The organism is Roseixanthobacter pseudopolyaromaticivorans, assembly GCF_043195145.2.
In the GTDB taxonomy this organism is placed as follows: Bacteria; Pseudomonadota; Alphaproteobacteria; order Rhizobiales; family Xanthobacteraceae; genus NCEH01.
Genome location: NZ_CM195539.1, coordinates 792,437 through 849,646, shown reverse-complemented (window position 1 = coordinate 849,646; position 57,210 = coordinate 792,437). Strand labels below are relative to the sequence as shown.

Sequence of the window (57,210 nt, the reverse complement as noted above, 5' to 3'; positions counted from 1 at the left end):
CGTCCACCACCGCCTCGACGGTGATGCCGAAATGGCGGAATAACGCATCGCCCGGCCCAGAGGCGCCGAAGCCGCTCATTCCCACGAAGCCGCCATCCAGGCCAATCCAGCGCTCCCAGCCGAATTGCACCGCCGCTTCCACGCCGACGCGCACCGTGCCGGGACCGAGCACCTTGGCCCGATAGGCGAGGTCCTGCCCGGCGAAGATTTCCCAGCATGGCATGGAGACGACGGCGGTCGGCACACCCTCCGCCTGCAGAATATCGCGTGCCGCGAGCGCAAGCGCGACCTCCGAACCGGTGGCGAGCAGCGTCACCCGGCGCGCGCCGCCCTCGCCCTCCGCCAGCACATAGGCGCCCCGCGCCGAGCGGTTCTCGCCGGCATCGCGGCGCAGCGGCGGCAAGGCTTGGCGGGAGCAGATCATGGACGACGGACCGTGCCGGCGGGCCAGCGCGAGCTGCCAGCATTCAACGGTTTCCACGGCGTCGGCGGGGCGAAACACCGCCATGTTGGGGATGGCGCGGAGGGAGGCGAGGAATTCCACCGGCTGGTGGGTCGGCCCGTTCTTGCCGATGCCGATGCTGTCATGGCTGTAGATGGTGATGACCGGCAGCTCCATCAGCGCCGCCATGCGCAGCGGCGGGCGCATATAGTCGGAGAAGACGAGATAGGTGGCGCCCAGCGGCACGACGCCGCCATGGGCCACCATGCCATTCATCATGGCGCCCATGGCGTGTTCGCGGATGCCGTAGTGCAGATAGCGCCCAGCCGGGTTGCGCGCCGTGAAGGCGGCAAGGCCGCGCTTGCAATTGGTGGGGCCTTCGAGGTCCGGTGCACCGGGCAGGAGCTCGGGGATCAAGCTGGCGAGGAGATCGACGATGTCGGCCGTGGACTGGTTGGACGATTGGACCGGCGCCTCGGCTGCAAGCTTCGCGGCATGGCCTGCGAGCGCCTCGGCCCAGCCCTCCGGAAGCGCGCCGCACATCAGGCGCTCGAACAGGCGACGCCTCTCCTGCGGCAGGGCGGCGACGCGCGCCTGCCAGCCCTCGTAGGCCGAGCGGTTGCGCAGCGCGACCCCCGCATGCCAGGCCGCAGCCACATCCTGCGGCACCTCGAACGGGCCGTGGGTCCAGCCCGCGGCGGTGCGGGCCGCGGCGACGTCATCGGGGAACACCCGCCCGCCATGGGCGCCGCGCTGGCCTTCAAGGCGCGGCAGGCCTTTGCCGATGGTGGTCGAACAGGCGATGAGCGTCGGGCGCGGATCACCGCCGGCGAGATGCAAGGCGGCGGAAACCGCCTCGACATCGTGGCCGTCCGCGTCGATCACCTGCCAGCCCGCGACACGGAAGCGCGCGCGCACGTCCTCGGAGAGGGCGAAGTCGATGACGCCGTCGTCGGTCATGCGATTGTCGTCCCACAGGAAGCACAGCTTCCGCAGGCCGAGATGACCGGCGAGCGAGATCACCTCGTGGGCGACCCCCTCCATGAGGCAGCCGTCGCCGACCAGCGCATAGGTGCGATGGTCCACGACATCCGCGCCGAAGGTGGCGGAAAGCCAGGCTTCCGCCACCGCCATGCCCACGGCGTTCGCGATGCCCTGCCCCAACGGGCCCGTGGTGACCTCGACGCCGAGTTCCGGTGCCCGCTCGGGATGGCCGTGGGTCGAGCTGCCAAGCTCGCGGAAGCGGCGAACCTCCTCGATGGGCATGCCGGCGTAGCCCGAAAGATGGAGCGCGGCATAGAGGAGCATGGACCCATGGCCGTTCGAGAGCACGAAGCGGTCGCGATCCGGCCAGGTGGGGTCCGCCGGATTGCACTTGAGGTGGCGGGTGAAGAGCGCGGTGGCGACCTCCGCCCCGCCGAGGGGCGCGCCCGGATGCCCGTCCTCGGCCTTGGCGATGGCGTCGAGGGCGAGAAAGCGGATGGCGTCGGCCATTCGGCGCGCGGAGGTGCCGGCTTCGGCGAAGCCGGAGGACGGAATCAGGGACATGGGCGCACGACCTTGCATGGCACCGAGGCCACGCCCCGGCGGTTCAGTGAAGGGACCTCAGGACAGGAAGCCGATGGAAATCCAAGGCACCGCCGCGACCAGGGCGAGGCCTAAAAGCAGCGCGACCATGTAGCCCCACAGCGGCTTGATGCCCTCGGTGGGATTGACCTGGCCGATGGCGCAGGCGGCGTAATAGCCAACCCCGAACGGGGGCACGAACAAGCCGACGCCCATCGCCAGGATGATGACCATGGCGTAGTGCACCTCGTGGATGCCGAGGTTCTTGGCGATGGGGAAGACGAGCGGGGCGAACAGCACCACCGCGGGGATTCCTTCCAGCACGCTGCCGAGCACCACGAAGGTGATGATGGACACCAGCAGGAATACCGGCGCGCCGCCCGGCAGGCTCCCCATGGCGGCGGCAAGATCGCGCGAAAAGCCGGATTGGGTGAGACACCAGGCCACCGCCGTCGCGGCAGCGATGATGAACAGGATCGCCCCGGAGAGGGCTGCCGTATCCACCAGCATCCGCAACATGCGGCCCCAGTTGAACTCGCGATAGATCAGCAGGCCCACCAGAACCGAATAGGCGATGCCGAGGGTGGAGACCTCCGTGGCGGTGGCGACACCTTCCACCACCGCGGTGCGGATGATGAAGGGGAGCGCGAGCGCCGGCAGCGCCAGCACGAACGCCCGCAGGATTTCTCCTCGCGTGGCGCGCCGCACGCCGGAGAGATCCTCGTGGCGATAGCGCCGCCAGACCAGCGTGCACAGGGCAAGGCCGCAGACCAGGGCCGGCAGCAGCCCGCCGATGAACAGGGAGGCGATGGAAACGCTGGTGACCGAGCCGATGGTGATCAGGACGAGGCTCGGCGGGATCGTCTCGGTCTGCGCGCCGGTGGCGGCGAGCAGGGCCACGAGGTCGCCGGGCTTGGCGCCGCGCTTCTTCATCTCCGGGAACAGGGCCGGCGCGACCGCGGCCATATCGGCCGTCTTGGACCCGGAAATGCCCGAGACGAGATACATGGCGGCGACCAGCACATAGGACAGGCCGCCCCGCACGTGCCCCAGCAGGGTCGCGAGGAAATTCACCATGGCCCGCGCCATGCCGGTCAGTTCCATCAGCATGCCGAGCAGCACGAACAGCGGCACGGCCAGCAGAAGCAGATGCGACATGCCCTCGTCCAGCCGGCCGGCGATCACGGTCAGGGGGCGGCCGGTGCCGAGCGCGACATAGCTCAGCGCCGCGAGCCCGAACACGAAGGCGATGGGAATGCCGCTGAGCACGCCCATGGCCACGAACACAACGAAGAAGAGAACAAGGTTCCAATTGCCGAGGGAGAGGATCAGCGGCCGCGCGGCAAGGGCCACGCCCACCAGCACCGCCGCCAGAGCCACCGCCACCGCGAAATCGCGCAGAGTGCCGAGCCGCGCGACTCGCATCAGCCCGAAGAACAGGATCAGCGCGAGCCCGATGGGAAGCCCCGCCGCCCGCCAGGCGACGGGGACTTCCAGGGCCGGCGTGACGACGGCCATCTCGTCCACCGCATATTCGATTGCATGGGGCAGCAGCACCACCACCAGCACGAGGCAGGCGACCAGCGCGACGATTTCGAGCCGCGAGCGCGTCCTGGCGGGCGATGCGTCGGCCAGGGCGCCCATGCGCATGTGCTGGCCACGGTGGAAGGCCAGCACCGCTCCGAACATGGAGAGCCAGAGGAACAGCATGGAAGCGAGTTCATCCGACCAGACCAGCGGCTCGTTCCACACGTAGCGCGACAGCACGCCGGCAAAGAGCACGAGGACCTCGGCAAGCACCAGGGCGCCCGCGATCCATTCGACGACGCGCACCACCCCCGCCTCCAGCAGAACCAGAGGGGCGGGAAGCACGCCGCCGGTGGCGGTGGAGTGAGGTGATGCGGCCATTCCCGCGCCTCAGATCAGCTTGCCGGAGGAAGCCTCAAGCAGTCCCCAGGCTTCCTCGCCGAAGCGTCCCTTCCACTCCGTGTAGAATGTGGAATCCTGCAGCTTCTTGCGGAACAGCGAGGTATCGACGGTGATGAATTCGAGCCCCTTGGCCGTCAACGCGGACTGAAGCTCGCCATTCAGCTTCTCGACATCCGCACGCTGCTTGAGAGCCGCGGCATTGACGGTCTTCGTGATGATGTCGCGGGTCGCGGCGGGCATGGCCTCGAAGTTCTTGCGGTTGGCGAGAAACCAGAAGCCGTCCCACATATGGTTGGTGAGGGAGAGATACTTCTGCACTTCATACATCTTGGCGAAGTAGATCCCCGCGAGCGGGTTCTCGAGGCCGTCCGCAACGCGGGTCTGCAGCGCGGAATAAGTCTCGCCCCACGGGATGGAGGTGGGGGATGCGCCCAGCGATTTGAAGAGCGACGTCCAGAGCGGAGAAGGCGGGACGCGGATTTTGAAGCCGCTCAGGTCGTCGGGGGTGCGGATTGGCCGGGACAGCGAGGTGGTCTGGCGGAAGCCGTTGTCCCACATGGTGTCGAACGCGATCAGATTGGCCTTCGCGAACGCCTTCACGATATGCTGGCCAAGCGGCCCGTCCACCGCCTTCCAGACCTGCGGATAGTCGGAAAAGGCGAACCCGACGCCGGTGATGGAGGCGACCGGTACAAGGGTCGCCACGATCAGGCCGGTCTGCGCGAAGAAATCGAGGGCACCCGAGCGAAGCTGGCTCAGCATGTCCGCATCGGTGCCGAGCTGGCTCGCGGGAAACACCTGGATCTCGACCCGCCCGTCGGTGAGCTTCTCGATTTCCTTGCTGGCCTCGGTCATGCGCGTGTTCAGCGGATGATCGACCGGCATGATGTTGGCGAACTTGAGCCGGAACTCGGGGGCAGCCGAAACGATGGCGGGCATCGCCAGGCTCGCGCCGAGCGCGGCCGAGCCGGCAAGCAGGGTACGGCGGGTCATGATTGGCATGGTGTTCCTCCCGGTGTTTTTGTTGATCGCGGCTTCTTCTTCTACTTCGCGGCGATCTTCGCGAAGAATTTGCGGAGCTGGTCGGCGATGAAGTCCGGCGCCTCCTCGGCCACCCAATGGCCGCAGTCGGGGATCAGCCCGCCGGTGACGTCCTCGGCCAGGCGGCTCAGCGATTCATAGGTTTCCATGCCCCGGCCGAAGCTGCTGTCGCCGCCGAGGGCGAGCACGGGCATCTTCAGCTTGCCGTTGCGGGCGACGATCTCGGCATTGTCGCGCGCGTCCTGGGGGAAGGCGCGGTAATAGGCCAGCAGGGCGCGGAACCCGCCCAGCCGGCTGTAGGTGCGGTGATATTCGGCTCGGTCCTCGGGCGGGATCACGTTCGGCCGCCGGCCGTAATTGTCGAACAGCCAGTCGATGACCATGTGCTCGCGGCCGGCGCACAACGCCTCCGGCAGGTCGAGCGTGCGGAAGAAGGGATGGTGCCAGCGGCGGCCGCCCTGGGACATTTCGGCGCCGTCTCCCGGGATCGCGACATCAAGGATCGCCAGCCCGCGCACCGCCTCGGGATGCTGGGCGGCGAGCGCGAAGGCGACGGGGCCGCCCCAATCGTGGCCCACCAGGAAGAACCGGTCGAGGCCCAGCTTGCCATGGACCAGTTCCCAGATGTCGGCCGCAACCGTGCGCTTGTCGTACCCCTTCGCCGGGCGGGAGGAATCGCCGAGCCCGCGCAGGTCCGGCGCGACGATGGAATAGCGATCTGCAAGCTGCGGGATGACCCGCAGCCATTCGTGCGCGCTCTGCGGAACTCCGTGCAGGAGAACCACGGGATCGCCCTGGCCGGCGGTGAGGTAGTGCAGCGTAACCTCGGAGAGGTCGGCGAAATGGTGCTGGATGTCGATTGTCATTGCCAATTCCTTGCGATGCGGCGTTCAGGCTCCGCGCAGGCGCCGGTAGGCTTCGATCACCTGGCTGTCGTCCTGCGCGCCCTTGCCCTGGCCGGAAACGGCGAGAAACATCTGGTGCGCCGCTGCCGCCAGCGGCAATGCGGCCCGCGCGTCGCTGCCCGCGGCGAGGACGATGCCGAGGTCCTTGACGAAGATGTCCACCGCGCTGGTCACGATGGGGTCCTGCTCCAGCATGCGGGGGCCACGGTCCCGCAGCATCCAGCTCGACGCCGCCGAGGCGGAAACGATGTCGAGCGCGACCGCAGGCGCGACCCCGGCCTTCTCCGCCAGGGAAATGGCCTCCGCCGCCGCGGCGAGATGCACGCCGCACAGGAGCTGGTTGATGGTCTTGGCCATCGCCCCCTGCCCCGCCGTCTCGCCCACATGGATGAGCTTGCCGCCCATGGCTTCCAGCAGCGGGCGCAGGCGCTCGAAGGTCGCCAGCGGGGCCGCCGCCATGATGGAGAGCGTCCCTGCGGCGGCGCCAACGACGCCGCCGGAAACCGGCGCATCGAGGAAAGCGCGGCCTGTGGCTTCCACCCGCTCGGCGATGCGGGCGACCGCCTGCGGCGGGCAGGTCGCCATGAGGACCACCGTTGCATCTGGCGGCAAGGCGTCGAGCGCCCCGCCGACGAACAGCACATCCTCGGCCTGGGACGCGTTGATGACCATCAGCACCAGCACGTCGGCATCGCGCGCCGCGTCGGCGGCACTGTGGGCCGCCGTGCCGCCGGCCGCGACGAGGGTTTCCACCGGCTCCGGCCGGCGGTCGTAGGCGCGCACCGGAAAACCGGCCTTCAGAAGATTGGACGCCATCGGCAGCCCCATGGCGCCGAGCCCGACGAAACCGACCCGGATCATGCGACAGCTCCCGTCTGAGCGTGATTGGTCTTGCCGCTGACCCATGCCGCGATGCGCCTTGCCACCGCCTCGGTGGAAATGCCGTATCGGTCATGGAGGGTAGGCAGGGCTCCCGCATCCAGGAACGCGTCCGGCAGGCCGATCTGGCGGAAGGCCGGGGTCACGCCGGCGCGCAGCAGCACGCCCGCCACCGCCTCGCCCAGCCCGCCGATGGTCGAATGGTTCTCCGCCACGACCAGCAGGCGGCCCGGCTTGCGTGCGGCCTCCAGGATCGCCGCCTCGTCGAGCGGCTTGATGGTGGGCACATGCAGCACGCCGACATCGATGCGGTCGGTGCGAAGGAGCTTGGCCGCCTCCAGCGCCCGCATGGTCATGAAGCCGGTGGACACCACAAGGACGTCGGCGCCGTCCTGCAGCAGCTTGGCCTTGCCCAGCTCGAAGCGGTAGCCGTACTCATCCAGCACCAGGGGCACGTTGCCGCGCGGCAACCGCATGTAGACCGGCCCGCGATGCGCCGCGACGGCAGGCACCATCTGCTCGATCTCGTGCGCGTCGCAGGGATCGACGATGGTGAGGTTCGGCATGCCGCGGAAGATCGCGATGTCCTCCGTCGCCTGGTGGCTCGGCCCGTAGCCCGTGGAGAGCCCTGGCAGCGCGCAGGCGATCTTCACGTCGAGATCCTCCTCGGCGATGGCCATACAGATGAAGTCATAGGCCCGGCGCGAGGCGAACACCGCATAGGTGGTCGCGAACGGCATGAAGCCCTCGCGCGCGAAGCCCGCCGCGCTCGCCATCAGCAGCTGCTCGGCCATGCCCATCTGGTAGAAGCGGTCCGGATGCGCCTGGGCGAAGATGTGCAGGTCGGTGTATTTGCCGAGATCCGCCGTGAGGCCGAGGATTTCCGGCCGGGTCTGAGCCAGCGCTGCGAGCGCGTGGCCGAACGGGGCCGGCTTGGTGCGCTGGCCTTCCGAGGCGAGCGAGGCGATCATGGCCGAGGTGGTCAGCCGCTCTCCGGCCGATGCCGGGCGCACCGGCTTCAGATACTTGTCGCGCTTCATGACGTCCTCCCCGCTTCGAGGGCCACGAAGGCCTGGGTCCATTCCTCGGGTTCCACCCGCAGGAAGTGATTGCGCTCGCGCGCTTCGAGAAAGGGCACGCCCTTCGCCATCTTGGTGTCGCAGATCACCAGGCGCGGCTTCTTGATGTCGGTGTGGCGCGCCGTGTCGAACGCCGCCACGAGCGCGGCGATGTCGTTGCCATCGACACGCTGGACGTGCCAGCCGAACGCTTCGAACTTGGGGACCAGCGGCTCGAAATTGAGCACGCCGCGCGAAGGCCCGTCGGCCTGCATGTTGTTGACGTCGACGATGCCGATGAGGTTGTCGAGCGCATAGCTGCCGGCGGACATGGCCGCCTCCCATGTCGACCCCTCGTCCAGCTCTCCGTCGGAAAAAAGCGTGTAGACGAAGGACGCGGATTTCTTGTGCTTGAGGGCGAGGGCCATGCCGATGGCGATGGGCAGCCCGTGCCCAAGGGACCCGCCGGTAATCTCCATGCCCGGCGTATAGGCCGCCATGCCCGACATGGGCAGGCGGCTGTCGTCCGTGCCGTAGGTGTCAAGCTCGTCCTCGGGCAGGATTCCGGCCTCGATCAGCGCCGCATAGAGCGCGATGGCGTAATGGCCGATGGAGAGCAGGAAGCGGTCGCGCTCGTCCCATTCCGGCTGGTCCGGCCGGTAGTCCATGGCGTGGAAATAGGCGACCGCGAGAACGTCCGCGATGCCGAGCGCCTGGGCGATATAGCCCTGGCCTTGCACCTCGCCCATGCGCAGGGCGTTGCGGCGGATGCGGTAAGCGCGCTCCGCGATCGGTATGTTGTGCCCAAGCTGGTTCATGAAGGATCTCGTTCAGGAAAGCGGAAGCGGCCGCTCGACGGGGAGCGGACGCGGCTGCGCGATCAGGGCGCGTCAGTGCGATCGGAGCGGATGGTGGCGAAGCATGTGGTCCTCCCGGCACGCCCTGCTTGAGCAGGGTCGCTGCGCGGCCCTTCGGCCTGCGCTGATCGTTAGGGAAGAACGTGCGGGCTTTGCCGGTCGCCTTCAAACGAATTATAAGGCCATATGTCTGAAAATAATTCAGGTGAAAGATGCGGAAACTGCCGGCGCTGAAAGGGGTACGCGCTTTCGAGGCGGCGGCGCGCCTGGGTTCGATCCAGCAGGCCGCCGATGAATTGCGGGTGACCCCTTCGGCGGTGAGCCACCAGATCCGCTTCCTGGAGGACGAGATCGGGGCGCGCCTGTTTCACCGCGCGCACCGCTCCGTCATTCTCACCGATGTCGGGCGCCGCTATGCCGAGGAACTCGGCCAGGCGCTCTCCCAGATCGAGGCGGCGACCCGCAATGTCGGCCGCGAAGAGCACAGCGATATCCTGTCGATCCACGTGGTTCCGAGCCTCGCCGCCCAATGGCTGATGCCGCGGATTTCACGCTTCAGCGAGGTCAGCGCCGAGATCGACGTGCGTCTGCACGCTTCCAACAATCCCATCGACCTCGCATCCGGGACCATCGATCTCGCCATCCAGTACGGCACCGCTTTGCAGCAGAGCGGCACCGTGGTGGAGCCGTTTCCGCTCGAGACCATTGTCGCGCTGTGCTCTCCCCGCCTGCTGGAGGGCCCGCATGCGCTGCGGGCGCCGGCCGACCTCAGCCACCACCCGCTGATCCACTCGGAAGTCAATCTCTTCGGCTGGCGCGAATGGCTGCGCCGCCATCCGGGGGTGGCGCTGAACCTCGATCGCGGGCCGCGCTTTGACCGCTCCTTCATGTCCATCAGCGCCGCCGTGGACGGGCGCGGCGTCTGCCTGGAGAGCCGTCTTCTGGTGGAGCGCGAACTCAAGAGTGGAAGCCTGGTCGCCCCGTTCGGTTTCGAAGGGCCGCGCATGACCTGCCACTGCATGCTTTATCTGAAATCGAGGGCGAAGCTGCCGAAGATCGTCCAGTTCCGACAATGGCTGTTCGACGCGCTCGCCGCCTCCGAAAGATAGGCGGGCATAAGGCACAGAAGAGGACCGGTGCGCCCGGGCGCGTCGCAGATCGTATGCGCTGCGATTTTCAGCAGGACGCGTGCCGCGCGCCGTCCTCCTCTGCCATCACCGTGCGTTCCGCTTGCTGGGGATCACGACGGCCCGGCGCTCCCGCATCTGCAGAACGCGCAGCATGTTCTGCAGCGAGCGCTGCACATGAAAGCGCGCCGCTTCTCCGCTTCGCTCGGGGTCACGGCTGCAGATGGCTTCCACGATCTGCCGGTGCTCGCTGAACCGGTCAATCCAGTGATCCATCCAGCTCACTTCCAGCCAGATCGCCAGTTGCAGCCGCTCATAGACCTGTTTTACCGCATCCAGCAGCGCCTGATTGCCGGTGGATTCGGCGATGATGACGTGAATGCGCAACCCGAGATCGATTTCGGTCGCGATCTCTTCTTCCTTGTTCGCCACGCTTTCGAGCTTGGCCAGGCATTCGCGCAAACGGGCGAGATCCTCCTCCGAGGCCACCTCGGCGGCGACGCGGGCGGCGTGAACGTCCAAAGCCTCGCGCAGCCCCACCAGATCGCGAATGGCAGCAGAATCGAGGCTGATAACGACGTAGCCGCCCTGGGTGCGCTTGGTGACGAGCTTCTCCTGCGCCAGCCGGGACAGGGCATGGCGCAGCGGCGTCCGGCTGACGCCGAGGCGCTGGGCCATCTCGGCCTCGGCGAGCCGCTCTCCGGGGCGCAACTCGCCCATGAGGATCATCGCCTTCAGGTCCTCGTAGGTCTGCTCGCCCAGTGTGGGCGTCGGATCAGCATCGAAGGATTCGCCGCTTTCGGTCGCGTCATCCGCCATCGTGTCGATTGTCCCTTCCATCGTCCGTTCGTGGGCCGCAGGGCGCCGTACCGCGGGCCCAGGCATATAGAGGCCCCTCTCGTATCCCGTGCTGGATACAAGAAATGCGCCGGTTCTGGAAGACGGCCAAAAATGCTTCGCTCAGCCAAGGGCGGGCTGAATGCCCCTGGCTGCGCGCGCAGATGGATCGGCCGGAAGGACGACTTCAAAGCATGCTGGATCCTAAGCCTTGATCACGAACGGATCCTGGATCTCTTCGCTCAATTCGCACCATACGCTCTTGGTCTGCAGATACTGCTGGATCGCCCCAATGCCGTTCTGGTGGCCGAGGCCGCTGTCCTTGTGACCGCCGAAGGGGGAGTTGAAGGCCATCGCGCGGTAGGTGTTGATCCATACCGTGCCCGCCTGCAGGCGCCGCGCCATGAGGTGCGCCCGCCGCAAGTCCCGCGTCCACACGCCCGAAGCAAGTCCGAACGGGGTATCGTTCGCCGCCTGGAGCACCTCGGCTTCGTCGTCGAACGGGATGACGGCCAGCACCGGCCCGAACACCTCCTGGCGCACCAGGCAATTGGATGCGTCCACATTGTGCAGGATGGTGGGCGAGAAGAAATAGCCGTCGGGAAATTCCGCCACGCTGGCGCGGGCGCCGCCGAACAGGATCTCCGCCCCGTCCGCCACCGCCTGCCGCACCATGCTCTCGTCCTTGGCGAGCTGGGTGGATGTGGCGACCGGGCCCATCTGGGTCTCGGCCTTCATCGGGTCGCCGAGCACGATGCCGCTGGCCCGCCCCACCAGCCGCTCCACGAAGCGGTCGTAGATGGGTCGCTGGATATAGGCGCGCGAACCGGCCACGCAGGTCTGTCCGGCGGCAGCGAAGATGCCCGCGAGGACCCCGGCTTCCGCCCGGTCCAGGTCGGCATCCGCGAACACGATGTTCGGGCTCTTTCCGCCCAGTTCGAGAATGGAGCTCACCAGCCGCTTGCCGGCCGCAGATGCGATGGCCCGCCCGCCGGCATCGCCGCCGGTGAAATTGATCTTGGCCACCTTCGGGTGATCCACCAGCGCTTCGCCGGTTCCCCGCAGCCCCGTGACCACATTGACGACGCCCGGCGGAATGCCGGCTTCCACCGCGAGCCGCGCCAGCTCGATCGCCGATGCCGACGTCACCTCGGACGGCTTGATCACCACGGTATTGCCCGCCGCAAGTGCGGGTGCGAGCGCCATGATGGTCAGGAAGGTGGGCGAGTTCCACGGCACGATGACCGCCACCACGCCGAGCGGCTCGCGCAGCGTGTAGTTGAAGACGCTGGTGCGATCGAGCGGAATGACCGTGCCTTCGACTTTGTCGGCGAGGCCGCCGAAATAATAGAGCCAGTCCTGGACGATCGTGGCCTGCGTGCGCATCTCGCTGTAGAGCTTGCCGTTCTGGGCCGTCTCCATGGCGGCGATGCGCTCGGCATGCTCGGCGATCCTGTCGCCCCACTTCATCAGCAGGCGCCCACGCCGGGTGGGCGAGAGCGCACCCCACGGCCCTGAGAATGCGGCGGAGGCGGCGTTCACCGCCGCATCCACGTCGTGCGCGGAGGAATCCGCGAACGTGCCCCAGGGCTTTCCGGTCGTCGGGTTGAAGGAGACGAAGGTGCGGCCGTCCGCCGACTGCGCATCCTTGCCCGCGATGAAATTGCCGTAGGTGTTCCGCGCGTCGGGCACGAGAGGGGCGTTCATGTCTGATACTCCAGAGCGAGGGTGTTCGACGGCCGCCGGTTCAGGCGACCGCTGCGGCGCAGCCGCGTTGCGCGACGCGCCAGACCGAACTGTCGAGCGGCTGGCCCCGCCAGTCCTCCAGCATCCGGTCGGCCGTCATGAGGGCTGAGATGTCGATGCCGGTTGCGATGTCCATTTCCGAGAGCATGGAGACCACATCCTCCGTCGCCACGTTGCCGGTGGCGCCCGGCGCATAGGGACAGCCGCCGAGGCCGCCCGCAGCGGTATCAAAACGGGTGATGCCGGCCTCCAGCCCCGCCAGGATGTTGGCCAGCGCGCAGCCGCGCGTGTTGTGGAGATGAAGCTCGAAAACCACGTCGGGAAAGCGCTCGATCAATTGGCGCGAGAGGTCGTAGACCTGCAGCGGATTGGCGACGCCGATCGTGTCGCAAAGACCGATGCGGTCGCACCCGCCCTCCACCAGCCGTTCGACGATGGCATGGATGCGCGCCGGGTCGACCTTGCCCTCGAACGGGCAGCCGAACACGGTGGAGAGCGAAATGCGACGGCGCAGCCCCTGCGTCGCCGCATGGGCGTGCAATTCCAGCGTTTCCACCAGCGAAGCCTCGGTGGAGCGGTTGAGATTGCGCTGGTTGTGGCCATCGGTGGCGGAGAAGACGAAGGTGACGCCGCCGATGCCTGCCTGCTGCGCGCGCTCCAGCCCGCGCCGGTTCGGCACCAACGCGAAGCTCTCAACGTTCAGATGGCGGGTCGCCGCCACCACTTCCTGGGCATCCGCCAGATTGGGAATCCAACGCGGATGAGTGAAGGAGGTGACCTCGATTTCCCGGATGCCGGAGGCCGCCAATTGCTCGATCAGCCGCACCTTTTCGGCGGTGGGCATGAAGCGGGCTTCGTTCTGCAAGCCGTCGCGCGGGCCGACTTCGGTGATCTGCACCATTGAGGGGAGCTTCATCATCATGCCTCCGGCAGGAAGGCGCGGTCGAGGATGTCCATCAGGCCCTCATAGGTGACGTCGCGCGGGTTGGGGCGGGTCTGGCGAAAATTGGTCATGCCGTCGCGGGCCAGTGGATCCATGGCGCTGCGCGGCACGTCCAGATCGTCCAGATGTACCGGGATGCCGATGTCGCGCGAGAGGCTTTCCACCGCCGCGATCGCCCGCTCCGCAGCTGCACGCAGCGGCAGGCCTTCCACGGGCTCGCCCAATGCGATCGCGATGTCGCGATAGCGCGGCAAGGCGGCGACCAGATTCCACCGCATCACATGGGGCAGCAGCACCGCATTGGCGATGCCGTGGGCGATGTTGAACTGCCCGCCCAGCGGCATGGCGAGGCCGTGCACCATGCCGGTGGCGGCGCTGCCGAACGCGAGGCCGGCATAGAGGCTGGCGCTCAGCATGGCTTCGCGCGCCGCGATGTTCTGGCCGTAGAAAACCGCGGTGCGCAGGTTCTCGCCGATCATCCGGATCGCCTTCAGGGCGAAGTCGTCGGTCAACGGCTGGGCGAAGCGGGAGACATAGGCTTCGATGGCGTGGGTCAGTGCATCCATGCCGGTGGCGGCGGTGGTGAAGGCCGGCAGGCCGAGGGTCAATTCGGGATCCAGGATCGCGGTATCGGCCAGCAGGTGCCGGCTGACGATGCCCTTCTTGGTGTGCTGCGCCTTCAGGCTGAGCACGGCAACGTTGGTCACCTCGCTGCCGGTGCCGGCGGTGGTGGGAATGAGGATCTTCGGGACGCCGGGGTTCACCACCTTGTCGATGCCGAGATAGGCTTCCACATCGCCGGGATTGTTGACCATCACGGCCGCACACTTGGCGGTGTCGAGCGCGCTGCCACCGCCGAGGCCGATGATGAGATCGCATCTGGAGGCGCGGACGCGCTCGGCACACACGATCACCGTCTCGATGCTCGGGTCCGGCTCCACGTCCGCGAAAACCTCGATCTCGCGGCCCTGGAGCAGGTTCAGAACCCGTTCCGCGATGCCCGCCTTCACGAGGCCGGGGTCCGTCACAAGCATGATCTTCCGGCTGCCGAGGCGATCCACCTCGTCAGCCAATTGGTTGAGCGAACCGCACCCCTGGATCAGTCTCTGGATGGCGGTGAAGACGGCGATGTCGGACATGATGTTGTTCCGGATGACGGGTAGGGGAAGTCTTGGGCGCGGCGGGGTTCACACCACACCGTCGGCTTTGAGTTGGGCGATCGCCTCCGGGCTCAGGCCCAGGCGCTCGCGCAGGATGTCCTCGGTGTGGAAGCCGAGCGAGGGACCCGCCCAGCGCACCGCTCCGGGGGTCTCCGACAGGCGCGGAGCCACCCCTTGCATGGTGAGGAGGCCATATTCCTCGCTCTCCACGTCCACCACCGCACCGCGTTCGCGGAAATGCGGATCGGCCATGATGCCGGCCGCATCGTTCAGCGGGCCGGACGGGACATCGTGCGTCTTGAGGATGGAGAGCAGTTCCGCGAGCGTCAGGGTGCGCGTCCAGTCGGCGACGATCTCGTCCAGTTCCTGCTGGTTTGCGCCGCGGGCGCGATGGCTGATGTAGCGGGGATCGGTGGCGAGTTGCGGCGCGCCCATGGCCTGCGTCAACCGCGCAAAGATCGCATCCCCGTTGCCGCCGATGAGAACCCATTGGCCATCCGACGTGGGATAAAGATTCGAAGGCGCGATGCCCGGCAGCGTCGTGCCCGTGCGCTGGCGCAAGGAGCCGGTGGCGCTGTATTCGGACAGGACGCTCTCCAGCACGGCGAGCACGCTGTCGGTGATGCCGACATCCACGACTTGTCCCTTGCCGCTGCGGTGGCGCGCCTCCAGCGCCGCCGTCACGCCCAGCGCCGCGAACACGCCCGCCAGAGAGTCGCCGATCGACAGCCCGGCGCGCGGGGGGGGCCGGTCGGCGAAGCCGGCGAGGATCCGCAAGCCCCCCATCGCCTCGGCGATGGCGCCGAAGCCCACGTTGCGATTGTAGGGACCGGTCTGGCCGAAGCCGGAGACCCGGGCGATGATGAGGCGGGGATTGGTTTTCTGTAGGTCATCGGGACCCATGCCCCAGCGCTCCAGCGTGCCGGGGCGGAAATTCTCCACCAGCACATCGGCGTCCTGGATGAGCGTGCGCGCGATCTCCTGGCCGCGCGGATCGCGCAGGTCCAGCGTCACGCTGCGCTTGTTGCGAGCGATCACCGGCCACCAGAGCGACTTGCCGTCCAGCTGGGCGACGCCCCACTGGCGCATCACGTCACCCACCTTGGGCGGCTCAATCTTCACCACGTCGGCGCCGAGATCCCCGAGCAATTGTCCGCAGAACGGTCCGGCAATGAACGAGCCCATTTCTATGACGCGGATGCCGGTCAATGCGCCCTGATTTTCGGATTGAGTCATCATATCTTCCCTACGACTGAATAGCCGCGCACGGTGTGGCCGGAACCGTCGGAAAGCCGGTTCCCCAAATTGCGTGAGCGCACGCCGGTTATGTGTTCGCCGACGGCTTCGATGGCCGCCTGGACGGCGCCGGCACGAATATGTCCGAGAATGGAGCGATGTTCGCTCCAGGAGCGCTCGCGCCCGCTTTCGTCCCACACTTCCAGCCAGCGGGCGCGCGACAAGCGGACCATCAGATCCTCGACCGCACGCATATAGAAACGGTTGCCGCTCAGGCGGGCCAGTTCGACGTGAAAGTCCGAGCCGACGCGATGCCAGTCGGAACGATGGCTGGCGGGCGTGCAGGATGCGAGGATCTCTTCGATCAGATCGATATCCGAAGCCTGGGCGCGCAGGCAGGCCAGCTTCACCACCTCGACCTCGATCACCTGGCGGAATTCGATCGCCTGCTCCAGTTCCGCGAGCGAAATCGGCGTAACCATCCAGCCGCGTTCCTCGCGGGCCACCAGTCCATCCGTTTCCAGGCGCATCAGGGCGGCGCGGATCGGAGTGCGCGAAGCATCGAAGCGGCTTTCCAGGGATCGCTCGCTGAACCTCTCCCCCGGCGCCATGCCGAGCGAGAGGATGATGTCGCGAAGCTGCTCGTAGATCAGGATCATCTGCGACATGGGACGCGCCCTTGTTCCGGTGGCCGCACCGATGCGGCCACCCTGTCCTGTGTTTCGGGGAGGCTCAGAGGAAGCCGATGGAGATCCACGGCACCGCAGCGACCACCAGCAGGCCGGTCAGCAGCGCGAGCAGATATCCGACGATGGGGCCCATCCCCTTGTCCGGGCTGACGCGGCTGATAGCGCACGCGGCGTAATAGCCGACACCGAATGGCGGGGCGAACAGGCCAACGCCCATGGCCAGGATGACCACCATGGCATAATGGACCTCGTGAATGCCCATCTGACGCGCGATCGGAAACAGCAGGGGCCCGAACAGCACGATGGCGGGAATACCTTCCAACACGCTTCCCAGCACGATGAAGGCGACGATGGACACCAGCAAGAAGCTGGTCGAGCCGCCGGGCAGGCTGGCCATGGCGGTGGCGAGCTGGTTCGAGAAGCCTGATTGCGTGAGCGCCCACGCCATGCCGGTGGCGGCGCCGATGATGAACAGGATGGCGCCGGACAGCGCCGCCGTCGCCACCAGCATCGGCATCAGCCGTCGCCACGGGAACTGGCGGTAGACCAGCAAGCCCACCAGCACAGAATAGACGATGCCGATGGTGGAGACCTCGGTGGCCGTGGCGACGCCTTCCACCACCGCCGCCCGGATGAGGAACGGCAAAGCCAAGGCGGGGACCGAAACGATGAAGGCGCGGCCGATATCCTTGCCACTGACGGCCTTGACCTTGCTCAGATCCTCGCCGCGGTAGCGCCACCACACCACCAGGCACAACGTGATGCCCAGCACCGCGCCGGGCAGCATGCCGCCCGTGAACAGCGCGGAAATCGAAACGCCGGTCACGGAGCCGATGGTGATGAGCACAAGGCTCGGCGGAATGGTCTCCGTCTGAGCGCCGGTGGCCGAGAGAAGCGCGACGAGATCGCCTTCCTTGGCGCCGCGGGCCTTCATTTCCGGAAACAGCACCGGGGCCACGGCGGCCATGTCGGCAGCCTTTGAGCCGGAGATGCCCGACACCAGATACATGGCGCCCACCAGCACATAGGACAGCCCGCCCTTCACGTGCCCCAGGAGGCTGGCGAGGAAGCCGACCATGGCGCGGGCCATGCCCGTCATCTCGATCAGCAGGCCGAGGAAGACGAACAGCGGCACCGACAGCAGGATGAGGTGGCTCATCCCCTCGTCCATGCGCCCCACCAGCACGATCATGGGGGTGCGGGTGGTGAGGTAGAGATAGCCGAAGGTGGCGAGGCCGAACGCGAAGGCGATGGGCACGCCGGCGAACACCAGCATGGCGACGATGCCCACGAAGAAGATGAGCAGGTTGAGATTGCCCAGGGGCCGCAGCGCGGGTTCAAGGGCCATCAGGACGACGGTGATCGCCACGACCGTCGCGACCGCCGCAAGCGCGCAGCGCCAATTGGCGACGCGCGAGAATTGCAACAGGCCGAAGATCACCATTAGCGTCATGCCGGTGGGCAGCGCCGCCGCCCGCCACGCATTGACGATCGAGAGCGCGGGCGTCTCGATGAAGGTTTCCTCATAGGCGAACTCGAAGGCCGGCCGGCACATCACGCAGAGGAAAACCATCGCCGCGGCCAGCGCGACCAGTTCGAAATAGGCCCGCGCCGAGGGCCCCAGGACGCCGACGAAGGCGGTCATGCGCATGTGCTCGCCGCGCCAGAAGGCGACGACGGCGCCCAGCATGGCAAGCCAGAGGAACAGGATGGACGCCAATTCGTCCGACCAAACCAGGGGCTGGTGCAGCACGTAGCGCGAGACCACACCGGCAAACAGAATGGCCACTTCGGCGACGACCAGCAGGGCGACCGCCACTTCCACTATCCCCCGCAGGCCACGCTCCGCGCGAGCCACCGCCGACATGTCGGCGGCGCTCATCTCGGGGATGGCGGCGGTATCGAGATTGACCGTAGACATGGCGATCCCCTCCCCGCGTCAGAGAGGACCGACGACGTCTTGCAGCTTGTTCCAGGCTTCGTCGCCGAACTTGCCGCGCCAGTCCGTGTAGAAGCTGGTCTTGCGCAGGGCGTCTCGGAATGCGGTGCGATCCACGTCCACGAACTGGAGCCCCTTGCCCTGCAGGTCCGTGCGCAGGGAATCGCTGAGGCGCACCACGTCGGCGCGCTGCTCGACGGCGGACTTGTTCAGCTCGGCCATGACGATGTCGCGCAGATCGGCCGGCAGGCCCTGGAAGGCGCGGCGGCTGCCGAGGATCCAGAAGCCGTCCCACACGTGGTCGGTCATGGAAACGCTGGTCTGCACCTCATAGAGCTTGGTGGTGTAGATGAGCGGGAGGGCATTCTCCTGCCCCTCGACCACGCGGGTCTGCAGCGCGGAATAGACTTCGTTGAAGTTGATCGGAGATGGGCTCGCGCCCAATGCCTGGAACAGGGAGGTCAGCATCGGCGCCACCGGCACCCGGATCTTAAAGCCCTGGAGATCGGCAGGCCCGACAATCTTGCGCCCAGAGGACGTGACCTGACGAAAGCCGTTGTTCCAGATCTTGTCAGCGACCACCAACCCCGACTTTGTAATCTGCGCGCGCACCAGATCGCCGAAAGCACCGTCCATGGCCTTCCAGACGTGGTCATAGTCGGGAAAGGCGAACCCGGTGTTGAGCATCCCGCTCAACGGCACCAGCGTCGCGACGATCGACGAAGAGATGTTCAGCAGATCGACGCCGCCGCTACGCACCTGGGAGATCAGGTCGGTGTCGGAGCCGAGCTGGTTCGCGGGGAACAGGCTGATGTCGACACGCCCTCCGGTGGCTTCGCGGATGCGCTTGATGGCTTCCGCCGCGCGCACGTTCACCGGATGCGTCGGATCCTGCCCGGTGGCGAACTTCCAGGTGAACTCGGCCGCCTCGCCGCGCTTGCCAATGATGGAAACCAGGGGAATAGCTGCCGCCGCGGTCAAAAGAGAACGCCGTGAAATATTAAGCGTTTTCATTCCGATACACCTCCCTATATTGCATATTTACTCGTACGCCGCGAGCGCGACGCGAGATATTTTTATTTAATACGAATTCTTACTTCGGATTTTTACATCGGTACCGTGATTTTTCGGGATGCAGATAGGTATCCCATTTGGGATCCCATTGTCAAATCCAGAACCTGGGACGAGCAAAATCGGGAAACCATCAACAGGGACGGGATATTTTATATAGATTTCGCAAAAGGTTAGTCGCATTTTTCGTCCTGGCGGGCAGCGGTGACGCGCCGCCTGGAGCGCCCTCTGGTGCAAGCCAGGTGACCGTCCCAAGCAGGCATCACGTGCCGCGCCGAGGAGATGCGAAGCTGGCCAAGATCGTCGGCAGTCCTTATAAGGCCGGCGCGCGTGGTGCACGCTGTGCTGCCTGCGATGGAGCCTTCCTCAGTGTCCATGAACGATTACGTCCAGCGTATCCTGTCCGCCCGCGTCTATGACGTCGCCATAGAAAGCCCGCTCGATCCGATGCCGCGCCTCTCCGAGCGGCTCGGCGCCCAGGTCCATCTCAAACGCGAGGATCTACAGCCGGTTTTCTCATTCAAGCTGCGTGGCGCCTACAACAAGCTTGTGAGACTGCCGCGCGAGGTCCTGGACCGAGGCGTGATTTGCGCGTCCGCGGGCAACCATGCGCAAGGCGTCGCGCTGGCGGCCAAGAAGCTTGGCGTTGATGCGATCATCGTGATGCCGCGGACGACGCCGACCATCAAGATCGAAGCGGTGAAACGGCTCGGCGGCACCGTGGTGCTGCACGGGGATGCCTTCGATGAAGCACAACTGAAAGCCCGGGAAATCCAGGCCGAGCGCCACTTGACCTTCATCCATCCGTTCGACGACCCCGACGTGATCGCCGGCCAGGGAACGCTGGGCATGGAGATTCTGCGCCAGCACCCCGATCCCATCGAGGCGATCTTCGTGCCGATCGGCGGCGGCGGGCTCGCTGCCGGCGTTGCGGCCTTCGTGAAGTTCCTGAGCCCGTCCACCAAGGTCATCGGCGTCGAGCCGACCGATGCGGCCAGCATGAGCGCGGCGCTCGCCGCCGGTGAACTGGTCATGCTCGACCAGGTGGGCCTGTTCGCCGATGGCGTCGCGGTGCGCCAGGTCGGGCGGGAGACCTTCCGCCTCTGCCGGGAATTCCTCGACGAGGTGGTCACCGCCGACACCGACGCGATCTGCGCCGCCATCAAGGACATATTCGACGATACGCGGATGATTGCCGAGCCCTCGGGCGCGCTGAGCCTCGCGGGTCTCAAGGCGTATGTGGAGCGTGACGGGGTGCGCACGGGCAGCCTGATTGCCATCAACAGCGGCGCCAACCTCAATTTCGACCGCCTGCGGACCATCGCCGAGCGGGCGGAAGTGGGCGAGCATCGCGAAGCGCTCCTGGCCGTCACCATTCCGGAAAAGCCGGGCAGCTACCGGCAGTTCATCAGGGCGCTCGGCACGCGCTCCATCACAGAGTTCAATTATCGCTTCGCCGGCGCGGGTGCACCGGCCCGCATCTTCGTCGGCATCGGCCTTGTGCACGGCGAGAAGGAAAAGCAGGAGGTCATCGCCCTCCTCCGCGACGCCGACTACGAGGTGATTGACCTCAGCGAGAATGAGATGGCGAAGGTCCATGTCCGCTACATGGTGGGCGGCCGCGTGCCAGGGCTGGACAATGAGCTGATCTATCGTTTCGAATTCCCCGAGCGACCGGGCGCGCTCTCCCGCTTCCTGGAGAGCCTCGCGCCGGAATGGAACATCTCGCTGTTCCATTATCGCAATCACGGCGCCGACCACGGCCGCGTTCTCGCCGGAATCCAGGTGCCGCCGGACACGCTGGCGCGTTTTGCGCAATGGCTGGAAACTCTCGGCTATCCCTATTGGAATGAAACCGCCAATCCTGCCTATCGCCAGTTCCTCGCCGGGTAGGAAATTAGCGCGCACGCGAGTCAAGAAAGCCCGGCATCGCTGGGCTCAGGCTTCCCCGGGCGCGGCCGCCTTTGAGTTCTTGTGAAGCAAAAGGACTGATGGGCAAAGAACGGTAAAGTTACAGAAGACTCCCCCGGGTTTCACGAGCTTGGGGGAGTCATCCAGCACTTCCATATTCAGGCCAGGACGTATCCGCCGTTCACGTCCAAGATCGCACCGGTCATGAAGCGGGACGCATCCGAGGCCATGAACAGCACAACGTCGCTAATGTCCTCGAACTCGGCCAGGCGCCCTAAGGGAATCTGCGTCGCCAGAGAATCCCGCTTGCCCTCGCTCGGCAGCAGATCGCCGACCCGGTCGCCGTTCACCGGACCCGGCGCGATGGTATTCACCAATATTCCTTTCGAGGCATACTCAATCGCCAGATGCCGGCTCAGCCCGAACACACCGGCCTTCGCAGCGGTATAGGACGCGCCAAGCAAAGGACTGGTGCTTCGGCCGGCATTGGACGAGAAATTGATGATGCGGCCGCATCCCTGCGCGATCATGTGCGGGATGACGTGTTTGGCGCACAGGAAACTCCCCTTGAGGTTCGACTCGAGGACCAAATCCCATTCTTCCTCCGGGGTCTCGTGGGTGGCCCGGAACGCCTGCCCATAGCCCCCTGCCCCATTGACCAGAACGTCGATGCGTCCCCCGAACGCAAAGGCGCGCGCGACCATTTCGGCGACCGAGGCTTCGGTGCGCACGTCCACCCGGACCGCCTCGCCGGCACCGCCGCCCGCGCGGATGAGATCGACCGTCTCCTGGGCGCGTTCCTCGACAAGATCGGCAACCACGACGGCGTCGCCCTGGCGGGCGAAAGCTTGCGCCACGGTGCGGCCGATGCCGCGTCCCGATCCGGTGACGATGATGGTTCTCTGGCCGTCCATGATGATGTCCTCATGCCCTTTCGACGCGGAGCGCGGGCGTTCGGCTGCGCGATGCGCCCCGCCACTTCCGTTGATCTCTATTGAACCGCCGCAGCTGGATAAATGCTGGCGGAGGTGAACACTGTGGTGCGGACCGCTCACCAATGCCGGACCACCGAGGCTTGTTTCGGCATCCCGTCATGCTGAAAAAACAGCGGTCGTGCCCCCATCGACCGACAGCACAGCCCCGGTCACGAAATCCGCTTCCGGCGCGCACAGGAAGGCGATCGCTTCGGCAACGTCCTGCGGCTGGCCCATGCGGCCGACCGGGGCGGCGCCATAGAGCTTGAAGCCGCTCGCGTCTGGTCCGGAAAGATGATCCGCGATCATCGGCGTCGCGATGGTTCCCGGCGCGACGGCATTCACATTGATGCCGTCGCCGGCCAGCTCGGCCGCGAGCACCCGAACGATCTGCACCACGGCCAGCTTCGAGGTCGCATAGGCGCCGAGCCCAACCTTGGGCGCGAACGCCGAGGCCGAGGCGATGATGGCGATCTTCCGGCGTCTCGGCGACACCGCCCCCGTCATCAGCCGCACTGCCTGCTGACAGCAGATCAGCGTGCCCTTGACGTTGACGTCTTGCACCAAGTCCCAGGTATCGAGATCCATGGTCGCGAGGCCGCCGCTTCGCAATATGCCCGCGGCACAGACCAGCGTGTCGAGGCCACCCCAGGCATCGGCGACATCGTCGAAGGCGCCGGCCACCGCCACAGCATCACGGACATCGACGCCATAGGCGCGCGCCGTGCCGCCCGCCTCGGCGATCTCGCGGCGAACCTGCTCCGCCTGCGTCGCGTTCGCGTCGAGAACCGCCACGCACGCGCCGCCGCGGGCGAACAGGCGAGCGGTCTCGCGGCCGATGCCGGAGCCCGCGCCGGTGACCACGATGCGTGTGTCCTGAGGATGGGTCATGATGATCCTGCGCGAAAGCTCATTTGCCGAGGAAGCAGGTGCTGATCCAGGGGAACGCCGCCACCAGCGCGATGGCGATGGCCAGCGCGCCGAGATAGGGGATCATGTTCTTCATCGCCTTGTCGGGTGAGACCCGCGCGATGGCGCAGGCGGTGTAGTAGCCGTAGCCGAACGGCGGCGCGAACAGGCCGAACCCCATGGAAAGCAGCACCACCATCGCATAATGCACCTCGTTGATGCCGATCGCCCGGGCAGCGGGAAACAGCAGCGGGCCGAACAGCACGATGGCCGGGATGCCTTCCAGCGCGCTGCCGAGCACGATGAACAGCAGGATCGAGACCGCGAGGAAGCCGGCCGCCCCGCCCGGCAGGTGGATGAGGAACGCCACCAATTGCCGCGAGAAGCCCGATTGCGTGAGCGCCCACGACATGGCGCCGGCGAGCGCGATGATTAGCAGGATGGCCCCTGACATGGACGCCGTAGCGACCAGGGCGCGGACCACGCGCGCCAGCGGAAAGTGGCGATAAATCACAAGCGAGACGATGACGATGTAAACGATGCCGATGGTCGCCACCTCCGTCGCCGTCGCGATGCCTTCGAGAACGGCCGCCCGGATCAGAAACGGCAGAACCAGTCCCGGCAGCGCGCCGAGCAGAGCCCAGCCGACGGTGCGCGGGTCAAGCCGCGGCGCGGCGTCGCCCGTGTCCTGCCCGAACCGGACATAAACCGCGATGGCAAGCATGAGCGCCGCCAGCGCAGCCGGCAGGAGCCCGCCCGAGAACAAGGCCGAGATGGACACGCCGGTGACTGAGCCGATGATGATGAGCACGAGGCTCGGCGGAATTGTTTCCGCCATCGCGGCGGAGGTCGCGAGGAGCGCCACGAGGTCCCCCTCGGGGGCGCCCCGGCGCTTCATTTCCGGGATCAGCACCGGTCCCACCGCCGCCATGTCGGCGGCCTTGGCTCCGGATATGCCTGAGACGAGATACATCGCCATCAGCAAGACGTAGCCGAGCCCGCCCCGGAACCGCCCGAACAGCAAGGCGAGGAAATCCACCATGCGCTTGGCAAGGCCGGTGCACTCCAGCAGCAGCCCGAGGAAGATGAAGAGCGGAATGGTCAGCAGGATGATGCTCGACATGCCCTCGTGCATCCGTCCGACGATGACGGACGACGGCAGGCGGGTGCAGAACACCATGTACAGCAAAGTCGCCAACCCGAACGAAAAGGCGATGGGAACGCCGATGGCGATGAAGACCGTGACGCCGACCAGGAAGAAAATCAGCAGATTGTAAGTGCCGAGGCCGATCAGCAGCGGTTTCACCGACAGCAGCATGGCGACCAGCAGCAAAGTGGCTGCGACCGCCGCGGCGAACCTCGGCAGCGCGATCGTGCCGGCGGTGCGCAGCACGGTGACGAGGAGCATCAGCGCGACGCTGGTCGCGACGGCGGCAACACCATAGGCGGCGGGTATGCCGAGATCCGCCGACAGGATGGCGTAATCCTGCTCGACCAGCCGCAAGGTCGGCATCACCAGCATCGCCAGGAAGGTTGCGACGCAGACGGTGGCCATAAGATCGACCACGGCGCGCGTCGAAGGTTTTAACCCGCCCAGGAACAAGGCGAGGCGCATGTGCTCGCCCCGCCGGATGGCTCCGACCGATCCCAGCATCCCCAGCCACAGGAAGACCAAAGAAGCAACCTCGTCGCTCCAAGTGACCGGCTGGTTGAGCACGTAGCGGCAGAACACCGTCGTGGTCAGGATTGCGACTTCAACCAGCACAAGCGTCGCGGCGACGACATCGACCACGAGGCCGATGCCATTCTCAAGCCTGAGGGCCGCGATCTGATAGGCGCTGCGGCCCACCATGGCGGCTTCCCCGGTGATATCTTCCTCGGCGGCGATCATCGTCATCCGAGCTTTCCGGTATACTTCTCCAGCGTCGCCCAGGCTTCGTCGCCGTAGCGCTTTTTCCAGTCGGGATAGAAGCTGGTGCTGGAAAGTACCTGGCGGAATGCCGCGCGGTCGGGCTCGATGAAGGTCATGCCCGCGTTCTTGAGCTTGGTGACGATGCTTTCATTGAGGTTGGCAACGTCGCTGCGCTCGGCGATGGCGGCATCGTTGATATGGCGCGCGGTGATCGCCTTCACGTCGTCCGGCAGTGCCTTCCAGGTATCGACATTTCCGATGATCCAAAGGCCGTCCCACATATGGTTGGTCATGGAGACGTATTTCTGGACTTCGTAGAACTTCGCGGAATCGATCAGGGCGAGCGGATTTTCCTGCGCCGCCACGAGATGGGTCTGGAGCGCGGTATAGGTCTCGCCGAAATTTATCCCCTGCGGCGATGCGCCGAACGCCTTGAACAGCGACGTCGAAAGCGCGCTCTGCGGCACGCGCATGGTCAGGCCCTTCAGGTCGTCCGGCGACCTGACCGGCTTCTCACTCGAGGTGATCTGGCGGAAGCCGTTGTCAAACATCTTGTCGCAGACGAACAGATTGGCCTTGTTGATGGCGCGCTTCACCAGCGTGCCCACATCGCCGTCCATCGCCTTCCAGACATCGTCGATGTTGTTGAAGGCGAAGCCAACGCCGTTCAGCGTTGCGAGCGGCACCAGCGAGGAGAGCTGGGCGCCGGCCATCTCGTAGAATTCCACCGCACCCGAGCGCAGTTGCGAGAGCACCTCCAGATCCCCGCCGAGCTGGCTGTTGGCGAACATCTCGATGGAAAGCCGCCCGTTGGTCTCGGTGCGGATCGCGTCGAAAGCGGCCTTGAGCCGCACGTTCATGGGATGGTTTTCAGCCAGATTGCTGGCGAATTTATAGGTGAATTCCGCCGCGCTGGCCGGCCGCCGCAATATTGAGAATGTCGTTACCGCCCCGATGGCGGCAGTGGTGAATGCGCGTCGCGTTAAATTATTCATTTGTTCCTCCCATTATATTTGTTGAGCGCCCGGACTTCTGCCGGGCACCGTATCTTTTGGTGCTAGGGAATGATCCGTCGGGCGCGAAGTTCGTCCATGTGCCGGAGGATCATGTCCTCAGTATCGATGGCGTCTACGAAGCCGAACTGGCGGGACTTTGTGGTGCTCGACATCACGTCCCAATCGACGCCGAACGTGTAGGCGGCAAAGGTCCAGTCGGCCACGTCCTGAAAGCGGGTGGGCAGCAATCCATGCCGGCTGACGATGCTGTCCCAGAGCGGCGCTTTGTCAGCCATGAACGCCGGCAGGTCGATGGTCTGGACCGGCCCCGGCTCCATTCCAAAATGGGCAGCGAGGCGGGGCCAGAGATTCTGGTAGCGGAAATAGTCCCCGTTGGTGATGTTGAAGGCTTGGTTGGCGCAGGCCGGGTCCGTCGCCATCCACGTCATGGCGCGAGCAAGCAGGCCCGCGTCCGTGGTCTGTGAAATCGAAGCGAAAGCGCCCGGCTTGCCGGGAAACCGCAACGGCAGGCCGAGTTCGCGCGAGAGCGTCGCATAGACCCCGAGTACCGAGATGATATTGAGCGGATTGCCGAGCGCGAACCCGCACACCAGGTGGGGCCGGACACAGGACCAGGACCAGGGCTTCGCTTCGGCGGCGCGGACGAGAGCATCCTGCTGGTCGTAATAGAAGTTCGGCGGGATGTGGCGCGGATCGGATTCGCGGGCCGGATTCTTGAACGGGCCAAGATGTTGGCCGTAATATTTCGTCCCCTGGACCAGGCACACGTGCTCCAGCTGATCCGCGGTCTCGACGATGGCATCGAGCGCGACCTTGAACATCGCTGCGTTCGGCGGGCATTGCTGGAGAAACGTCGGTGCGTTGGCGAGCGCCGTGTAGAAAACATGGGTGACGTCGGGAATCTGTCGGAAAGCGCTGCGGCACGCGGCGGGATCGCTCAGGTCGGCGGTGACGTAGCGTACGTTCGGCAGATCGCCCTTGCCGCCCCGCGAGACCGAGACGACATCCCAATCGGGCAAGGTCGACAGATGCGCCGCGAGCGCCCGGCCCGTGATGCCGGTACCGCCCAGGATCAGCCCGGTTCGACGTTTCATCCTGCGTCCATCATCTGCGCTCCGTCAGCGGAGTTCTCCCAATGTTTTTGGCGGCGGACGGGGCCGCTTACAATCCAACTTCACGCAACACAGTGTTGAGCTTACGCAGCGATTTTCGCGCGCTCGCGATGGGCGAGGATCAGCAGTGTCAGGTTCCACGCGACGCTCGCGCATAGACCCAAAGCAAGCCCCACCGCCGCACCGAAAACCGGCGCGGCCCGCGTGACGAGCGCCAGCGCGAAGCCGAAGCCGACAAGGCCCAGCTGCGACTTCACGAGCATGGCAGCGCTGACCTGCCAGCCGAGCCGTGGATGCAGGATCAGGACAAGACTGCTCATGGTCAGCGGGAAGACGGTGGCGAGCCCCGCCGCGGAGGGTCCCAGCACGCGACCGATCACCAGCACCGTGCCCACTAGCCCCGCCACCAGGGTGGCGCGGACCGGAATCTCCCACCACCTGCGGGCGGCCCCGCTGCTGCTTCGCGCCCTCGACAGGTGCCGGCTGAGCAAAGCCCCGAGCAGAAAGGCGCCGGTATTCATGGCAAGGGCGCCCGGCAGCGTCCATTCCACCTGCCGCAACAGCAGGGCGGTGCCTGCCCATGCGGCGAGCGCCGCCAGAAGACTGCCGCAGAGGCCGGCGGGGCGGGCGAGCGTGGCATAGACAACGATGAAGGGTGCGGTGGCCGGCAGGCCGGCGAGACCGGCGAGCGCGGTGGCGGCCACGAAGGCGCTGTCGTGGTCCATGGCCAGCAGGACGTAGGACGGACCAGCCGTGATGGGAAGGGAGGCGATCATCGCCGCGCCCAGCGGACCGGTGGCCTCGGCGACCAGGGAGGCCAGGACGACGACCGCGGCGCTCGCGATGAGCTTGGCGGCGATGCCAAGCCAGAAGAGGTCACGCATCGTCGCGGCACACCCAGACTATCCAACTGCCGGACCGGGTTTACGTCCGGATGCAATCGGCGAATATAGGCATTTCAGCAACACAGCGTTCGAGTGGGATCAACGATGGTGCGGACCAGCAGCGACATGGAAGTCTTTGTTGCGGTCGTGGATGGCGGCAGCCTGAGCGCCGGCGCGGGCGCCCTGGAGATGACGCGCTCCGGCGTCTGCCGGCGCCTGGAGCAATTGGAACGCCGGCTGGGCGTGCGGCTCCTCAATCGCACCACCCGCCAGCTTAACCTCACCGAGCCGGGACAGGCCTATCTCACCCACAGCCGGCAGGCTCTGAAAGAGATCGAGAAGGCCGAGCAGGCGGCAATGACCTTCCAGCGCGACCCGCGCGGCATCCTCAAGGTGGTGAGCCCGGTCATGATCGGGCTGCATGTGATCCTGCCGCTGACGCGGGAATTCCTGGCAACCTATTCCGAACTGACACTCAACCTCGTCGTCAGCGACGAGCCGTCCCATTCCATGCAGGATTTCGATGTCATCATCGCCTTCGGGTCACAACCTGACTCGTCCCTGATCTCCCACAAGGTGGCGGAGAGCCGGCGGCTCATCTGCGCCGCGCCGAGCTATCTCGCCGCGCACGGCACGCCGCTCTGTCCGGAGGACCTAGGCGCGCATAATTGCCTGCTGCTCAGCGGCCTTGGCAGCTCGAGCAACGAATGGGCGTTCCGCGGCGAGCAGGGCGTGCAGAACGTGAGGGTGAAAGGCAATTTCGTCGTCAACAACGGCGATGCGCATTATGCCGCTCTGCTGGCGGGGGTGGGGATCGGTCGCGCCACCGATCTGCGGGTGCGGGACGATGTCGCGGCCGGCCGCCTCGTCGTGCTCCTGGATACCTACGCGCCGGACAAGCCGACGCCGATTTACGCGCTCCACCACAGCCGCGAACAGGTTCCGCCGAAGGTGAGATCCTTCATCGACTTCTACAAGCAGCGCCTTTCCGCGAAATCGACAGGCAAGGCCGCCGCTGCGTCATGATCAGCGTTGCGGGGGAGGCAACAGATTGTTGTCACGACTCCCGTTGCACCGTCCTTTCCGCGCTCCCTAATGGAGCCACGCGCAACCCGCCGCGAGACGGCCGGAGCGAGGAAACGCAAGAAAAGGACGCGGCCTATGAAGATCTTCAATCAGCACACCGAGCTGCGGCCGGCGCCGGACTGGCCGGAAGCGATCCGCGATGAACTCGGCACGAATACCTTGAACGGATGCGTCGGCCAGATCCTGGTCTCGGAGAGCGAGCGGGTGCGCGTATGGTCGCTGAGGCTGACGCCGGGAGAGCGGGTTCCGTTCCATCGCCACGTGCTGGACTATTTTTGGACGGTGCTGACCGAGGGCCGAGCCCGTTCGCATTTCGGCGACGGGTCTACGGCGGAAGCATCCTATCGGGCCGGGGACACCAAGCACATGACCTACGGCGCCGGCGAGTTCATGCTGCACGACCTTGAGAACATAGGTTCGACGAACCTCATATTCACCACGGTGGAGTTCCTCGACAGTTCAAACCCGGCCCTGCCATTGCCGGAGCGAATCAAGCGGGCGAAGGCCGCGTAGCGCTTAGGGGATTCCACAGGGAGAGCGGCGGTAGCGGTTTAACGCCACTTGTGAGCCGGCCGAGGCCTGCATGGAGGTCTCCCCGCCGCCCAACCGGCGATCATGGTTGGAAATTTCCCGTTTGGGCCGGCTTAAAAAGGATGCATCTGACCGGTGCGTGCAACTGCGGCGCAACCGGGCAGAAGGGTCTGCCGGCGGCACCTCCGGGCGCGTGCACACAGGCGTGAACGGAAGATAGGTCAAGCTTTTTCACTTTTCCTCCCCCGCAAGCTCAGCTAATCGAAGCGTGGGGTGTGCCGCCTTGCGGCACGCGGGAGGGAAACGGAGAGAGCGGCAGCGTGGGGCTTTGCGTGCGGCACATGGGCCGAAAGCGCAATCTTAACCCTGGTTTGCCAGTCTCTGTCCGCGAAGCTCCTTTGGGGGCGCGAAGAAAGAGGCCGGCATGATGCCCAAACTGTTCAAGACCCTGGCGCTGACCGCCCTGCTTCAGGTCGGTGCCTTCGCGTTCGGTTCCTATGCCATGGCGCAGTCAACGCCGGTGCCGCAGCGCGGCGTTCCGGGCGCCACGCTCGATATCGGCGACCAGCCCGGCCTCGTCCCGCCCGCGGACGACGAGGTGGACATGGACCCGGCCTACAAGCGCCAGCCGGTCTATTTCCGCACCACCGAGGCGCCGGGCACCATCATCATCAGCACCGACGACAAATTCCTGTATCTGGTGGAAGGCAACAACCGCGCGCTGCGCTACGGCATCGGCGTCGGCCGCGACGGCTTCACCTGGAAGGGCCTCGTCACGGTCGTCCGCAAGGCCGAATGGCCCGATTGGACGCCCCCGGCCGAGATGATCCAGCGCCAGCCCTATCTGCCGCGCTTCATGGCCGGCGGTCCCGGCAACCCCATGGGCGCACGCGCGCTCTATCTCGGCGGCACGGTCTACCGCATCCACGGCACCAACCAGCCTGAGACCATCGGCTATGCGGTTTCGTCCGGCTGCTTCCGCCTGGTGAACAGCGAGATCATCGACCTCTACACGCGCGTGCCGGTGGGCACGAAGGTCATCGTGCGGCAGGCGGTCACGCTCTGATACGGCGGCACCGCCCGGTGCCGTGGCAACGGCCGCCGCATCCGCGGCGGCCCCTTCTTCCTTCCAATCACCTCAATGGGGCGGGATTCATGAAGACACTCCTGGCGTTGCTGACCGGCGCCGTCGTGGCGCTGTCGGCGCACGGCGCGAGCGCGCAGACGCTCAAGGCGGTCAAAGATCGCGGCGAGCTGGTGTGCGGCGTCAGCCGCGGCCTGCCCGGCTTCTCCAATCCGGATTCCTCCGGCAAGTGGACCGGTTTCGACGTGGATCTGTGCCGCGGCATCGCCGCAGCGGTGTTGAACGACCCCTCCAAGGTGAAGTTCGTGCCGCTGAACGCCGAAGAGCGCTTCGCCGCGCTGAAGGACGGCAAGGTGGACGTGCTCTCGCGCAATTCCACCTGGACCCTGCAGCGCGAAGGCGAACTCGGCCTGCTGTTCGGCCCCATCACCTATTATGACGGCCAGGGCTTCATGGTGCGCTCGGCGCGCAAGATCACCTCGGCCCTGGAACTGGACAATTCCAAGGTCTGCGTCCAGGCGGGAACCACCGGCGCCGGCTATGCGACGGATTATTTCGCCGCCAACAACATGAAGCTCGAGCTGATCTCCCTGCCCTCCTCCGACGAAGTCGTGAAGGCTTATGACAGCGGCAAGTGCGACACCATCACCACGGACGTGTCGCAGCTCTATTCGTTGCGTCTCGTGATGGCCAAGCCCGGCGACCATATTGTGCTGCCCGACGTGATCTCCAAGGAGCCGCTCGGCCCCGTGGTGCGCCAGGGCGACGACCAGTGGTTCAATGTGGTCAAGTGGACCCATTACGCCATGCTGAACGCCGAGGAACTGGGCGTGAACAGCGGCAATCTCGATCAGGCCCTGAAGTCCGAGAAGCCGGACGTGAAGCGCCTCGTCGGCACTGACGGCAATTATGGCGAGCAGATCGGCCTCACCAAGGACTTCGCGGTGCGCATCGTGAAGGCGGTCGGCAATTACGGCGAAGTGTTTGAACGCAACGTCGGCGCCGGCTCCAAGCTCGGCATCCCGCGCGGCATCAACCAGCTCTGGAGCACCGGCGGCATCCAATACGCCCCGCCCGTGCGCTGAGCCTCCCCCAACAACGCTCCGCCGTTCGCTGAAACGTGAGCGGCGGAGTGCCGTTGCGTCATCGACCAGACATATCCCGGCTCCTAGTCTCCATCGGACCTGATGGAGATTCCCATGCCTGCTCTTTCCCGCCGCGCCTTGCTCGCCACCGCAGCAGCCTCCGCGGCCGCTGGCCTTTCCGGGATTTCGCCGGTCCGCGCCGGTGCCCCCATGGCCACCGCCCAGGTGCCGAGCGCCTATCGCTACAAGGTCGGCAGCTTTGAGGTGACCGCCGTCAGCGACGGCGCGCGCACCGGCCCGCTGTCAGACACCTTCGTGCGCAACCAGCCCCGCGACGCGGTGAATGCCGCCCTGAAGGACGCGTTCCTGGCCCAGGACCAGATCACCATCCCCTTCACCGCGCTGCTGGTGAACACCGGGTCGAAGCTGATCCTCATCGACACCGGAAACGGCCCGGCCCAGGGCACCGTCGGCCAGCTTCAGGCCAATCTGAAAGCCGCCGGCGTGGACCCCAAGTCGATCGACACGGTAGTGATCTCCCATTTCCACGGCGACCATATCAACGGCCTGCTCGGCGCCGACGGCAAGCCCGCCTTCCCTTCCGCCCAGGTGATGGTGCCGCAGGCCGAATGGGCCTTTTGGACCGATGATGCCCAAATGAGCCGCGCGCCCGAGGCCATGAAAGGCGCGTTCCAGAACGTGCGGCGGGTGTTCGGTGGTCTCGGCGCGGCGCCGGAGCCATATGGCTGGGACAAGGAGATCCTGCCCGGCCTCACCAGCGTGGAGACCGCCGGCCACACGCCGGGGCACACCTCCTATGTGCTGGCCTCTGGCACGGGGCGGCTGTTCGTCCAGTCGGACGTGACCAACATCCCGTCCCTGTTCCTGCGCAATCCCACCTGGCACGTCATGTACGACATGGACCCGGCGAAGGCGGAGCAGACCCGCCGCCGCGTCTACGACATGGTCGTGGCGGACCGGCTGATGGTGGCCGGTTATCACTTCCCCTTCCCCGCCGCCGCCCATCTGGAGAAGGACGGCGATCGCTTCCGTTACGTACCTGTGGCATGGAGTCCGGTGCTCTGAAGCTTGTGAAGGGAACGGAGGCGGGGCGCGCGCCGCCCGCCTCGACAAGCGCGGCGCAGACCGATACGAAAGGCGCGGGTGCTGTGCCGGCACCGGAAGAAGGGGTCGCCGCGCGACCGTCCGCATGAGCGAGCCCAGCCGACGCCTCGAAAAGATCGCCTTCGTGGCCAGCGACACCACCGAGGCCCAGGCCGCCCGCACGCGGCTCATCCAGCGCTACGGCGATGTCGCGGAAGCCGATGCGGACGTGATCGTCGCGCTCGGCGGCGACGGGCTGATGCTCCAGACCATGCATGCTTTCCGCGACCGGGGCGTGCCGATCTACGGCATGCACCGCGGCTCCGTCGGCTTCCTGATGAACACCTATCGCGAGGACGCGCTGCCGGAGCGGCTCGCCGCCGCCCAGCATGTGGTGATCCATCCCCTGATCATGGAGGCGGTGGACCGCGCGGGCACGCGCCACCAGGCACCCGCCATCAATGAAGTCGCCCTGCTGCGCCAGACCTATCAGGCGGCGAAGCTGCGCGTTTCCATCGACGGCAAGGTGCGGCTGGAGGAGCTGATCTGCGACGGCATGATCGTCGCGACGCCCGCCGGGTCCACGGCCTACAATCTTTCCGCCCATGGTCCGATCCTGCCGCTCAGCACCGCTTTGCTCGCCATCACGCCCATCTCGCCTTTCCGCCCCCGCCGCTGGCGCGGCGCGCTGGTGCCGGACAAGGCGCGCATCGACATCTCGGTGCTCGAACCGGAAAAGCGTCCGGTCAGCGCGGTGGCGGACCATTATGAGGTGCGCGATGTCGTCAGCGTCTCCGCGCGGCTCGACCGGGCATCCTCCATGGACATGCTGTTCGATCCCGACCACAGCCTGGACGAACGCATCCTGCGCGAGCAATTCGTCTACTGACCTTGACCAGCGCGCCGGCGCGAGGCCCGAGAACCGAGTGAAATGGTCTTTTCCTCCGTTACATTCCTCTATTATTTTCTCCCGGCCTTCCTGGTCTGCTATTTCGCGACCCCCGGCGTTCGGGCGAAGAACTTCGTGCTGCTCGCCTTCTCCCTGGTGTTCTATGCCTGGGGCGGCCTGTTCAACCTGCTCGTGCTCGCCGCGTCCATGCTGGGCAATTTCGCTCTGGCGCAGGTGCTGGGCGCGCGCCCGCCGGGCAAGCGGCTGCCCATGCTGGCGCTCGCAGTTGCGCTCAATCTCGCCGGCCTGATCGTTTTCAAATATGCCGGGTTCCTGGCCGAGAACCTGAACGTGCTGCTCGAACCGCTCGGGGTGTCGGTGCCGGTGGTGCATCTCGCTTTGCCCCTTGGCATCTCCTTCTTCACCTTCCACGCCATCTCCTATCTCGTGGACGTGTATCGCGGCCGCGCGCGCGCCAATGGCCGGCTTGAGGAGATCGCGGTCTACATCACCATGTTCCCGCAGCTCGTGGCGGGGCCGATCGTGCGCTATTCCACAATCGCGCACCGCATCCGCGCGCGGCGCACCACGGTGGGCCGGATCTCGGCGGGCCTGCGCATCTTCGTGATCGGCCTGTCCTGGAAGGTGCTGATCGCCGACGAGGTGGCCCCGCTCGCCACCATGGTGTTCGACCAGACCACCGCGCCGAACTTCTTCACCGCCTGGATCGGCGTGCTCGCCTATGCGCTGCAGATCTATTTCGACTTCGGCGGCTATTCCAACATGGCCATTGGCCTCGCGCTCGCCATGGGGCTGAAGTTCCCGCGCAATTTCCGCCTGCCCTATGGCGCGCTGTCGATCACCGATTTCTGGCGCAAATGGCATATGAGCCTGTCCAGCTGGTTCCGCGACTATGTCTACATCCCGCTCGGCGGCAACCGGCACGGCCACCTGCACACCGCGCTCAATCTGTGGACCGTGTTCCTGCTCTGCGGCCTTTGGCACGGGGCGAGCTGGACCTTCGTGATTTGGGGCGCGCACCACGGCGCCTTCCTGGTGCTGGAGCGCACCCGCTTCGGCAAGGCGCTCGCCGCCGGCCCCAAGGTGCTGAGCCATCTCTATGTGCTGCTCGTGGTGCTGTTCGGCTGGGTGTGGTTCCGGGCGCTCAGCCTGCCGCAGGCCGTGGACGTGTTCGCCGGACTCGTGGGCCTCAACGGCTTCGGGCCGCTGGCGCCGGGCCTGCTGGTGGCGCTGCAGCCGCTGACCGTCGCGGTCATGATCCTCGCCTGGCCGCTGGCCATGTGGGGCCTGCCGACCTTGCCCGCCGGCCCGCTTGCGCCGAACATGCGCCAGCGCGTCTATGGCGCGTGCGACAGCCTCATCATGCTGGCGCTGTTCGTGCTCTCGTTCATCACGGTGGGGGCGTCCAATTACAGTCCCTTCCTCTATTTCCGGTTCTAGCGGCATGCCTCTTCTGCTCGCCTACCGCCGGTGGTGGTGCTTCTTTTTCATGGCGGTGCTCGCGCTGCCGACGCTCGGGCTGGTCTTGCCCGACCTGCCCGGCCCGGTGCGCCTCATGACGACGCCACAGGAACGCTGGTGGGTGCATGCCACCGAGCGGCTCGACCCCTTCATCAACGGCCGCTACGGCTTTCGCGGCCTCGTAATGGCGGGCAACGCGAGCTATCTGCGCGCCATGAAGTCCACCCGCGAGCGCCCGGTGCTGCTGGGGGAAGGCGGACAGATGTTCTTCACCGGCGAGCAGACGCTGGAACAGTCCCTCGGCCGCCTGTTCCGCGCCAAGCCCATGGGCGACCTCGTTGACGTGCTCGCGCGCCTCGACACGCTGCTGAAGGCGCGGGGCGCCGAACTCGTGGTCGCCTCGGCGCCAAATGCCGCAACCGTGCTGCCGGAGAAACTTCCGGCCTGGGCGCGCGGGCAGATGACCCACCCGACCGAACTCGACTATCTCGACACGCAGATGGCCGCGCACGCAATTCCCCATGTTGACCTGCGGCCGGTGCTGATCGCCGCCAAGGCGCAGGGGCCGATCTTCCGCCGCACCGACACCCATTGGAACCAGCGGAGCTCGGTGCTCGCCTTCAATGCGGTGATGGCGGCGGCCGGGCGGCCAGAGCTCGAAATCGCGCCGCAGACCGCCATCGGCCCGCTGCAGGCGGCACCGTCCGGGGATCTCGCTCGCTATCTCGGCGAGGCGAGCGAGACCGCCGACCAGGACTACGCCGAAATCGCCTCGAACCCGAAGCCGGAGCTGACACCGATCACCGGCATCATGCCCGACCACGGCCCGCACGACACATTCCGCCCCTACGCCTACGCGACCGGCCATAGCGGCCCGAGCGTCCTCGTGATCGGCGATTCCTTCTCGCAGCATTTCTGGCCACGCCTGCTGGAGCGGGTGACGAGCCGCTTCGCCTGGATGCACCATAGCGCCTGCAAGTTCGAATGGCCGGCGGTGGAGCGCTTCAAGCCTGATCTAGTGATCTACATGGTGACGGAACGCTCGCTGCCCTGTCGCGGTCAGCCCATCGACATGCCGCCGGGCTAAGCACCCTAGCGCATTTCCAGCAGGGCTGCCGCGCCGTCGCGCCCGGCGCCGAGATGGAAGGCGATTTCGCCAACGTCGAAATCCGCCCGGTCGAGAAAGGCGCGCCAGCCGGCGAGGTCCACGCCATAGGGATTGTCGCGCAGCAGCTGCACCTTCACGAACGGGAAGCCGGCGGCGATCAGATCGCGCCAGCCCTGGTGCAGCTGGTTTTCCCCCTGCGCGCCGGGCGTGCCCGGAAACAGGATCTCCACGCCAAGACCCGCGCCCTCCAGAACCGAGCGCTGCGCGACCTCATAGTCGCGGATGATCTGGAGCTTGTCGCCGAGCGAGCGCACCTCGCCCCAGAACGCGCGGGCGGCGGGATGGGCGAGCGCGGACGCCTTGTAGAGGAACAGATAGCTCTGAAAATGCGGGGCCAGTTCCGCGCTCTGCGTCAATGCGACCACATCCGCCGGGCTTGCGCGCATGCGCTCCACCGTCGCCGCAAGGGCCGGGGTGGAATGATAGACGCTGTCGTTGGCGAACAGCACCTCGGGCGAGGTCCATACCTCGGGCAGATAGCGCAGCGCAGCAGCCCAGGCGGCGAAATCATAGCCGTGGTTTTCCCGCGTCACCACCGCGTCGGCGACCTCTGCGCCGGGATCGAGGCAGTCCAGATCCGGACGGTCGGTGGCGATGATCAGCACCACCTGCATGCCGCTCGCCCGCAGGTCCGCGCACAGGCGAAGGGTATGGCCGAACGGCCGCCCGTCTGACGCCGCCGTGACCATGAGGCACACCGGGCCGCCGGAGAGCGAGCGCGCCGGCAGGCGGACGGCGCGGAACGCGGGGCCCAGCACGTCGCGATCCTCCTGCACCGGCGCGCCGGGGGCGGTGGACAGGAGCCGCAGCGCCTTGCGAATGCGGCGCACGGGATTGGCCCGCGCGCTCACATTCAGAGCCGCGATCAGCAATTGCTTGGAGGCCTCCATGCGCGCCTTGACCGACACCATCGCCTGCTCTCCCTGGCGCCTATCCTGTGTGGCGCCCCCGCTCAGAAGCGAGTCACGATCTCGTCGAGGTTCGGCCGCGGGCGATCCTCCAGCTTCTGCGTCGCAGTGCCGATATAGACGAAGCCGGTGATGCGCTCATGCTCGGCAAGGCCAAGGGCCGCGCGGGCCTTGGGCTCGTAGGCGGGCCATTCGGTGAGCCAGGTCACCCCATAGCCGAGCGCGGTCGCGGCGATCAGAAGGTTTTCCACCACGGCGGCGGAAGAAAGCACCTGCTCGATTTCCGGGATCTTCACGTGGGTCGCGGCACTCGACACCACGGCCACGACCACGGGCGCCCGCAGGAAGCGATTGCGCTCCTCCTCCACCCGGCGGGGGGCAGCCTGCGGATCCACCTGAGTCAGCACGTCGGCGAGCACAGCCCCGGCGCGGGCCCGCCCTTCGCCTTCCAGCAGGATGAAACGCCAGGGCACGAGCTTGCCATGGTCCGGCACGCGGGCGGCGATGGTCAGCATCTCGTGCAGATGCTCCGGCGAGGGGCCGGGCTCGGCGAAATCAAGAACGCGGGTGGAACGGCGGGTGCGGAGCACGTCAAGAATGTCGGACATGGCAAGCCTTCAAGCAATCGCACGGCGCATCCCAGCGCTCGCCACGCTCAAGGGGCGAGGCAGGGCCACGCCCGCGTTTTCCGCGCCTGCCTTATCACGCCGGGCGCGGGTGCCAAAAGCGACATAGCGCTCCCGATGCGCCCCACCGGTGCGCGGACGGGGCCAATGCCGTTGCGGTGACTTGAAACCGCCGCGGTTTCGATGCACGTCAGAACCATGCGTCGAAAGATCGAAGCCGCCCGCCCCTGGTGGAACCGGCTGCTCCCGTTCCTGCTTCCGCTGATGGCTGCCGCGCTGGCGAATGGCGCGGCTTTCGGCCAGGCCATGCCTTTCGCCGGCGCCTCCCCCGCGCCGCCGCCGATCGATGCGTTTTCCGCCCCGCCGCCGCTCGGCGCCAATCCCGGCTTGCGCACCACGCCCCAGGGCCAGGCCGCCGGGCGTGAGCCGCATGCGGTGCTGCCGGCCGCACCGGCGGGCAAGACCACGGTCGGCGTATTCGCCCGCTTCAGTGCCGACGGGCCCGCCATTCCCCACGGGCTGATGTGGCGCGTGTTCGCCGACACGGCCGAAGCCTCCGGCGCCTTTCCGCTGGTGGCGGAAAGCACCGAGCCCGCCCCGGTGTTCTTCCTCAGCCCCGGCGGCTACATCATTCATGTCACCTACGGATTCTCCACCGCCGCCCAGCGGCTGCAGGTGGGGGCGGTCGCCCGGCGCGAACAATTCGTGCTCCCATCGGGGGGCCTGCGGCTGCAGGCCGACGTCGAGAGCAAGATTATCCCCGGCCAGAAGCTGACCTTCGATATTTACGAGGGCTCGTTCCTGCAGGGCCGCACCTCCACCCAGCCTTATTATCGCGGCGCCAATGCCGGCGACGTGGTGCTGTTGCCGGAGGGGACCTATCACGTGGTTTCCACCTATGGGGACGCCAATGCGGTGGTGCGCGCGGACGTCAACGTACAGGCCGGCAAGCTGACGGACGCCACCTTCCACCACCGCGCGGCGCAGATCGTGCTGAAGCTGGTGGCCGAGAAAGGCGGAGACGCCCAGGCCAACACCCAATGGTCGGTGGTGACACCGGGCGGCGATACCATCAAGGAATCGATCGGCGCCCTGCCCACCGTGATCCTCAGCGAGGGCGACTACACCGCGATTGCCCGCAACGACGGCAAGGTCATCAGCCGCGACTTCAAGGTGGAGGCGGGCAAGGACCGCGAGGTCGAGGTCATCAACAAATGAGATCCCCGCGCCTTTCCGCGGTACCAGGAGCCAGAATGTGACGACCCTTTATCTGGCGGCCGCCTTCATCATCGGCGCGTGCATCTCGCTCCAGGCGCCCATCAACAACCAGCTCGCCCAGGCCTTCGGCCACAACACCATTCTCGCCGCCCTGTTCTCGTTCCTGGTGGGCACGGTGTTCCTCACCGTGGTCGCCTTGGCGCAAGGCGGCATTCCCACGGCGCTGGCCGCACTTCCGAACCAGCCGCTGTGGAAATTGTGCGGCGGGTTCCTCGGTGCCGCCTTCATCATCGGCTCGATCTATCTGGTGCCCAAGATCGGGCTGGCGAGCCTGCTGGCGCTGGTGATCTGCGGGCAGCTCATCTCATCCCTGCTGCTCGACCATTACGGCATGGTGGGGCTGATCGAGCGCAAGCTGACCCCGGTGAAGGTGGTCGGCGCCCTCATCATCATGGCGGGCGTGGTGTTCATGCTGTTTGGCGACCGGCTGCTCAGCGCCCTGCGCAATTCCTGACCCGTCCCGGCTTCCTGCGCCGGCGGCGAACGCGCCGGCGCAGGAAGCCGCTTCAGAACCTCCAGGCGAGATTGGCCTGGAAGGCGTTGGTGGTGACGCCGTCGGCGAACTGGCCCACATAAGACAGGCCCACGCGCGCCTGGGCGGACAGGTTGAGATCCGCGCCCACTTCCAGGAGAGCGGTGTTCTGCGCCAGCGGCACGCCGCCAACCGTGAAGGTCGAGCCCGTCAGGCCACGGAACGCCAGCTGCGCCGTCGGGTCGACATCGCCGAACGCATATTGCCACGCCGCCGAGGCGTGGGGCGCCAGCACCATGCCGTTGGACAGCGCAATCGAGGTTGCCGCCCGCAGGCCCAGCGAGGAATAGCCCACGCCGGCCGAGGCGGACGCCCCGGACAGCGGCGCCACGAGCCCGCTCTCGGCGAAGCTGTCGGTGTTGAGCTGCACCCAGGCCAGGCCCGCGAACGGTTCCAGCGCCACCTGCTGGACCGCGAAGCCGTAGCCAACCTCGCCGAACACCTGCGCGGTGCCGCCGTCATATTGGGCCGTGGCCTGCTGAACCACACCCGGCAGCGCGACGGTGCGCGTCGCATCGATCTGGTTGAACGCATAGCTCGCCCCGAGGCGCAGGTTCCACGGGCCCGCGCTGGTGCCGGCATAGAGCGCCAGCAGCATGCTGTTGACCTCGGTGGAGCTGGCCACCGCATTCACATTGGCGTTGGACTGGGAATAGCCCAGCGCCGCGCCGAGACGCCAGTCGCCGGCGCGGATGTCCGCACCGGACACGACGCCGCCGATGCTTTCGCTCACGCTGGAGGCATTGCCGTTGCCGTCGAGATTGGTCCAGCCGCCGAAGCCCTGGGCCCAGATGGTCGTGGGCCCGGCGCTGGGCGCCGGGGCTGCGGCCGGGGCCTTGGTGGCATAGGCCAGCGCGCCGAGCGCGGTCGTGGGCGCGGGCTGCGCAGCGGCCGCTTCCGGCCCCGCATAGGACAGGGCCGCCGGCCCGCCATAGGCAAGCGCACCCATCGCCCCGGCCTGACCGGCATAAGCGCTTTGACGCAACCGGCCGAGGATCGCCTCCCGCCCATAGATGCCGTCCCCGATCAGCACCGACTGCTCGCTCGCATAGGCCTCGCCCGAAAGACCCTTCAGCGCTGCGGGGAGCTGGCTCGCGCTCAGGCTGTAGAGGCTGTTGAGCGACGACGCGCCGACGTTTGAGGTGGTCGCGAGTGCACCGCTGTTGAAGCTGCGGTCCACCGCGCCGCCGACAGCGGACTGGTTGGCCGTGAGGCCGGCCTGCCGCGCCATCTGCGAGGTCAGGTTCAACGCCACGTTGGTGCCGGAATAGGCCAGCGCCGCGCTCACGTAGGTGGGGAGCCCGGGCGTCGTCAGCGTCTCGAAGGCGCCCGTCGTCCCTTCGGTGGCGGCCAGCAAGGTATAGCTGTTCGACAGCGTCGAGGTCACGAAGGGAACCTCCAGTGTGCCGGCGAGCCGCGCGACGCCGGCTATGCCGAAGAAGTCGTTGCTGCCCGGCGTGACCCGCAAGGAGAGCGTGCCGGCCGAGGTCTGCACGAAGGTGCCGCCGAACAGATGGGTGATCGACGGCCCGGTGCCGCTGACGCCGAGCCAGCCGCTGTTCTCGAACCTCTTGTCCAGCCCCGCCGTCGCGGCGATGCGGCCGTCGATGATGCCCATATTGACGATGACGGTGCCAGTGGCGTCGGGGCCGCTCCGCACCGCGTCGGACTCGATGGTTGTCTGCAAGGTGCCGTAATTCAGGAAGGTGCCATAGAGGCCGTGCAGATCGACCGCCGCCCCCGCGATGCCGCTGGAGGTGATGGTGCCGGTATTGGTCAAGACCCCGTAGGTCTCGCCGCGCATGCCGATGCCGCCATTGCCGCTCACCTTGACGGTTCCGCTGTTGACGATGTCGTCACCGATGCTTCCCGACAGGACGGCGGTATTGTCGGCGCTGGAGGTCAGCGTCCCCGTGTTACGGATGGGATTGTAGATGCCCGCGATGGTGGCGACATAGCCATTGGGCGTGGTGGAACCGGGCGTCAGATAGATGCCTACCACCGTGTCGCCATAAGCGGAGTTGGACGACACCAGCGAGGCGCCCGGAATATTGATCTCGTACCAGGTGGGAATGCCCAGTGCATCCACGTGCAACACGCCGGCATGCACGACGCCGTCCACCGTCACCCAGTCGGCCACCATATTGTATTCGCCGGAGCGCCCGGCGCCGGTGATACCTTCCAGATGCGTGATCACGGCGCCCGGATGGTCGTAGCTCGCCCAGGTGCCGGTGGTTTGATTGTAGAGATAGCCGTGCTCGGCCCCGATGCCGCCGCCCGGCACATCGAAATAGCCACCGGCGATCATGTTGCCATAGACGCCGTAGGCGGTGGTGCTGGCCGCACCCGGCTTGTTGTTGGTGGTATAGGTGCCGGTGGAGATCGTGTAGATCATCGCATTGCCGGTCGCGAGGCGGGTGTCGTAATCGCCCACCACCTGATTGCCGAACGTGCTGTGGGCGATGGTGAAGAGGGTCTGGTTTCCGGGCGCGCTGGGATAGGCCAGCCCCGTCAGTTGCTGGCCCGGCGCGGCCGCGGCGTCGTAGAGATAGCTCAAATCGTAGGGCGAAGAGGCGGCGGTGATATAGCTGCCCACGGTGCGCAGCACGCCGCCCGGGTTGCCGAAGCTCGGCCCATAGGGCGAGGAGCCGATGGCGCCGGGATAGTTCACGCCGTTCGCGGTGGCGACCGGCATGGCCGACCATTGGCCGGTGACCGTGTTGTACGCCAGCCCGCCGGTGGCCGTGGTGCCGGGCACCACATAATTGCCGACGATCGTATTGCCGCGAATGCCGGTCAGGAAGGTGCCGGTGGTGCCGTAATTCAGCGTCGTGTAGGGGGTGGGTACGGGCGCCGGCGGCTGGGCGTGCGCCCCTGCGCCAAGCGTGCAGACCGCCGCGCCGGCAGCGGCAAAATAGGCGCAAGAAGAAAGAAGATGGATTCGTTTATTCGTCTTTTTCATGAAAACCCACCAGAGCGCACGTAATTTCCTAAAGACCTAACAGAGCAGCATCCGAAATCTAGCCGGATATGTTGAATTTCGGGGACTAACCCGCCTGAAAGGTAAAACGCCGCGCCGCGTGATATTTAAAGCACATATCCGCGAGAATAGGACAGTGATGACGACGTATCTGTACCTCCGCCCCGGCGGATCAGCGTGCAGATGCGTGCGCTTTACCGTCGAAGGCGTCGGTGGAAATCGCTGCGATACGCGCTGCACCGCATGCGGCGGCTGCCCATCCGCCGCCTGCGGCAAGGAGAGAAAAGCCGCCCAAAAAGGCGCAGAGCCGCCAGCAGGTGATGGCATGCCTCGCTCTGCGCCGGCGGCGAACGCGCCGGCGCAGGAAGCCGCTTCAGAACCTCCAGGCGAGATTGGCCTGGAAGGCGTTGGTGGTGACGCCGTCGGCGAACTGGCCCACATAGGACAGGCCCACGCGCGCCTGGGCGGACAGGTTGAGATCCGCGCCCACTTCCAGGAGAGCGGTGTTCTGCGCCAGCGGCACGCCGCCAACCGTGAAGGTCGAGCCCGTCAGGCCACGGAACGCCAGCTGCGCCGTCGGGTCGACATCGCCGAACGCATATTGCCACGCCGCCGAGGCGTGGGGCGCCAGCACCATGCCGTTGGACAGCGCAATCGAGGTTGCCGCCCGCAGGCCCAGCGAGGAATAGCCCACGCCGGCCGAGGCGGACGCCCCGGACAGCGGCGCCACGAGCCCGCTCTCGGCGAAGCTGTCGGTGTTGAGCTGCACCCAGGCCAGGCCCGCGAACGGTTCCAGCGCCACCTGCTGGACCGCGAAGCCGTAGCCAACCTCGCCGAACACCTGCGCGGTGCCGCCGTCATATTGGGCCGTGGCCTGCTGAACCACACCCGGCAGCGCGACGGTGCGCGTCGCATCGATCTGGTTGAACGCATAGCTCGCCCCGAGGCGCAGGTTCCACGGGCCCGCGCTGGTGCCGGCATAGAGCGCCAGCAGCATGCTGTTGACCTCGGTGGAGCTGGCCACCGCATTCACATTGGCGTTGGACTGGGAATAGCCCAGCGCCGCGCCGAGACGCCAGTCGCCGGCGCGGATGTCCGCACCGGACACGACGCCGCCGATGCTTTCGCTCACGCTGGAGGCATTGCCGTTGCCGTCGAGATTGGTCCAGCCGCCGAAGCCCTGGGCCCAGATGGTCGTGGGCCCGGCGCTGGGCGCCGGGGCTGCGGCCGGGGCCTTGGTGGCATAGGCCAGCGCGCCGAGCGCGGTCGTGGGCGCGGGCTGCGCAGCGGCCGCTTCCGGCCCCGCATAGGACAGGGCCGCCGGCCCGCCATAGGCAAGCGCACCCATCGCCCCGGCCTGACCGGCATAAGCGCTTTGACGCAACCGGCCGAGGATCGCCTCCCGCCCATAGATGCCGTCCCCGATCAGCACCGACTGCTCGCTCGCATAGGCCTCGCCCGAAAGACCCTTCAGCGCTGCGGGGAGCTGGCTCGCGGTGAGATTATAGAGCGGCAGCAGACCCGTGGGCAGCGTCCCGAGGGCGGAGCCCAGCGCGCCGTTGAGCGCCCGGTCGATGCCCGCGCCCGCAGCCCGCTCGTTGACGGTGAGGCCGGGCTGTAGTGCCATTGCCGAGGACACGTTGAGCGTGACCGCATTGGTGCCATAGGCAAGACCAGCGGAGAAGAAGGTGGGCAGACCCGATGTGTCCAGGTTCGCGAAGGAGCCGGTTGCGCCGTCACTCGCGGTAAGGACGGTATAACTCTTCTGCAGACCGCCGGTGCCGGCGAAAGCGGCGGCGAGCGTGCCCCCGAGCCGCGCCGCACCGATCACGTCCAGCCGGTCGGCGGAGGCGCCATCCACCCGCAGCGCGAGGGTGCCGGCCGCGGTCTGGACGAACACGCCACTCATCTGATGAGCGATGCCCGCACCGGCGCTGCTGATGCCGAGCCACCCGCTGTTTTCAAAGCGTGCCTGGGGACCCGCGTTGAACACCACACGCCCGTCGATCACCCCAGTATTGACCACCATGGTCCCGGAAGCGTCGGCGCCGGCGGTAATGGCGTTCGCCCCTGGGCCTGCGGTGATGCGCCCGACATTCAGCAGCGTGCCATCGAGGCCGTTCAGCTGAACACCGCTGGCGCCCGCGCCCGTCACGGTGACGGCGCCGTTATTGGTGACCACCCCATAGGTATCCGCCTTGATGCCGATGGCGTTCGCGCCCGAAACGAGGATCGATCCATCGTTGACGATATCGTCGCCGCTGATGCCCGAAACACCTGTCCCACCGGCCTGAGATACGGTCAGCGCCCCCGTGTTCCGGATCGGATTATAGACTCCCGGCACGGTGACGAAGTAATTCATCATGCCATCCGCGCCGAGATAGAAGCCCACGGCATTGCCGGCATAGATGGAGTCGATCGAGGTGGTGGTAGAGCCGGGGACGTCGAGCTCGGTCCATTGCGTCGAGCCATCGGCGTTGATGTGCAGGATGGCGGCGTGGGCGCCGCCCTGGGCGTCCATCCAGTCGGCGGCGAGATTGTATTCCCCGTGCCGCCCGCCGCCCGTCACGCCCTGGAAATGGGTCGTGATGGCGCCGGGATGATCGTAAGTGGTGAAGGTATTGGTCTTGATGTCGTAAAGGTATCCGTGCTCGGCGTTCAGCCCGAGCGTATCGGTGTAGCCGCCGGTGACCTTGTCGCCATAGATGCCATAGGCGGTGGTGACCACGGCGCCCGGGCCGGACAATGGCGTATAGGATTTGCTCACGGCATTATAGATGAAGGCGCCGGCGCCGCCTTGCGTGGTGTCGTAATTCCCCACGATATTATTGCCGAACTGGCTGTGCGGAATGGTGTTCGCCACCGTCGCGCCAGTCGCGGAGGGATAAACAATGTTGGTATATTGCGCGGCGGGGGCGGCGGCGGCGTCGAAGAGATAGCCGACATTTCCCGATGACGCGGTCGTTTTGTAGGAGCCTACGACGCGGAATACGCCATCGGGCGAACCGAAGGTGGGGCCGTACGGCAGGGCGGTATAGACACCGGGATAATTGACGCCGTTCGCGGTGGATGTGGGGATCGGAACCCACGTCTGCGTATCCGTGCGGTAGAGAATGCCGCCCGAAGCGCCACCGCCGTTGGGAATGAGATAGTTGCCGACAATATTGGCGCCGCGGATGCCAGTGAAATTCGCCTCAGCAACCGGATAGACCAGGTTGATATAGTCCAGGTCCGCGCCCCCGAAGGCGGATCCGCTAGCCATCACCGTAGGAACTAGAATGGCGACGCTATTGTACAACAGCCGAGTCCACGACGAACACGTCTTCATTATCAGCCCCTCCACACCCGTCTTTTTCGCAAGGAAAAAGGTCCCTAAAATTCAGTATAGGAGCGGGTGGGTGAGGAAAATGGGTCCTCGCCATCTGGCCAAAAAAAGCCAGGGTCTAGGGGCACCTGGGGTGAGCCGGCCACCGCACGGCCCACCCTGTCTGGTTCTGTCACGCGGTCTTGCGCCTGCTATCAGGCCAATTTGCGCTGCAGGTCTGGAGGCATCGCCTCGTTTGCGAGAAGCGCGAGCGCTTCGTCCAGAGGCAGGACGGTCTGCTCGTTGGAGCCGAGCCGCCGGATGGAAACCGTGCCTTCGGCCGCCTCTTTCTTGCCTGCCACCAGCAGTACCGGCACCTTGGCCAGCGAATGCTCGCGCACCTTGTAGTTGATCTTCTCGTTGCGAATGTCCTTTTCCACCCGCAAGTCGCGCGCACGCGCGGCTGCCGTCACCTCAGCGGCATAGTCGTCTGCCTCAGAGGTGATGGTCGCCACCACGACCTGCACCGGGGCGAGCCAGAGCGGAAAATGGCCCGCGAAATGCTCGATCAGAATGCCGGTGAAGCGCTCCATGGAGCCGCAGATCGCGCGGTGGATCATCACCGGCGTCTTCTTCTGCCCGTCGGTGTCGACGTAGAAGGCGCCGAAGCGCTCCGGCAGGTTGAAGTCCACCTGGGTGGTTCCGCACTGCCATTCGCGGCCGATGGCATCGCTAAGCGTGTATTCGAACTTCGGGCCGTAGAACGCGCCTTCTCCCGGCAGAATGCCGGTCTTGATCTTGCCGCCGGACTGCTCCTCGATCTGCTTGAGGACGCGCATCATGACGTCCTCCGCATGATCCCACACCGCATCCGAGCCGACGCGCTTTTCGGGACGCGTGGAGAGCTTCACGATGATCTCATCGAAGCCGAAATCGGCATAGGTGGAGAGGATCAGATCGTTGATCTTCAGGCATTCGGCCGCCATCTGCTCTTCGGTGCAGAAGATATGCGCATCGTCCTGGGTGAAGCCGCGCACGCGCATCAGCCCATGCAGCGCGCCCGACGGCTCGTAGCGGTGCACGGCGCCGAACTCGGCGAGGCGCAGCGGCAGGTCGCGATAGGATTTCAGCCCATGCTTGAAGATCTGCACGTGGCCGGGGCAGTTCATGGGCTTCAAAGCGAACACGCGCTCGTCCTCGGTGTCGTCGCCGGCGGACTGCACCTTGAACATGTTCTCCTTGTACCAGCCCCAATGGCCCGAGGTCTCCCACAAAGACTTGTCGAGCACCTGCGGGGCGTTCACCTCGGCATAATCCACCTTCAGGCGGCGGCGCATGTAGGCGACGAGGTTCTGGAACAGATTCCAGCCCTTGGCGTGCCAGAACACCGTGCCGGGCCCCTCCTCCTGGAAGTGGAACAGGTCCATCTCCCGGCCGAGGCGGCGATGGTCCCGCTTTTCCGCTTCCTCCAGGCGATGGAGATAGCTGTCGAGTTCGCCCTGGTCATGCCAGGCGGTGCCGTAGATGCGGGTCAGCATGGGATTGTTGCTGTCGCCGCGCCAATAGGCACCGGCCACCTTCATGAGCTTGAAGGCGTTGCCCACCTTGCCAGTGGAGGGCATGTGGGGGCCGCGGCAGAGGTCGAACCATTCGCCCTGCTTGTAGATCTTCAGATCCTGGCCCTCGGGGATGGCGTCCACCAATTCCACCTTGAAGGCCTCGCCCTTCTCGGCAAACACGCGCTTGGCTTCCTCGCGGGACCAGACCTCCTTCGTGAAGGGGCGATCCTTCGCGATGATTTCGCGCATCTTCGCCTCGATCTTCGGCAGATCTTCCGTGGTGAAAGGCTCATTTCGGGCGAAATCGTAATAGAAGCCGTTCTCGATCACCGGACCGATGGTCACCTGGGTGCCGGGATAAAGGCTCTGCACCGCTTCGGCGAGCACATGGGCCGCGTCGTGCCGGATCAGCTCCAGCGCGCGGGGATCGTCGCGGGTAACGATCTGGATCCGGGCATCCGCGAGGATGGGGTCGGAGAGGTCGGTCAGCGTGTCATCAAGGATGATCGCGACGGACTTCTTGGCCAGCGATTTGGAAATGGCGCCGGCCACATCGGCGCCCGTGGTGCCGGGGGCGAACTCGCGCTGGGCGCCATCGGGGAAAGTAAGCGTAACCATTGGTCTTCTCCTGCCCACTCCTGCGTACTCCGCAGGTAGGCTCTTGTTGAAGCGGCCTCCTCTAGGCCGCCCGGGACGTGCCGTAAAGGGCAAAGCCCTCCCGGGGCTTGCCATCCTGCGCGCGCGACGGAGGGGGTCGTGGCCCGGAATTCCCGGGCTCAGACTTCCGCCCCTAGGGCGCCGCCTTCGGCAGGTCCGCGCAATTGCCGGCGGCGGGCACGCCGGCAAAGCGATCCGCGAGGAAAGCCAGCGCGTCCGGGGCACCGGCGGCCATGACGCCATCATGATCGCGGCCCGGGAAGGTCTTGTAGGTCACGACATTTCCCTTGGCGCAGAGATCGCGCACCGAAGCGTCCGTATCCTGCGGCCGCACTGTCACGTCGGCGGTGCCCTGCATCACCAGCGTGGGCACGGAAATGGCGAGCGTGCCGGGCTCGTTCTGCGCCGCCATCTTCAGGAAAGCCGCAAGGTCCGGGTCCGCCAGGAACTGGTCCTTGGCGATGGCGGTCGCCCAATAGCTGTCCGTCAAAGCCTTGGTCATGCAGCCCTGGTGAAGCTCCGCCAGATACGGCTGCGCCTTCGCGGTCAGGATGCGGCCGATGTCGATGGCCTTGTCGGTGGTGGCGTAGGACTGCAGCGTATACAGCACGTAGGGCAGCGCCAGTTCCACCTTGCCGGAGGCGCGCACCGCCGCGAGCCGGTCCGCGATGTGGGTGCCCGGCGCCATGGCGATATTGCCGACAAGCTGCAGCTCCGGCGCGTAAGACGGCCCCTCGGCGGCGGTGAACAGATCCGCCTGCCCGCCCTGGGAATGGCCCATGACAGCGTATTTCTGACCGATCTCCGGCTCAAGCGTGCGCGCGGCACGCAGCATGTCGAGCGCGTTCCTGCCGTTCGGCACGCCCTGGAGGAACGGATGGAAGCCGGCCACGCCGAGGCCCTGATAATCGGTCGCGACCACCGCATAGCCCTTGGCGACGAACGGATCGAGCAGCGCCCGGATATCGGCGATATAGCCGTGCTCCGGCCCCTCAGGCGTGTCGCGGGAGGGGCCACAGATAGCTGCAAGGCCGGTCGTGCCATGGGTCCATGTGATGACAGGCCAGCCACCCGCGGGCGGTGTGCCCTTGGGGATCGATATGGTCCCGGACACCGCAACCGGCTGGCCGGCGGGATCGACCGAGCGATAGAGTACCAGCAGATTGCGCGCCGCACTCGGCAGCGCCATCGTGCCCGAAAGCGCACGCACCCAGATCGGGGAACCGGCGGGGCCTTCCGGCAACGGCGCGGGCGGCACATAGAAGGCGTCGGCCGCCGGCCCCTGCTGGACCGCCAACGCGCCGCCGGCGCAACCGACCAGTGCCGACAGGCTCAGGGCGATGCTGAACAAGAAACCGCGTGTCTTCACCGGGCAACTCCCCCGACCGAGGCATGGAGGAAGCGGCATAGCGCATCCGCGCAGCCAAGGTGTGACCGGAAACAAAATACCCTCGCGCCCATCTGCCCTTCCCGTCAGGTCGGCTCATCCGGCGGCTGGCGCCAAACGCCATAGCGCCAGGGGCGATGCCAGCGCGCATCGGCGGGCAGGCATTGCGGTACCGGATCGAACCCCGAGCCGCCCCAGGGATGGCAGCGACACAGCCGCGCCGCGCCCATCCACCCCCCGGCCCAGGCGCCATGGCGGGAAATCGCCTCGTCGGCATATTCCGAGCAGGTGGGCAGATAGCGGCATTGCCGCCCCATGAAAGAAGAAAGCGTATAGCGATAGAACAGGATTGGGGCGCGCAAGATCAGGCGCGGCAGACGCGCGACCACGCTGCCGATACGGAACGTAAGGGATGGATGCTCGATGACATCTTTATGTCGTCGATTCCATGGGAGAGAAGCCGCAAGGCTGGGTCGCCCGGCTTTACGCGGGGACTGTTTCATGACCATACGTAAATTTACCTTGGCCCTACTGGCACTGTCTACCTTCATGGTTTCCGGGGCATTTGCCGCTGACGAACCCTATGTGCGTCCCTCTCAGGTGGACCTCACCCGCATCCTGGCCCCCGCGCCGGCGGCCGATTCTCCCGCGGCGCGCGAGGACATCAAGATCCTTCTGGACATCCAGTCGGTGCGCACGCCGGACCTGGTGGCCCTCGCGAATGCCGACGTGGACCGCACCCTCTCGCGGTTTTCCGAGGTGATGGGCGCTGACCTCTCCAAGGAGAAGGCACCGCTCGCCAACGCCCTGGTGGACAAGGCCTGGGCGAACGCCCGGCCGATCGTCGATGCCGCGAAGGCCTATTGGAAGCGCGCCCGCCCCAATCTGGCGAACTCCGACATCAAGCTCGTGGTCCCCGCCGAGACCACTCCCTCCTATCCCAGCGGCCACGCGACCTACGGCACCCTCACGGCCATCATCCTGGCCAATATGGTGCCGGAGAAGGCGACGGCAATCCATCTGCGGGGCATCGGCTTCGGCTTCTCGCGGCTCGTGGGCGGCATCCATTATCCCTCCGACGTGGAAGCGAGCCACATCGCCGGTGCGGTGATCGCGGCGCAGATGATGGACAATCCGCAGTTCAACGCCGACCTCGCCCAGGCGACGGCGGAAGTGCGCGGCCTGCTGGGCCTGCCGGCGCTGGCCTCAGCCCTTCCGCAGGCGGCGAATTCCAACATCCCGCAAGCGCCGGCGGCTGCCACCGCCGCGAAATAACCCGCGCGGGCCGGACGAAACGCACGCGAACGGGCGCAAGCGCCCGTTCAGTTCTCCGCCGTCGCCTCGCGCGCGGTGCCGGCCTTTGCCTCGATCTGGTCGATGGCGTCCACCACCGCGTCGAAGGTCAGCAAGGTGGAAGCGTGACGTGCCTTGTAGTCGCGCACCGGCTCCAGCACTTCCAACTCCGCCCAGCGGCCGGCGGGCGGCGGGCCATTCTCTTTGAGCATCTTGCGCATGGTCTCGCGCAGCGCCCGCAATTCGGCGACGCTCGACCCCACCACATGGCGCGCCATGATGGAGGAGGAGGCCTGCCCGAGCGCGCAGGCGCGCACCTCATGGGCGAAATCGCTCACAGTGTCGCCATTGAGCGCCACATCCACGGTTACGGTGGAGCCGCACAGCCGCGAATGGGCGGTGGCGCTGGCCTGGGGCTGCGCCAGCCGGCCAATGCGGGGAATATCGGCGGCATAGCCCAGGATACGGGTATTGTAGACGTCGTTGATCATCGTGCGGTCCCGGCCGCCCCATGGCGGCGTCATCATCCAGCCCGCCCGCCCCACGCCCCGTAAAGGCGCGCTGCCATGCGGTTTGCGCGGCACGCTCAAGCAAAAGCGCACTTTGCGTTGCTTGGTCGCCGTCTTATATAGTCCATGTGCGGCGCTGCGGAAGACGCAGGCGCCTGATTGCGGAACATGCGCCCCAGAGGAGCAGCGTTTCGCGCCAGACGGACGGCAAGGCCGCCGCCGGGGCTTCCGGTGGGGCGCGGAAGATGAGGATCCGCGCATGCGTAGCCGACACCGGTGACACTCTCGCCCGGACTTTATCCGCGGCGGGTCGAACGGAGTTGGGTATGGACGCGGTTGTCAAATTGTTGCGGGCGCAGGCCGAGAACGAGGCCAAGGCCCGCAAGCATGTGAAACATCTCCAGGCGCAAGCCAAACGGCACGACGACGCCCCGCAGGATGCGGCGGCTGACGAGACGCACGATCCCGCGCGCCCGTCCAAGCGCGAGGCGGAGGCCGCCGTGCGCACCCTGCTCGCCTATATCGGCGAGGATCCGGACCGCGAGGGCCTGCTGGAAACACCCCACCGGGTCGTGAAGGCCTATGGGGAATTGTTCTCCGGCTATCGCCACGACGCGGCAGAGGCGCTCGACCGCACGTTCGGCGAGATCGGCAATTTCGACGATTTCGTTCTGGTGCGGGACATTCCCTTCTATTCCCATTGCGAGCACCACATGGTGCCGTTCGTGGGGAAGGCGCATGTCGCCTATTTCCCGGTGGAGCGGGTGGTCGGCCTGTCCAAGATCGCGCGGGTGGTGGACATTTACGCCAAGCGCCTGCAGACGCAGGAGCATCTGACCTCGCAGATCATCTCCGCCCTGGACGAGACGCTGAAGCCGCGCGGGGTGGCCGTGATGATCGAGGCTGAGCATATGTGCATGGCCATGCGCGGCATCACCAAGTCCGGCGTATCCACCATCACCAGCCAGTTCACCGGCGTCTTCCGCGACGACCCGGCCGAGCAGGTGCGCTTCATCACTTTGGTGCGCGCCAAGGGCTGAGCAGCTGGGCCCACGCCCGTGGCGGCGCCGGCCTCTTGGAGTTTTCATGAGCCTTGAGACCCCCGTCTTCGCGGCCAGCACCGGCACGGCCGAGCTTGAGGAAGGCACGCGCCTCACACCCCGCTTCGATGCCAACGGCCTCGTGACCTGCATCGCCGTGGACGCGGTGACGAACCAGGTGCTGATGCTCGCCTTCATGAACGAAGAGGCGCTCGCCCTCACCATCGAGACCGGCGAGGCGCATTATTACAGTCGCTCGCGCAAGAAGCTCTGGAAGAAGGGCGAAAGCTCCGGCCACACGCAGAAGGTGCTGGAGATCCGCGTGGATTGCGACCAGGACGCGGTGCTGCTGAAAGTTGAGATGGGCGGCACGGGCGCCGCCTGCCACACCGGCCGTCGCTCCTGCTTCTATCGCCGGGTGCCCATCGGCGGCAAAGCCTCCGCCGCCACGGCCCTGGAATTCACCGGCGATGAGCCGCGTTTCGATCCGAAGGCGGTCTATGGCGACCATTCCGGCCATTCCCACGATTAAGGATTTGTTTGACGGCGCGGGCGCAGCCTCACGCCAGCCCCATGGCGCACCGTGGCAAAGCCACGCTTCGGACATCAAACGCCGTTAGAAGGGTTTGAGTCTCGGAGCTTGCCACCGGCACGCCGGCCGGTCGGAGGTCGCGCATGTTTCAAGGTTTTACCCGCCGCACTCGCACCGAAGACGCTCCAAGCGAAGGTGAGGCTGATCTCCGTCCCGATGTCGCGCCCGCCGTGGACGCGCAGACCGAGGTCGAGCCGCCATGGAAGGCCGGCCGCAAGGGCGGTCCCAAGATCGCCCTGGCGCTGGGGGGTGGCGCGGCGCGTGGCTTTGCCCATATCGGCGTGATGCGCGCACTGGAAGCCCACGGCATTCGTCCGAGCGTGATCGCCGGCACCTCCATCGGCGCGGTGGTCGGCGGCATCTGGGCCGCCGGCAAGCTGGACGCGCTGGAGGATTGGGCGCGTGGCCTCAACAAGCGCAATATCCTTGGCTTTCTGGATCTCTCCCTCGGCGCGGCCGGCTTGATCGCCGGGCGGCGGCTGATGGAGCGCATGCGCCTGGAACTCGGCGATCTCACGATCGAGGATTTGCCGGTGGTGTTCGGCTGCATCGCCACCGAACTCGGCACCGGCCATGAGATCTGGCTGACGCGCGGAGAATTGGTGGAAGCGATCCACGCCAGCTATTGCCTGCCGGGCATCTTCACCCCGGCCAAGGTGGGCGGGCGCTGGCTGATGGACGGCACGCTGGTCAATCCGGTGCCGGTGTCCGCGGCCCGCGCGCTCGGCGGGCGCATCGTGATCGCGGTCAATCTCAATTCCGAAATCTTCGGGCGCGGCACCGTGATCCAGGACCATGGCAGCGCCATCGCCGAGGTCGCCGACGTGGTGGTGGAGCACCAGAAGCAGGGGCTTTCGCGCATGCTGCGGCCGGACCGCATGCTGCGCCGCCAGTTTCTCTCCGGACCGAGCGAAGGGCCGCGCGGGATCTCGGCCGTGATGATCGACGCCTTCAACATCACCCAGGACCGCATCGCGCGCTCGCGCCTCGCAGGCGATCCGCCGGACGTCACGGTTTCGCCCAAGCTCTCCAAGATCGGCTTGTTCGATTTCCACCGCGCGGAGGAAGCCATCGCCGCCGGGCGCGAGGCGGTGGAACGGATCGTGGACGATGTGCACAGCGCCATGGAAGCGCTGAAATAACGTCGCGGCGCCCCACTGGACAGGGCATTGCTGCGAAAGCAGGTCAGGGCGCAGCGCCCTGACCTTCGCCGCCTCAGGCGGTCATGATGTAGTCGCGCAGCTCCGCGCTCTCGCGCTCCATTTCCTCGACGCGATACTTCACCACGTCGCCGATGGAGATAATGCCGACGAGCTTGTTGCCCGACACCACCGGAACGTGACGGAAACGCCCGCGCGTCATGCGTTCCATAATGGCAGGAACGGTCTCGTCCGCGGTGCAGGTCACCACAGCCCGAGTCATGACGGAGGAGACCGGCTCGGACAGCACGTCCGGCCCGCGCTCGCCGAGGATCCGCACCACGTCGCGCTCGGAAAGGATGCCTTCCAGGCGGCCGTCGGGGCCGGTGGCAACGATAGCGCCGATGCGATGTTGCGACAGGCTCTGCACCGCCTCCGTGAGCGAGGCCTCCGGAGATATGGTGACGAGGCTCGATGTCTTGCGTTGAAGAATAATGCCTACGGTCATGGCTGACCTCCATTCCCTAGTGACAGGCGGATCCGGCGTTATTCACGCTCGCCGGTATTGCCTTGAGGGAATGATCATCCGCGTTGGCGCGATCCGCAACCCCGCATGTCACGCTGCGCGGAGGTTTGACTGGTATTTCAGCACGCACCCTACCGGGGCGGACGGGACGGCACCGCCGCGCGGGGAATGGGATCGAACAGCGGAAACAGCAGCAGGCCGGCGAAGAAGCCGCCCATGTGCGCCTGCCAGGCCACTTCCGCGCCCTCCGTGCCGGGCAGCGTGATGGCGGCGCCGAACAGGAAGTTCACCACCACCCAGACCGCGACAAAGGTCAGCACGCGCGGCTCGCGGAAGGCGCCGAGCAACGAGGCGGCGGGCGGATGCTCGGGCGCGCCACGCACCGGGCGGCCGAGCGCGCCTCCGGGCGAGAAGGCAAAGCGTACCGCCGCCGCCATGGCGCCGGAGACCACCGCGGAGGCCCCGATCATCGGCACCATGGCGTCCGGATAGGCGATGAGGTGAGCAAGCGCGCCGGCGGCCGCCGTGACCACCACGAAGGCCAGGAAGCGGGGCGTGCCGAAGCGCCGCGCCACGGGGGTCGCGAACGCCAGCATCCAGATCAGATTGACGCCGAGATGCACGAGGTTTGCGTGCAAAAAGGCGTAGCTCACGAACGTCCAGATATCAGCCCCGAGCCCGCCGGGCAGATCGAAAGTGGCGTCATAGCGCGCCGGGATGAAGGCGAAATAGGCGAGCAGCATGACGTTGGACTGCTCGTCCAGCAGGAATTCGCGCGCAAGCGCGATCACCGCCATGACCAGGGCCAGCAGCGCCACAATTCCGGGAATGTTGAACACCGGCTCGCGGGGCGGGCGGCGTGGATCGCTGAGGTCGAGCACGTCCCGCACATAAGGGCGGGCGCGATCCGCAGCAAGGAAAAAGCGCGTGTACACGCGGGTTCGGGGGCCCGAGGCCCCCACTGGTCAAGGTCGTTAACGCCCATTAAGGTTAATGAAAGGTTGACGGCGCGAATGCGGCGAACCTCAGGCATTATGAAGTTGTTAACCCCTCGCGACAGCGTGCCATGCCGTTTCATATCGCTCGAAAGCTTCTGCTCGCTGTCCTGCTCATCGCGGGTGCCGGTAGTGCCGTCGCCGGCGACCGGCGGTATGCGAGCCTGCCGCCCGCGCTGATGCCGCACCTCCAGGCGGTGGGGGGCACCTCCGCTCCCATCGGCTATGTGCGCTTCTGCGCCGAGAACAAGGGCGACTGCGTTGCTGAGGGCGACCTTGTCCCAGAGGCTCCGCTCGACACCGCCCATCTTGCGGCGCTCGACCAGGTGAACCGCAGCTTCAACACCTCCATCACCCCCATGACCGACATGGACCATTACGGCGAGGTGGAGCGCTGGGCCTATCCCGACGACGGCAAGGGCGATTGCGAGGATTACGTGCTCGCCAAGCGCCGCGCGCTGATTGGCCTCGGCTGGCCCGCCTCGGTCCTGCTCATCACGGTGGTGCGCGACAAGGAAGGCGACGGCCACGCCGTGCTGACCGTCGTGACCGACCGCGGCGACCTGATCCTCGACAATCAGGAAAACCAGATCCTGCCCTGGCAGGACACCGGCTATCGCTATGTGAAGCGCCAATCGCAGGGTGACCCCAACTTGTGGGTTTCGCTGGGCGACACGCGCTCTCCCCCGGTGGTGGGCGGCGGGCGGTGAGCCTGCCCCGCCCTGCCCTCAGTCGATCCGCTTGAGGCTTGCGGCGAAGCGTTTCCAATTGGCCTGATAGTGCTGCGCCGTCACCTTAAGGCGGGCGATGGCGGCGGCATCGAGTTCGCGCACGACCCGCGCCGGGGCGCCGACGATCAGGGAATTGTCGGGAAATTCCTTGCCCTCGGTCACCAGCGCATTGCTGCCGACCAGGGAATTGCGCCCGATCCGCGCGCCGTTCAGCACCGTGGCGCCCATGCCAATCAGACTGTCCTCGCCCACGCTGCAGCCGTGCAGCATGGCCATGTGGCCAACCGTGACGCCCGCGCCAAGATGGATCGCAAACCCCGGGTCCGTGTGCAGCACGCAGTTTTCTTGGATATTGGTCCCCGCGCCGATGAAGATCGGCTCGTTATCGCCCCGGATCACCGTGCCGAACCAGATGCTTGCCTCTTGCGAAACGATGACCCGGCCGATCAGCGTGGCATCCGGCGCGATCCAATAGGTGCCCGCGGCCGGCAGTTCGGGACCGACCCCGTCCAGGGAATAAAGCGGCATATATCCCAATCTCCGCGCGCCGCGGTGTCCGGCGCATTCGGCCCTTGCCTAGCG

49 protein-coding genes (1 of these 49 running past the window's edge) are annotated in these 57,210 nt (G+C 66.3%); 17 read left to right on the top strand and 32 right to left on the bottom strand.

The genetic code is table 11. The annotated features are described in order from the left end of the window. The 7 genes in view from tkt to V5F68_RS03945 are tightly spaced (at most 57 nt apart) and all read right to left on the bottom strand, a layout consistent with a single transcriptional unit that may run on beyond the window. Positions 1-1,990: the 5' portion of a transketolase gene (tkt, locus tag V5F68_RS03975; RefSeq protein WP_394016228.1), read on the bottom strand. The gene continues 20 nt to the left of window position 1, outside the view; the window shows 1,990 of its 2,010 coding nt (coding positions 1-1,990); it begins with the start codon at positions 1,988-1,990; its stop codon lies beyond the left edge, outside the window. A gap of 57 nt (positions 1,991-2,047) precedes the next feature. Next, positions 2,048-3,916 (bottom strand): TRAP transporter large permease, encoded by a 1,869-nt coding sequence (locus V5F68_RS03970; RefSeq protein ID WP_394016229.1) that lies wholly within the window; start codon positions 3,914-3,916, stop codon positions 2,048-2,050. A gap of 9 nt (positions 3,917-3,925) precedes the next feature. Then, the gene (locus tag V5F68_RS03965; RefSeq protein ID WP_394016230.1) at positions 3,926-4,939 is read right to left on the bottom strand and encodes a TRAP transporter substrate-binding protein; all 1,014 of its coding nucleotides are present in this window, start codon (positions 4,937-4,939) and stop codon (positions 3,926-3,928) included. A 41-nt stretch (positions 4,940-4,980) separates the two neighbouring features. Beyond that, positions 4,981-5,844: an alpha/beta fold hydrolase gene (locus V5F68_RS03960; RefSeq protein WP_394016231.1), complete on the bottom strand. Its 864-nt coding sequence runs from the start codon at positions 5,842-5,844 to the stop codon at positions 4,981-4,983. Positions 5,845-5,868: 24 nt separating this feature from the next. Further along, a complete protein-coding gene (locus V5F68_RS03955; protein WP_394016232.1) occupies positions 5,869-6,789 on the bottom strand; it encodes an NAD(P)-dependent oxidoreductase in 921 nt (306 codons plus the stop codon). Beyond that, entirely contained in the window at positions 6,741-7,802 is a 1,062-nt protein-coding gene (locus tag V5F68_RS03950; RefSeq protein WP_394016233.1) for a transketolase family protein, read from the bottom strand. The genes V5F68_RS03955 and V5F68_RS03950 overlap by 49 nt, the downstream gene beginning before the upstream one ends. After that, positions 7,799-8,638, bottom strand: a complete 840-nt coding sequence (locus V5F68_RS03945) for a transketolase (RefSeq protein WP_394016234.1) — start codon at positions 8,636-8,638, stop codon at positions 7,799-7,801. The genes V5F68_RS03950 and V5F68_RS03945 overlap by 4 nt, the downstream gene beginning before the upstream one ends. Before the next feature lie 251 nt (positions 8,639-8,889). On the opposite strand from V5F68_RS03945, the gene gcvA reads away from it, so the two are divergent. Next, complete coding sequence (gene gcvA / locus V5F68_RS03940; protein ID WP_394016235.1) at positions 8,890-9,786, top strand: transcriptional regulator GcvA; 897 nt, start codon at positions 8,890-8,892, stop codon at positions 9,784-9,786. Between the two features lie 105 nt (positions 9,787-9,891). Here gcvA and V5F68_RS03935 read toward each other — a convergent pair whose 3' ends face one another. The 8 genes from V5F68_RS03935 to V5F68_RS03900 form a co-directional block, all read right to left on the bottom strand. After that, positions 9,892-10,644 carry a GntR family transcriptional regulator gene (locus tag V5F68_RS03935; RefSeq protein ID WP_394104128.1) on the bottom strand — a complete coding sequence of 251 codons (753 nt, stop codon included), beginning with the start codon at positions 10,642-10,644 and terminating at the stop codon, positions 9,892-9,894. Positions 10,645-10,845: 201 nt separating this feature from the next. Then, positions 10,846-12,348 (bottom strand): aldehyde dehydrogenase, encoded by a 1,503-nt coding sequence (locus V5F68_RS03930; protein ID WP_394016237.1) that lies wholly within the window; start codon positions 12,346-12,348, stop codon positions 10,846-10,848. Between the two features lie 40 nt (positions 12,349-12,388). Further along, positions 12,389-13,303, bottom strand: coding sequence for a hydroxymethylglutaryl-CoA lyase (locus V5F68_RS03925; RefSeq protein ID WP_394016238.1), 915 nt, complete (start codon positions 13,301-13,303; stop codon positions 12,389-12,391). Between the two features lie 2 nt (positions 13,304-13,305). Further along, positions 13,306-14,469, bottom strand: a complete 1,164-nt coding sequence (locus V5F68_RS03920; protein ID WP_394016239.1) for an iron-containing alcohol dehydrogenase — start codon at positions 14,467-14,469, stop codon at positions 13,306-13,308. 48 nt (positions 14,470-14,517) lie between these two features. Continuing rightward, complete coding sequence (locus V5F68_RS03915; protein WP_394016240.1) at positions 14,518-15,726, bottom strand: CaiB/BaiF CoA transferase family protein; 1,209 nt, start codon at positions 15,724-15,726, stop codon at positions 14,518-14,520. Further along, on the bottom strand, positions 15,726-16,394 hold the full coding sequence (locus V5F68_RS03910; RefSeq protein WP_394016241.1) for a GntR family transcriptional regulator: 669 nt from the start codon (positions 16,392-16,394) through the stop codon (positions 15,726-15,728). Before V5F68_RS03910 ends, V5F68_RS03915 begins: the two co-directional genes overlap by 1 nt. Before the next feature lie 64 nt (positions 16,395-16,458). After that, positions 16,459-18,297 (bottom strand): TRAP transporter large permease, encoded by a 1,839-nt coding sequence (locus V5F68_RS03905; RefSeq protein ID WP_394016262.1) that lies wholly within the window; start codon positions 18,295-18,297, stop codon positions 16,459-16,461. A gap of 57 nt (positions 18,298-18,354) precedes the next feature. Further along, positions 18,355-19,368, bottom strand: a complete 1,014-nt coding sequence (locus V5F68_RS03900; RefSeq protein ID WP_394016242.1) for a TRAP transporter substrate-binding protein — start codon at positions 19,366-19,368, stop codon at positions 18,355-18,357. Positions 19,369-19,800: 432 nt separating this feature from the next. Between V5F68_RS03900 and ilvA the strand changes: the two genes are divergently transcribed. After that, entirely contained in the window at positions 19,801-21,318 is a 1,518-nt protein-coding gene (gene ilvA, locus V5F68_RS03895) for a threonine ammonia-lyase, biosynthetic (protein WP_509274702.1), read from the top strand. Positions 21,319-21,494: 176 nt separating this feature from the next. On the opposite strand, the gene V5F68_RS03890 is transcribed toward ilvA, so the two are convergent. From V5F68_RS03890 to V5F68_RS03865, 6 genes are all read right to left on the bottom strand, one after another. Beyond that, on the bottom strand, positions 21,495-22,391 hold the full coding sequence (locus tag V5F68_RS03890) for an SDR family NAD(P)-dependent oxidoreductase (protein WP_394016244.1): 897 nt from the start codon (positions 22,389-22,391) through the stop codon (positions 21,495-21,497). A 36-nt stretch (positions 22,392-22,427) separates the two neighbouring features. Then, on the bottom strand, positions 22,428-23,201 hold the full coding sequence (locus V5F68_RS03885) for an SDR family NAD(P)-dependent oxidoreductase (protein WP_394016245.1): 774 nt from the start codon (positions 23,199-23,201) through the stop codon (positions 22,428-22,430). Positions 23,202-23,220: 19 nt separating this feature from the next. Continuing rightward, a complete protein-coding gene (locus tag V5F68_RS03880; protein ID WP_394016246.1) occupies positions 23,221-25,116 on the bottom strand; it encodes a TRAP transporter large permease in 1,896 nt (631 codons plus the stop codon). Then, positions 25,113-26,126 (bottom strand): TRAP transporter substrate-binding protein, encoded by a 1,014-nt coding sequence (locus V5F68_RS03875; RefSeq protein WP_394016247.1) that lies wholly within the window; start codon positions 26,124-26,126, stop codon positions 25,113-25,115. The genes V5F68_RS03880 and V5F68_RS03875 overlap by 4 nt, the downstream gene beginning before the upstream one ends. 62 nt (positions 26,127-26,188) lie before the next feature. After that, entirely contained in the window at positions 26,189-27,241 is a 1,053-nt protein-coding gene (locus V5F68_RS03870) for an SDR family oxidoreductase (protein WP_394016248.1), read from the bottom strand. 101 nt (positions 27,242-27,342) lie between these two features. Next, complete coding sequence (locus V5F68_RS03865; RefSeq protein ID WP_394016249.1) at positions 27,343-28,143, bottom strand: hypothetical protein; 801 nt, start codon at positions 28,141-28,143, stop codon at positions 27,343-27,345. A gap of 105 nt (positions 28,144-28,248) precedes the next feature. Between V5F68_RS03865 and V5F68_RS03860 the strand changes: the two genes are divergently transcribed. The 8 genes from V5F68_RS03860 (at position 28,249) to V5F68_RS03825 (ending at position 36,491) form a co-directional block, all read left to right on the top strand. Then, positions 28,249-29,169 (top strand): LysR family transcriptional regulator, encoded by a 921-nt coding sequence (locus tag V5F68_RS03860; protein WP_394016250.1) that lies wholly within the window; start codon positions 28,249-28,251, stop codon positions 29,167-29,169. 135 nt (positions 29,170-29,304) lie between these two features. Continuing rightward, positions 29,305-29,742 (top strand): cupin domain-containing protein, encoded by a 438-nt coding sequence (locus tag V5F68_RS03855; RefSeq protein WP_394016251.1) that lies wholly within the window; start codon positions 29,305-29,307, stop codon positions 29,740-29,742. 520 nt (positions 29,743-30,262) lie between these two features. Continuing rightward, on the top strand, positions 30,263-30,826 hold the full coding sequence (locus V5F68_RS03850; RefSeq protein ID WP_348847197.1) for a L,D-transpeptidase: 564 nt from the start codon (positions 30,263-30,265) through the stop codon (positions 30,824-30,826). Between the two features lie 89 nt (positions 30,827-30,915). Further along, positions 30,916-31,929 (top strand): amino acid ABC transporter substrate-binding protein, encoded by a 1,014-nt coding sequence (locus tag V5F68_RS03845; protein ID WP_394016252.1) that lies wholly within the window; start codon positions 30,916-30,918, stop codon positions 31,927-31,929. Between the two features lie 114 nt (positions 31,930-32,043). Continuing rightward, on the top strand, positions 32,044-33,015 hold the full coding sequence (locus V5F68_RS03840; RefSeq protein WP_394016253.1) for an MBL fold metallo-hydrolase: 972 nt from the start codon (positions 32,044-32,046) through the stop codon (positions 33,013-33,015). A gap of 124 nt (positions 33,016-33,139) precedes the next feature. Continuing rightward, entirely contained in the window at positions 33,140-33,922 is a 783-nt protein-coding gene (locus V5F68_RS03835) for an NAD kinase (protein WP_394016254.1), read from the top strand. A 42-nt stretch (positions 33,923-33,964) separates the two neighbouring features. Beyond that, positions 33,965-35,383: an MBOAT family O-acyltransferase gene (locus V5F68_RS03830; RefSeq protein ID WP_394016255.1), complete on the top strand. Its 1,419-nt coding sequence runs from the start codon at positions 33,965-33,967 to the stop codon at positions 35,381-35,383. 4 nt (positions 35,384-35,387) lie between these two features. Then, positions 35,388-36,491 (top strand): alginate O-acetyltransferase AlgX-related protein, encoded by a 1,104-nt coding sequence (locus V5F68_RS03825; RefSeq protein ID WP_394016256.1) that lies wholly within the window; start codon positions 35,388-35,390, stop codon positions 36,489-36,491. A 5-nt stretch (positions 36,492-36,496) separates the two neighbouring features. Here the strand turns inward: V5F68_RS03825 and V5F68_RS03820 are convergent, their stop codons facing one another. Together V5F68_RS03820 and V5F68_RS03815 are read right to left on the bottom strand one after the other, a co-directional pair. After that, on the bottom strand, positions 36,497-37,483 hold the full coding sequence (locus V5F68_RS03820) for a rhamnan synthesis F family protein (RefSeq protein ID WP_394016257.1): 987 nt from the start codon (positions 37,481-37,483) through the stop codon (positions 36,497-36,499). 41 nt (positions 37,484-37,524) lie between these two features. Next, complete coding sequence (locus V5F68_RS03815; RefSeq protein WP_394016258.1) at positions 37,525-38,088, bottom strand: nitroreductase family protein; 564 nt, start codon at positions 38,086-38,088, stop codon at positions 37,525-37,527. Between the two features lie 216 nt (positions 38,089-38,304). On the opposite strand from V5F68_RS03815, the gene V5F68_RS03810 reads away from it, so the two are divergent. Together V5F68_RS03810 and V5F68_RS03805 are read left to right on the top strand one after the other, a co-directional pair. Continuing rightward, the gene (locus V5F68_RS03810) at positions 38,305-39,324 is read left to right on the top strand and encodes an RgsD C-terminal domain-containing protein (protein WP_394016259.1); all 1,020 of its coding nucleotides are present in this window, start codon (positions 38,305-38,307) and stop codon (positions 39,322-39,324) included. Positions 39,325-39,361: 37 nt separating this feature from the next. Further along, positions 39,362-39,838, top strand: a complete 477-nt coding sequence (locus tag V5F68_RS03805; RefSeq protein ID WP_394016260.1) for a DMT family transporter — start codon at positions 39,362-39,364, stop codon at positions 39,836-39,838. 52 nt (positions 39,839-39,890) lie between these two features. Here V5F68_RS03805 and V5F68_RS03800 read toward each other — a convergent pair whose 3' ends face one another. The 5 genes from V5F68_RS03800 to yidD form a co-directional block, all read right to left on the bottom strand. After that, positions 39,891-42,878, bottom strand: coding sequence for an autotransporter domain-containing protein (locus V5F68_RS03800; RefSeq protein ID WP_509274660.1), 2,988 nt, complete (start codon positions 42,876-42,878; stop codon positions 39,891-39,893). A gap of 391 nt (positions 42,879-43,269) precedes the next feature. Further along, positions 43,270-46,158 (bottom strand): autotransporter domain-containing protein, encoded by a 2,889-nt coding sequence (locus V5F68_RS03795; protein WP_509274659.1) that lies wholly within the window; start codon positions 46,156-46,158, stop codon positions 43,270-43,272. A 257-nt stretch (positions 46,159-46,415) separates the two neighbouring features. Then, positions 46,416-48,377 carry a threonine--tRNA ligase gene (gene thrS / locus V5F68_RS03790; RefSeq protein WP_394014388.1) on the bottom strand — a complete coding sequence of 654 codons (1,962 nt, stop codon included), beginning with the start codon at positions 48,375-48,377 and terminating at the stop codon, positions 46,416-46,418. 172 nt (positions 48,378-48,549) lie between these two features. Further along, entirely contained in the window at positions 48,550-49,785 is a 1,236-nt protein-coding gene (locus tag V5F68_RS03785; protein ID WP_394014389.1) for a lipase family protein, read from the bottom strand. A gap of 104 nt (positions 49,786-49,889) precedes the next feature. Next, entirely contained in the window at positions 49,890-50,120 is a 231-nt protein-coding gene (gene yidD / locus V5F68_RS03780) for a membrane protein insertion efficiency factor YidD (protein ID WP_509274701.1), read from the bottom strand. 184 nt (positions 50,121-50,304) lie between these two features. Here yidD and V5F68_RS03775 point away from each other — a divergent pair, with 184 nt between their 5' ends. Beyond that, a complete protein-coding gene (locus V5F68_RS03775; protein ID WP_394014390.1) occupies positions 50,305-51,078 on the top strand; it encodes a phosphatase PAP2 family protein in 774 nt (257 codons plus the stop codon). A 47-nt stretch (positions 51,079-51,125) separates the two neighbouring features. Here the strand turns inward: V5F68_RS03775 and V5F68_RS03770 are convergent, their stop codons facing one another. After that, the gene (locus V5F68_RS03770) at positions 51,126-51,587 is read right to left on the bottom strand and encodes an iron-sulfur cluster assembly scaffold protein (RefSeq protein WP_394014796.1); all 462 of its coding nucleotides are present in this window, start codon (positions 51,585-51,587) and stop codon (positions 51,126-51,128) included. Between the two features lie 344 nt (positions 51,588-51,931). Here V5F68_RS03770 and folE point away from each other — a divergent pair, with 344 nt between their 5' ends. From folE to V5F68_RS03755, 3 genes are all read left to right on the top strand, one after another. Beyond that, positions 51,932-52,645 carry a GTP cyclohydrolase I FolE gene (gene folE, locus V5F68_RS03765; protein ID WP_394014391.1) on the top strand — a complete coding sequence of 238 codons (714 nt, stop codon included), beginning with the start codon at positions 51,932-51,934 and terminating at the stop codon, positions 52,643-52,645. Between the two features lie 46 nt (positions 52,646-52,691). Next, positions 52,692-53,177, top strand: a complete 486-nt coding sequence (gene hisI / locus V5F68_RS03760; protein WP_394014392.1) for a phosphoribosyl-AMP cyclohydrolase — start codon at positions 52,692-52,694, stop codon at positions 53,175-53,177. A 143-nt stretch (positions 53,178-53,320) separates the two neighbouring features. After that, positions 53,321-54,379: a patatin-like phospholipase family protein gene (locus V5F68_RS03755; RefSeq protein WP_394014393.1), complete on the top strand. Its 1,059-nt coding sequence runs from the start codon at positions 53,321-53,323 to the stop codon at positions 54,377-54,379. Between the two features lie 73 nt (positions 54,380-54,452). On the opposite strand, the gene V5F68_RS03750 is transcribed toward V5F68_RS03755, so the two are convergent. Beyond that, complete coding sequence (locus tag V5F68_RS03750) at positions 54,453-54,884, bottom strand: CBS domain-containing protein (protein ID WP_394014394.1); 432 nt, start codon at positions 54,882-54,884, stop codon at positions 54,453-54,455. 149 nt (positions 54,885-55,033) lie between these two features. Next, positions 55,034-55,837: a rhomboid family intramembrane serine protease gene (locus V5F68_RS03745; RefSeq protein WP_394014395.1), complete on the bottom strand. Its 804-nt coding sequence runs from the start codon at positions 55,835-55,837 to the stop codon at positions 55,034-55,036. Between the two features lie 131 nt (positions 55,838-55,968). Between V5F68_RS03745 and V5F68_RS03740 the strand changes: the two genes are divergently transcribed. Then, positions 55,969-56,607 carry a transglutaminase-like cysteine peptidase gene (locus V5F68_RS03740; RefSeq protein WP_394014396.1) on the top strand — a complete coding sequence of 213 codons (639 nt, stop codon included), beginning with the start codon at positions 55,969-55,971 and terminating at the stop codon, positions 56,605-56,607. An 18-nt stretch (positions 56,608-56,625) separates the two neighbouring features. Here V5F68_RS03740 and V5F68_RS03735 read toward each other — a convergent pair whose 3' ends face one another. After that, a complete protein-coding gene (locus tag V5F68_RS03735) occupies positions 56,626-57,156 on the bottom strand; it encodes a gamma carbonic anhydrase family protein (RefSeq protein ID WP_394014397.1) in 531 nt (176 codons plus the stop codon). Positions 57,157-57,210: the final 54 nt, after the last annotated feature.

Excerpts from the sequence above, each read along its gene's own strand:
- V5F68_RS03970 (WP_394016229.1), bottom strand. The coding sequence starts at position 3,916 with ATGGCCGCATCACCTCACTCCACCGCCACCGGCGGCGTGCTTCCCGCC.
- V5F68_RS03965 (WP_394016230.1), bottom strand. The coding sequence starts at position 4,939 with ATGCCAATCATGACCCGCCGTACCCTGCTTGCCGGCTCGGCCGCGCTC.
- V5F68_RS03960 (WP_394016231.1), bottom strand. The coding sequence starts at position 5,844 with ATGACAATCGACATCCAGCACCATTTCGCCGACCTCTCCGAGGTTACG.
- V5F68_RS03955 (WP_394016232.1), bottom strand. The coding sequence starts at position 6,789 with ATGGGTCAGCGGCAAGACCAATCACGCTCAGACGGGAGCTGTCGCATG.
- V5F68_RS03950 (WP_394016233.1), bottom strand. The coding sequence starts at position 7,802 with ATGAAGCGCGACAAGTATCTGAAGCCGGTGCGCCCGGCATCGGCCGGA.
- V5F68_RS03945 (WP_394016234.1), bottom strand. The coding sequence starts at position 8,638 with ATGAACCAGCTTGGGCACAACATACCGATCGCGGAGCGCGCTTACCGC.
- gcvA (WP_394016235.1), top strand. The coding sequence starts at position 8,890 with ATGCGGAAACTGCCGGCGCTGAAAGGGGTACGCGCTTTCGAGGCGGCG.
- V5F68_RS03935 (WP_394104128.1), bottom strand. The coding sequence starts at position 10,644 with ATGGAAGGGACAATCGACACGATGGCGGATGACGCGACCGAAAGCGGC.
- V5F68_RS03930 (WP_394016237.1), bottom strand. The coding sequence starts at position 12,348 with ATGAACGCCCCTCTCGTGCCCGACGCGCGGAACACCTACGGCAATTTC.
- V5F68_RS03925 (WP_394016238.1), bottom strand. The coding sequence starts at position 13,303 with ATGAAGCTCCCCTCAATGGTGCAGATCACCGAAGTCGGCCCGCGCGAC.
- V5F68_RS03920 (WP_394016239.1), bottom strand. The coding sequence starts at position 14,469 with ATGTCCGACATCGCCGTCTTCACCGCCATCCAGAGACTGATCCAGGGG.
- V5F68_RS03915 (WP_394016240.1), bottom strand. The coding sequence starts at position 15,726 with ATGACTCAATCCGAAAATCAGGGCGCATTGACCGGCATCCGCGTCATA.
- V5F68_RS03910 (WP_394016241.1), bottom strand. The coding sequence starts at position 16,394 with ATGTCGCAGATGATCCTGATCTACGAGCAGCTTCGCGACATCATCCTC.
- V5F68_RS03905 (WP_394016262.1), bottom strand. The coding sequence starts at position 18,297 with ATGAGCGCCGCCGACATGTCGGCGGTGGCTCGCGCGGAGCGTGGCCTG.
- V5F68_RS03900 (WP_394016242.1), bottom strand. The coding sequence starts at position 19,368 with ATGAAAACGCTTAATATTTCACGGCGTTCTCTTTTGACCGCGGCGGCA.
- ilvA (WP_509274702.1), top strand. The coding sequence starts at position 19,801 with ATGAACGATTACGTCCAGCGTATCCTGTCCGCCCGCGTCTATGACGTC.
- V5F68_RS03885 (WP_394016245.1), bottom strand. The coding sequence starts at position 23,201 with ATGACCCATCCTCAGGACACACGCATCGTGGTCACCGGCGCGGGCTCC.
- V5F68_RS03880 (WP_394016246.1), bottom strand. The coding sequence starts at position 25,116 with ATGACGATGATCGCCGCCGAGGAAGATATCACCGGGGAAGCCGCCATG.
- V5F68_RS03875 (WP_394016247.1), bottom strand. The coding sequence starts at position 26,126 with ATGAATAATTTAACGCGACGCGCATTCACCACTGCCGCCATCGGGGCG.
- V5F68_RS03870 (WP_394016248.1), bottom strand. The coding sequence starts at position 27,241 with ATGAAACGTCGAACCGGGCTGATCCTGGGCGGTACCGGCATCACGGGC.
- V5F68_RS03865 (WP_394016249.1), bottom strand. The coding sequence starts at position 28,143 with ATGCGTGACCTCTTCTGGCTTGGCATCGCCGCCAAGCTCATCGCGAGC.
- V5F68_RS03860 (WP_394016250.1), top strand. The coding sequence starts at position 28,249 with ATGGTGCGGACCAGCAGCGACATGGAAGTCTTTGTTGCGGTCGTGGAT.
- V5F68_RS03855 (WP_394016251.1), top strand. The coding sequence starts at position 29,305 with ATGAAGATCTTCAATCAGCACACCGAGCTGCGGCCGGCGCCGGACTGG.
- V5F68_RS03850 (WP_348847197.1), top strand. The coding sequence starts at position 30,263 with ATGGCGCAGTCAACGCCGGTGCCGCAGCGCGGCGTTCCGGGCGCCACG.
- V5F68_RS03845 (WP_394016252.1), top strand. The coding sequence starts at position 30,916 with ATGAAGACACTCCTGGCGTTGCTGACCGGCGCCGTCGTGGCGCTGTCG.
- V5F68_RS03840 (WP_394016253.1), top strand. The coding sequence starts at position 32,044 with ATGCCTGCTCTTTCCCGCCGCGCCTTGCTCGCCACCGCAGCAGCCTCC.
- V5F68_RS03835 (WP_394016254.1), top strand. The coding sequence starts at position 33,140 with ATGAGCGAGCCCAGCCGACGCCTCGAAAAGATCGCCTTCGTGGCCAGC.
- V5F68_RS03830 (WP_394016255.1), top strand. The coding sequence starts at position 33,965 with ATGGTCTTTTCCTCCGTTACATTCCTCTATTATTTTCTCCCGGCCTTC.
- V5F68_RS03825 (WP_394016256.1), top strand. The coding sequence starts at position 35,388 with ATGCCTCTTCTGCTCGCCTACCGCCGGTGGTGGTGCTTCTTTTTCATG.
- V5F68_RS03820 (WP_394016257.1), bottom strand. The coding sequence starts at position 37,483 with ATGGTGTCGGTCAAGGCGCGCATGGAGGCCTCCAAGCAATTGCTGATC.
- V5F68_RS03815 (WP_394016258.1), bottom strand. The coding sequence starts at position 38,088 with ATGTCCGACATTCTTGACGTGCTCCGCACCCGCCGTTCCACCCGCGTT.
- V5F68_RS03810 (WP_394016259.1), top strand. The coding sequence starts at position 38,305 with ATGCGTCGAAAGATCGAAGCCGCCCGCCCCTGGTGGAACCGGCTGCTC.
- V5F68_RS03800 (WP_509274660.1), bottom strand. The coding sequence starts at position 42,878 with ATGAAAAAGACGAATAAACGAATCCATCTTCTTTCTTCTTGCGCCTAT.
- V5F68_RS03795 (WP_509274659.1), bottom strand. The coding sequence starts at position 46,158 with ATGGCTAGCGGATCCGCCTTCGGGGGCGCGGACCTGGACTATATCAAC.
- thrS (WP_394014388.1), bottom strand. The coding sequence starts at position 48,377 with ATGGTTACGCTTACTTTCCCCGATGGCGCCCAGCGCGAGTTCGCCCCC.
- yidD (WP_509274701.1), bottom strand. The coding sequence starts at position 50,120 with ATGGGGCGGCAATGCCGCTATCTGCCCACCTGCTCGGAATATGCCGAC.
- V5F68_RS03775 (WP_394014390.1), top strand. The coding sequence starts at position 50,305 with ATGACCATACGTAAATTTACCTTGGCCCTACTGGCACTGTCTACCTTC.
- V5F68_RS03770 (WP_394014796.1), bottom strand. The coding sequence starts at position 51,587 with ATGATCAACGACGTCTACAATACCCGTATCCTGGGCTATGCCGCCGAT.
- folE (WP_394014391.1), top strand. The coding sequence starts at position 51,932 with ATGGACGCGGTTGTCAAATTGTTGCGGGCGCAGGCCGAGAACGAGGCC.
- hisI (WP_394014392.1), top strand. The coding sequence starts at position 52,692 with ATGAGCCTTGAGACCCCCGTCTTCGCGGCCAGCACCGGCACGGCCGAG.
- V5F68_RS03755 (WP_394014393.1), top strand. The coding sequence starts at position 53,321 with ATGTTTCAAGGTTTTACCCGCCGCACTCGCACCGAAGACGCTCCAAGC.
- V5F68_RS03750 (WP_394014394.1), bottom strand. The coding sequence starts at position 54,884 with ATGACCGTAGGCATTATTCTTCAACGCAAGACATCGAGCCTCGTCACC.
- V5F68_RS03740 (WP_394014396.1), top strand. The coding sequence starts at position 55,969 with ATGCCGTTTCATATCGCTCGAAAGCTTCTGCTCGCTGTCCTGCTCATC.
- V5F68_RS03735 (WP_394014397.1), bottom strand. The coding sequence starts at position 57,156 with ATGCCGCTTTATTCCCTGGACGGGGTCGGTCCCGAACTGCCGGCCGCG.